The organism is Cupriavidus sp. UYPR2.512 (genome assembly GCF_000379565.1).
Lineage (GTDB): Bacteria > Pseudomonadota > Gammaproteobacteria > Burkholderiales > Burkholderiaceae > Cupriavidus.
On sequence record NZ_KB903098.1, the window covers coordinates 1 to 56,597 of the forward strand.

Sequence of the window (56,597 nt, forward strand, 5' to 3'; positions counted from 1 at the left end):
CAGGCGACGCGTTTTTTGGTTACTTATATGAACGCGCCCCGGTTTGCCAGGTAAAGCCAACATCAAGCGTGGACAGGATTGGCTGCAGCCTTATATCCGGCCTTGCGGTGCAGGCTCAGCCTGCGGGCCCTGATGGATTGCGCCGGGAGTGTCCCTATCTTTTTGCCGTGCTTGCAGGCACCAGTAACCAATTGGGCTTGCACTCCCGCGGTCCAACCTGTTTTGCCATCACGTTGACGTTACCGTTGCAACCTGTGGACGGGTTCCTTCCTTTCCTCCTTCCTTGCTAGCTCAGCCTGCCGTCAGGCAGGCCTGACCGAGACGTAGTCTCGGTCATAGGTACGCTCATGCGCCAAGAGCGCCCACACCGTGCGCGCCGTCTTGTTGGCCAGGGCAACCGCCGCGACATTCGTCGGCCGTCGCTGCGCGAGCGTCAGGCTCCAGCTAGGCTGGTTCTTTCTGCGCAGATGGCTCAGCACGACCCGAGCGCCGTGAACGAGCAAGGTGCGCAGGTAGGGGGCGCCGCGTTTGCTGATGCCGCCCAGCCAGACCTTGCCGCCCGTGCCGGTCTGTTTGGGCACCAGGCCCAGGTACGCCGCCAGTTGCCGCCCCGACTTGAAGGTATGCACGTCGCCAATGGTGGCGACCATGGCCGTGGCAGTGAGCATGCCGACGCCCGGGATGGCCAGAATGGTCCGGCAGGATCGGCTTTGCCGACCCCAGGCGTCGATGCGTTGCTCCAGGCGGGCAATCTCCTCGTCGAGCCGTTCGATGCTCTGCAATTGCTCGCGCACGAACTCGAATAGCAACGGCGGCACGCTCTGTTCGAGTTCGTCCATCCGTTGCACGATTTCCTGCAGCCCGCGTCGCAACCCGGGCTGGACCTGGATACCAAACTCGAACAGCATGCCACGCAGCTGGTTGACCAGCATGGTGCGCATCTTCACGCGCAGCTGGCGCAGCGCGTGCAGGCCCAGTACGCACTGCTGCGGCTCGGTCTTGGCGGCCACCACCGGCATGCCCGGCTGCTGCGCTGCGGTCCAGATGGCCTTGGCATCGGCCGCATCGGTCTTGTTGGTCTGCACGAACGGACGCACGTACTTGGCGTGCAGCAGCACCGGCTCATGCCCCAAGCCCTCCAGTTGGCGGGCCCACCAGTGGGCACTGCCGCACGCCTCGAGCGCGATGCGTCCCGGCTCGCGCTGGGCAAGGAATTCGATCAGTTTCGGCCGGCTGAAGCGTCGGTTGAAACACTTCCCGGAAGGCTCGACCCAGTAGAGCTGGAACACAGTCTTTGCAATGTCCAGGCCGTAAGTCGTAGTATTCATTTCGGGCCCTCCATCCTCGCGTGGTTGGTCACACTCCCACTCTGGCACATCGATGCCGTTTCGTGATGGGGGGCCCGCCTTCCCCTGTCACGGTCCCCAGATACACAACTGAAACTCCCGGTGCTTTGCTCGGAGGCAGGGGCGCGTTCATTCCATCTTTTTGTCGCTCGGCCAAAAAGTGACTCGCCGGCTACGCCGGCGAAACAGCCCACGCTAGTCAAGAGCGACAACGCTTCACATAGCGCAGAACAAACCCGCCTACTCCAACATCGCCCTATACCGCCCCAACGCCTCCCTCACGATATCCAGCAATCCACTCCCGGCCTCGGCATCCACATGCCCCAGCAGCGCCCGTCGCATCCGAGGCTCCCAGAACCGCTTGATATGCCCGGCAATATCCGAGACAGCCTCTTCCCGATCCGGCATTGCCTCAAAAAAGCTGCCGATCTGGTTGGCCATGGTGATGAGATTGTCGATCTTCATGCCAGACTCACTTCGTGCTGCAGACGTTGGGGATGGGCATAGACCACGTGCGCGCCGGCGCGCACGAAGCCGGCCAGGGTGATGTTGGCTTGCTCGGCAAGCCGCACGGCCAGCGCCGTCGGTGCGGATACCGCGGCGAGCACGCCGGCGCCGATGGCGGCGGTCTTCAGCACCATTTCGTAGCTGGCGCGGCTGGTCACCAGCACGGCTCCGCTGGAAATGTCCTCGCCGCTGCTGGCGAGCGCGCCCGCCAGCTTGTCCAACGCGTTGTGGCGGCCCACGTCTTCGCGCACCAGCGATACATGGCCATCGGCACGCAGCCATGCGGCAGCGTGCGTCGCCCCCGTGTGTTGCTGCAGCGCCTGTCGCAGTTGCAGTTGCACGAAGGCGGCCTGGATCACGTCGGTGTGGAAGCTGGCGCCGCTCTGCACCGGTGCCGGCAGGCGCATCACCTGCTCCAGCGATTCGGTGCCGCACAGCCCGCAGCCGGTGCGCCCGGCCAGCGAGCGGCGGCGGTCCTTGAGCCGCATGAAGGCTTCGGAGGCGATCTCTAGCTGCACGGCGATGCCGTGCTCGCGCGAGTCGATCTCGATGTCATAGACGTCGCTGGCACGGGCAACGATGCCCTCGCTCAGGCTGAACCCGAGCGCAAAGTCCTCCAGGTCGGCCGGCGTCGCCAGCATCACCGCGTGCGAAATGCCGTTGTACACCAGCGCGACCGGCACTTCCTCGGCTACCTCATCGGGGCTCAGCATCAGTTCGCCGCGGCGCCAGCGGCTGACCGCGAAGGTGCTGTGGGTGGCGGGCACGGCGTCTTCCGCCGCGGCCGGGTCAACTTCCGGTGACTGCATGCAGCGCATCATGGCGTGGTCCTCCGCTCAGCCTGCGGCCTGCGCCGGGTCGGCGCTCGCGGCTTCCAGCAGTTGCAGCTGCTGGGTGTTGAACTCCTGGTACTCCCGCTGCCACGCCGACGGCTGCGCCACCGGCAGCACCTGCACCGCGGTCACCTTGTATTCCGGGCAGTTGGTGGCCCAGTCGGAGTTGTCGGTGGTGATCACGTTGGCGCCGGACTCCGGGAAGTGGAAGGTGGTATAGACCACGCCCGGCTGCATGCGCTCGCTGACAATCGCGCGCAGCACGGTATCCCCTGCCCGGCTCTGCACGCCGACCCAGTCGCCGTCCTTGATGCCGCGCTCCTCGGCATCGTGCGGATGGATCTCCAGCCGGTCCTCGGCATGCCAGTAGACGTTGTCGGTCCGGCGCGTCTGCGCGCCGACGTTGTACTGCGACAGGATCCGGCCGGTGGTCAGGATCAGCGGGAAGGCGCGCGTGATCTTCTCGGTGGTGGGCACGTACTTGGTGATGATGAACTTGCCCTTGCCGCGCACGAAGGCATCGATATGCATGGTCGGCGTGCCTTCCGGGGCCTCGGCGTTGCACGGCCACTGGATGCTGCCCAACTCGTCGAGGCGCTTGTAGCTGACGCCCGCGAAGGTCGGCGTCAGGCGCGCGATCTCGTCCATGATCTCGGACGGATGCCGGTAGTCCATCGGGTAGCCCAGCGCATTGGCCAGCAGGATGGTCGCTTCCCAGTCGGCATAGCGCGCCTTGGGCGGCATCACTTTGCGCACGCGCGAGATGCGGCGCTCGGCATTGGTGAAGGTGCCGTCCTTTTCCAGGAACGACGAACCCGGCAGGAACACGTGGGCGTACTTGGCGGTCTCGTTGAGGAAGATGTCCTGCACCACGATGCATTCCATCGACGACAGCGCCTCGGACACATGCTGCGTATTCGGGTCGGACTGGACGATGTCCTCCCCCTGGCAGTACAGGCCCTTGAAGCTGCCGGCCAGCGCGGCTTCGAACATATTGGGAATGCGCAGGCCCGGCTCGGGGCTGATCTCGACGTTCCACGCGGCTTCGAACAGGCCGCGCGTGGTTGAGTCCGACACGTGGCGATAGCCCGGCAGCTCATGCGGGAACGATCCGATGTCGCACGAGCCCTGCACGTTGTTCTGCCCGCGCAGCGGGTTCACGCCCACGCCTTCGCGGCCGATATTGCCGGTGGCCATGGCGAGGTTGGCAATGCCCATCACGGTGGTGGAGCCTTGCGCATGCTCGGTCACGCCCAGTCCGTAGTAGATCGCTGCGTTGCCGCCGGTAGCGTACAGGCGCGCGGCGCCGCGCAGTTGTTCCGCCGGAATGCCGGTGACGCTTTCCATGGCCTCGGGCGAGTTCTCCGCCAACGAGACGAAATCGCGCCATTGCTGGAAGGCACGATCCTCGCAGCGCTCGGCGATGAAGGCCTCATTGAGCAGGCCTTCGGTGACGATGACGTGGGCCAGCGAGGTCACCAGCGCCACGTTGGTGCCCGGGCGCAGTTGCAGGTGATAGTCGGCACGGATATGCGGCGAGTCGACCAGGTCGATGCGGCGCGGATCGACCACGATCAGCCTGGCGCCGGCACGCAGGCGCTTCTTCATGCGCGAGGCAAAGACCGGGTGTCCATCGGTCGGGTTGGCGCCGATCACCATGATCACGTCGGCCTTCTCCACCGACTTGAAGGTCTGCGTGCCGGCCGATTCGCCCAGGGTCTGCTTCAGGCCGTAGCCGGTCGGCGAATGGCACACGCGCGCGCAGGTGTCGACGTTGTTGTTGCCGAAGGCGGCGCGCACCAGCTTCTGCACCAGGTAGCCCTCTTCGTTGGTGCAGCGCGACGACACGATGCCGCCGATGGAATCCTTGCCGTGCCTGGACTGGATGCGCTTGAACTCCGATGCGGCGTAGTCGATCGCCTCTTCCCACGACACTTCGCGCCACGGATCGGTGATCTTCGCGCGGATCATCGGCTTGAGGATACGGTCCTTGTGCGTGGCGTAGCCCCAGGCAAAGCGCCCCTTGACGCAGGCGTGGCCTTCGTTGGCCTTGCCGTCCTTGTATGGCACCATGCGCACCACTTCATTGCCCTTCATCTCGGCCTTGAACGAACAGCCCACGCCGCAATAGGCACAGGTGGTTACGGTGCTGTGCGAGGGCTGGCCGAACTTGATGACCGAGGTCTCGGTCAGCGTCGCGGTGGGGCAGGCCTGCACGCAGGCGCCGCACGAGACGCAGTCCGATTCCATGAACGACTGGCTGGTGCCGGGCGACACGCGCGACTCAAAGCCGCGGCCGCTGATGGTCAGGGCGAAGGTGCCCTGCGTTTCCTCGCAGGCACGCACGCAGCGGTTGCAGACGATGCACTTGGAGGGGTCGTAGGTGAAGTAAGGATTGGATTCGTCCTTCTTCATCTGCGTGTGCGTCGCGATCGGCGCAGCTTCCGGCCCGCCGTCGTTGTAGCGCACTTCACGCAGGCCGACCACGCCGGCCATGTCCTGCAGTTCGCAATTGCCGTTGGTCGGGCAGGTCAGGCAATCGAGCGGGTGGTCGGAGATATACAACTCCATCACGCCGCGGCGCAGGTCGGCCAGCTTGTCGCTCTGGGTCTTGACCTTCATGCCGGCTTCGACCGGCGTGGTGCACGATGCCGGATAGCCGCGGCGCCCTTCGATCTCGACCAGGCACAGCCGGCACGAGCCGAAGGCTTCCAGGCTGTCGGTGGCGCACAGTTTGGGTACGGCGATCTGCGCTTGCATCGCGGCGCGCATCACAGAGGTGCCGGCGGGTACGGTGACGCTGACGCCATCGACCTCCAGCGTGACCAGTTCGGTGGATGGGCTGGCGGGCGTGCCGAAATCGATCTCGTTGCGGGCGTTCATGGCGGTTTGTCTCCCGTGTCTCTGCTGGACCTGGCTCAGGCGGCCTTGGCTGGGTTGGAGGCGAGGCCGAAGTCCTCGGGGAATTCATTCAGCGCGGACAGCACCGGATACGGCGTCATGCCGCCCATCGCGCACAGCGAGCCGTTGAGCATGGTGTCGCACAGGTCGCGCACCAACGCCACGTGTTTCACGGACTGCTCGCCGGCGATGATGCGGTCCATCACTTCGACCCCGCGGGTCGAGCCGATCCGGCACGGGGTGCACTTGCCGCACGATTCGATCGCGCAGAACTCCATCGCGTAGCGGGCCTGCTTTGCCATGTCGACGGTTTCATCGAACACCACGATGCCGCCGTGGCCGACCACGCCGCCGAACGCGGCATAGGCTTCATAGTCCAGCGGCACGTCGAAGCGCGACTCGGGCAGGTAGGCGCCCAGCGGCCCGCCCACCTGCACCGCGCGGATGGCACGCCCGCTGCGCGTGCCGCCGCCGTAGTCGACCAGCAGCTCGCGCAGCGTGACGCCGAACGCTTTCTCCACCAGTCCGCCCCGCTTGATGTTGCCGGCCAGCTGGAACGGCAGCGTGCCGCGCGAGCGGCCCATGCCGTAATCGCGGTAGTACTGCGCGCCGCGCGCCAGGATCACCGGCACGGTGGCCAGCGAGATCACGTTGTTGATCACCGTGGGCTTGCCGAACAGCCCCTGCAGCGCCGGCAGCGGCGGCTTGGCGCGCACCACGCCGCGCCGTCCTTCCAGGCTTTCCAGCAGCGCGGTTTCCTCACCGCAGACATAGGCGCCGGCGCCCTTGCGCACTTCCAGGTGAAAGCGCTTGCCGCTGCCGCGGATGTCGTCGCCGAGCCAGCCGGCGGCGTTGGCGATGCCGATCGCGCTTTCCAGCACGGCAATCGCATGCGGATATTCGGAACGGCAGTAGATGTAGCCCTGCTCCGCACCCACCGCCAGGGCGGCAATGGTCATGCCTTCGATCAGCATGAACGGGTCGTCTTCCATCACCATGCGGTCGGAGAACGTGCCCGAGTCGCCCTCGTCGGCATTGCAGACGATGTACTTGACCGCGGACTGCGCGCCCAGCACGGTCTTCCACTTGATGCCGGTAGGGAAGGCCGCGCCGCCGCGGCCGCGCAGGCCGGAATCGGTGACCTCCTGCACGATCTCTGCCGGCTGCATGGCCAGCGCGCGCTCCAGGCCGGCAAAGCCCTCATGCGCGCGGTAGTCGTCCAGCGACAGCGGATCGGTGATGCCGACGCGGGCGAAAGTCAGGCGCTCCTGCTGCTTCAGGAAGGGGATCTCTTCGGTCACGCCCTGTGACAGCGCGTGCTCGCCGCCTTGCAGCAGGCCAGCGTCGAACATTTCCGGCACGTCTTCCGCGCTGACCGGGCCATAGGCCACGCGGCCGGCTCCGGTCTGCACCTCGACCAGCGGCTCCAGCCAGAACATGCCGCGCGAGCCATTGCGAACAATGCGCACGTGCTGGTTGCGCGCGGCGGCTTCGCGCGCGATGGCGCGGGCCACGTCGTCGGCGCCCAGCGCCAGCGCGGTCGAGTCGCGCGGGACGAAGATGGTGGTGACGGTGATCATGCCTGTGCCTCCGCCGCTTCCGGGGTTTCTCTCGAAGACTCGCGCAGCGCGCGCACCAGTGCGTCGAAGCGCTTGGCATCGACATAGGCGTGCAGTTGCTCGCCGACCATCACCGCCGGGCCGCACGCGCACTGGCCCAGGCAATAAACCGGCTCCAGCGTCACTTGTCCGTCCGCGGTGGTTTCATGGAAGCCGCAGCCAAGTGCGCGCTGCGCATGCTCGGCCAGCGCTTCGGCGCCCACCGACTGGCAGGCTTCGGCGCGGCAGACCTGCACCACATGGCGGCCGGCCGGCTGCTGGCGGAAGTGGTGGTAGAAGGTGATCACGCCATGCACCTCGGCGCGCGACAGGTTCAGCGCGCGGGCGATGACGGGCACGGCGGCGTCGGGAATATAGCCCTGTGTGTCCTGGATCTCATGCAGGATCGGCAGCAAGGCGCCCGGCATGTCCTGGCGTGCCGCCACGATGGCGGCGATGCGCATGGCATCGGCGGATGCCGCTGCGTGGGGGGCAATTTCTGGCATAGCGTCTCCTGTGAGGCGTCGCACAGATCGGCAGCGCAGCCTCTTATATGCTATTTTTTTCCTATTTACGGGCCGTGACGTCGCCGTTTTTCCCGTTGAAAGGACTATATTGGAGTGGCAGCGCTCGTTCAATAAGCTATTTTCTACATATGATCCGCATTTCAATCCACCCGCACCTGCAGATCCGGGACGACGCCAGTCCCGGTGGCGAGGCCCTGGACGTGTCCCGGCTGGTGGCCCTGCTCGGTCATATCGAGGAATCCGGCAGCATCAGCCACTCTGCACAGGCGGTATCGCTGTCCTACCGCTACGCCTGGGGCATCCTGCGCGATGCCGAGACGCTGTTCGGCGGCCCGCTGATCGACAAGACCCGCGGGCGCGGCAGCGCGCTGACGCCGCTGGCGCAGCAACTGGTATGGGCCAGCAAGCGGATCGGCGCGCGGCTGTCGCCCACGCTGGACAGCCTGGCGTCCGAGCTGGAGATCGAGTTGAAGAAGCTGATGGACCAGCCCGAAGCCACGGCGCGGCTGCATGCCAGCCACGGCTTCGCGGTGGCGGCGCTGCGCGACTTCCTCGACGAGCAGCAGGTGCGGCACGACCTGAAGTACTGCGGCAGCGTCGAGGCCGTGGCGGCCCTGGCCGAAGGCGCCTGCGATATCGCCGGCTTCCATGTGCCGGTAGGCGAGTTCGAGCACGGCATGTGGCGGCATTTCACCACCTGGCTCAAGCCGGACACTCACTGCCTGGTGCACCTGGCCGTGCGCAGCCAGGGGCTGTTCGTGCGGCCGGACAACCCGCTTGGCATCCACACGCTGGAAGACCTGACCCGGCGCGAGGTGCGCTTCGTCAACCGCCAGGTGGGCTCGGGCACGCGGCTGCTGCTAGACCTGATGCTGGCCGCGCGCGGCATCGACACGGCCCGCATCGAGGGCTACAGCAATGGCGAGTTCACCCACGCGGCAGTGGCCGCGTATATCGGCAGCGGCATGGCGGACGTGGGCTTTGGCGTGGAAACCGCGGCGAGGCGCTTCGGGCTGGCGTTCGTGCCAGTGATCAAGGAGCGCTACTTCTTTGCGATCGAGCGTGCCAAGCTGCGCAGCGCGGCACTGGCCGGCGCGGTGGACGCGCTCACCAGCGAAGCCTTCCGCCAGCGCGTCAATGCACTGCCCGGCTACGACGGCACGCTGACCGGCACCGTGCTGACGCTGGAAGAAGCATTCCCGGACTACGGCACCACGCCGATGCGCTAACGCTGCAGCAAGGACAAGCGGTCAGGATGGCCGGCCCACTGCTCGTGGCGGGGGATCGGCCCCTTGGCTTTCAATAGCGGCAGCCAGTCCGCGCGCCGCGACAGTTCGGCATTGAGGGCAATGAAGTGGCGCTGGTCCTCGGGCAGGTCATGCTCCGAGTAGATTGCGCCAACCGGGCACAGCGGCACGCACATCGAGCAGTCGATGCACTGGCCGGGGTCGATGGCGAGGAAGTTGGGCCCTTCGTGGAAGCACGACATCGGGCAGACTTCGACGCAATCGGTGTGGCGGCACTGGATGCAGGCATCCGTCACGACAAAGGTCATGGAGTGGGGGCGGTACGGCAGGTAATGACTGCGTGATGTTAGCGCGCCGCCTGCGGGCACGGCACACGCCGCATTGTGCAACTTCATCAAATCCGCTGACGGCACGGGCGCCCTGATTCATCCGCTGGCTCAGGCGGTTTCCCGCATCAGCGCTTCCTTGCGCGCCGCCATGGCCTGCGCCACGTCGCGCAGGTTGACCTTCTCCTTGATCGCGTTCTTGAACAGCTCGCCTTCCTCTTCCTCGATGTGGTGGGAGACGTATTCCGACAGCACCGTGTAATTGGCCTCGAGCATGTCGCCGGCCGGGTCTTCCTCGATCGCCGCGATCAAGTCCTTGGCCACCTGATGCTCCACCTGGGCCTCGTCCAGCATGTCGTCGATCTCGTCGCTGACGCCGCGCAGCGCCGGATAGAAGATCTCTTCTTCGATGGTGGCGTGCACCGTGAGTTGGTGGCACACGTCCAGCGCAATCGATTCCTTCTCGTCGCGGTCCTCGGTGTCCTTGAACGCCTTGAACTGCTTCTTCACTGCACGGTGGTCGTCCATCAAGGCACCGAGGGCCTCGGCCTGGTCTGCGGGGATCTTCGACTTGTCCACGGTTTTCTCCTGGTGGGGAGCCGGCGCTCCGGTTTGCCCGGGAGAGGAGGCAGCTTCCGTGCCCGCGCTGCGCCAGCGTGGCGGCGCCAGCGTGGGCAGCCAACCTGCCAGTCGTTGCAATTCCTGCGCGAAGCCTTGTAATTGTGCCCGCGGCGCCGCGGCGCAGCGTAGGCCGCCGACGGCTTCTTTTGTCTCTGTATCGCCATACCGGAACGCGCCAAGGGCATGAAGCCCCCGGCGCGCCTGCACCCATGGCGCGAAACCTGCAGCGCACCCGATGCAGCACCACGGCGCGCTGCGCTCTCCAATGCCGCCATGCCCGAACGCAAGAACTCGCCTGTCAGCCGCGATGAACTGAACCAATGCCGGCGTTGCCCGCTGTGGCGCAACGCCACCCAGGGCGTGCCCGGCGCCGGCGCCGCCCACGCGCGCATCATGCTGGTCGGCGAGCAGCCGGGCTCGCAGGAAGACCTGCAGGGTTCGCCCTTCGTCGGCCCGGCCGGGCACTTGCTGGACGAGGCACTGGCCCGTGCCGGCCTGAACCGCGACAAGCTCTTCATGACCAATGCGGTCAAGCACTTCAAGTTCGAATGGCGCGGCAAGCGCCGCCTGCACAAGTCGCCGGCGCAGCAGGAGATCGAGGCCTGCAACCTGTGGCTGGAGCGCGAGCTGGACAAGGTCGGCCCCAAGGTCGTGGTCGCGCTTGGCGCCACGGCAGCGCGCGCGGTGCTGGGCCGAACGAGCGTGACGCTGGCGGGCATGATGGAGACACCGGTCGAGCACGAGGGGCGGCTCGTCATCGCTACCTACCACCCGTCCTTTGCCTTGCGCCAGCGCACCGACGAGGCGCGTGCCGCCGCCTTCGACCGCATCGTACGCAGCTTGCGTGCCGCCGCGCGGCTGGCGCGCGGTGGGGGTGAGGACTGAAGCGTCAGATGAAGTCACAGGCAAAGGTCAGCTTGATACCGGCCGCGGGAATCAGCGTCAGCGACGGCTGGATATCCAGCACGTTAAAGGCGCCGATCAGGCCGGCCTGGTTGAAGTAGGCCAGCTTCCACCGAAAGCTGGTGGCCGGCTACGGACAAATATGGACGATCCCGCAAGCAGATTCGAACCCAATCCGCCCCGTGCGCACCCAAAACAAGAAAGGGCCAGATGGCCCTTTCTTGCTGCAAGGATGGTCCGCGGATCAGCCAGCGAAATTCTTGCCGGCGAAGTCCCAGTTCACGACGTTCCAGAATGCCTCGACGTACTTCGGGCGGGCATTGCGGTAGTCGATGTAGTAGGCGTGTTCCCACACGTCGCAGGTCAGCAGCGCCTTGGCGTCGGTGGTCAGCGGGGTAGCGGCGTTGGAGGTCGAGACCAGGTCCAGCGAGCCGTCGGTCTTCTTGACCAGCCACGCCCAGCCCGAACCGAAGGTGCCCACGGCGGTCTTGGTGAACTCTTCCTTGAACTTGTCGAACGAGCCCCACTTGGCGTTGATGGCATCAGCCAGCGCGCCGGTCGGCTGGCCGCCGCCGTTGGGCTTCATCGAGTCCCAGTAGAAGGTGTGGTTCCACACCTGGGCAGCGTTGTTGAAGATGCCGCCCGACGACTTCTTGACGATCTCTTCCAGGGTCGAGTTCTCGAACTCGGTGCCCTTGATGAGGTTGTTCAGGTTGGTGACGTAAGTCTGGTGGTGCTTGTCATGATGGAACTCCAGCGTCTCCTTGGAGATGTGCGGAGCCAGGGCATCATGCGCGTACGGGAGCGGGGGGAGCTTGTGTTCCATTGTTCTGTCTCTGTGGGTTGGGGTTGTGGGTCCGGAATTGCCGATTGTAGGGGACTTGCAAGACCCGCGCAAACCGCGGGACAAAGCCCCCTGCTACGATGTTAGTTTGTCCGGGCAGGGGTTTCCGGGGGGATTTCCGCCTGGCTTGCCTGAACGCTTCGCCCCCGCCACGGCATCGCGAATGGGAGGCGTTCCCGGGCCGCGCGGGCGCTCAGAAATCCGGCAGTTTGGCCTGCACGCCGGCAATCGCCAGGTCGGCCACGCCCTCGGCCAGGTGCGCTTCGACCACGCTGCCGGGGCGGATCTCAGCGGGCGAGCGCAGCGCGCGTCCGCGCTGGTCCAGCAGCACGGCATAGCCGCGTTCCAGCGTACGCTGCGGCGCCAGCAGCTCCAACGCGCCCGCGCTGCGCGCCAGGCGCTGGCCGGCACGCTCGTGCTGGCGTGCGGCGGCGGCCTGCAGGCGTTGCCACAGGCGTGCCACGTCGGCATGGGCGGCGGTGGCATCGGGACGGCACGCGCTCCAGCGCATCGCCAGCAATTGCTGGCGGTGGCGCTGCGACACCACCGTGTCACGCAATGCCGAGCGCAAGTGTCGCGCCAGATTGTCGACGCGCGCGCGCCGCTCCTGCAGTTGCGCCTGCGGGCTGCGCACGCGCCGCGCCAGCCAGTCCAGGTGCTGCGCGCGCAGGTCCAGCCCGCGCCGCATGCACTGCGTGAGCGCGTCGCGCGCACGCAGCGTCTGCGCCAGCAGGTGCGCGCGATCCGGGCTGACCAGCTCGGCCGCGCCGGTCGGCGTGGGCGCGCGTACATCGGCGACAAAGTCGGCGATGGTGAAGTCGGTTTCGTGGCCCACGCCGGAGATGAGCGGCAGCGCGCAGCGCGCAATCGCCTGCGCCACCACCTCTTCATTGAACGACCACAGGTCTTCGATGCTGCCCCCGCCACGGCACAGGATCAGCACTTCGCACTCGCGCCGCGCGCTGGCCGCATCGAGCATCTCGGCGATCTTCTGCGCCGCGCCTGCGCCCTGCACTGGTACCGGATAGACCACCACCGGCACATGCGGCGCGCGCCGACGCAAGGTGGTCAGCACATCGCGCAGCGCCGCCGCCTGCAGCGAGGTGACCACGCCGATGGTGCGCGGATGGGCCGGCACCGGGCGCTTGCGCTCCGGCGCGAACAGCCCCGCCTGCGCCAGCTTTTCCTTCAGGCGCAGAAAGGCTTCGTACAGGTTGCCCAGCCCCGCCCGGCGCATTGCCTCTACGCCCAGTTGCACCTCGCCACGCGCCTCATACATGGTGACCACGGCGCGCACCTCCACCGCCTCGCCCTCGCGCGGCTGGAAGTCGACATGCTGGTTGCGCCCGCGGAACATCACGCAGCGGATCTGCGCGCGTGCATCCTTGAGCGAGAAATACCAGTGCCCGCTGGCGGCGCGCGTGAAATTGGAAATCTCGCCGCGCACCCAGGCCAGTGGGAAACTGCGTTCCAGCAGCCTGGCGATTGTGTGGTTCAGCTCACCGACAGGGATGACATCGCGGCCGCTGCGCGGCGCGGTAGAGGAAGGGTCACGCGAAAAGTTCGGCAAGTCTGGCATGGCGCACTGGTGGCAAGCGGCGTGAATGGGACATGTCCACAGCATAACCTGTATGTCAAGGGGGTCGCGCTGATGCCGGCACCCTGCCCCGAAAGGCGCATGGGTTCGTCCAACTCTTTGATTCTTATGAGCTTTACGAGAGAAATAAAAATTAGGCAATATAACCAATTCTCTTTTGCATCAATCACTTACATAGCGCCTGGCAGGCTTGTTCACAAAGTTATCCACAGCTTCTCTGGATAAAAGGCGTCGTCAAGCACACTTTTCCAGCCCAAGTGGCCCCAAACCGGCTTACGGTCCCATGGAAAGCGGCCGACCCGGCGCGTGGCGTATCAGAGCGCCGCTGGCCCTCCGGGGTGCAGCATTAATGCTGCGTTTGCACAATTTCTGGGCAGGAAGATGGGGGGCCATAAAAATCAATGGGTTAACCTGCTTCTCCCGGATTTGTCCACAGGCCGTCCACAACGCTCTCCCTGCGCAATGTGGAAAAACCCGGTTTCTGCCCTGCCTGGCGCCACATTGATCGCGGGCCGCCCTGATACACCTGTTTGCCAGTTTTTTAAGCAGCCCATAGCGCCACCTTATGAATCAAGGACTTAGGTGATCTCTCAGGCAGCTTTCCACAAGCGCTCCACAATCCTGTCCCGGCGTTGTGTGGAAAGCCGCACCGGAAGGCGTGCCAGCGAACCGACGCGCCCCGCCAAGTTGTGGAAAGCGGTGCCTGGCGGCGCGCATCATGCGCCGCAGGTCCTGCGGCAGGCTTTTGCACAAAATTTAATCAGCTATATTTTTGCCATTACGAATCAATGTGTTAGCACGCTTGTCAGGCAGCTTTCCACAATCGGTCCACAACACTGTCCCGCTTTGCTGTGGAAATGGACCAGTGCCGGCGATGCGTGGCCGAGACAGCGTGGGGTGCCGTCTTGCCGTGGGACAGGGCGCAGGTTAGAGTGGCGCCTGATTTTTCAGAGCAATGCCGGAGCGCGCGCCGCCAGCGGCCAGACGCGCATCAAGGCATGCCGTCCAGGTGGTTTGGGGTTTTGTTATTCGGTTGTCGATCCCGGGGGTCCAATTGTTTTCCATCATTCAAGCGGCCGGCTGGCCGATCTGGCCGCTGTTGCTCGCCTCGGTCATCGCGTTGGCGCTGATCGTCGAACGTTTTCTTACCCTCAAGCGCAGCAAGGTCCTGCCCGCCAGGCTCTATGAAGAGGCGCTGGCGGCCGCGCAGCAACGCCGCGCCACGCCGGAAGTGGTCAACACGCTTGAGCAGAACTCGCCGCTGGGCCGGGTGCTGGCCGCCGGGCTGCGCCACGTGGTGCTGCAGCCGCACACCTCGCGCGATGCCGCCAAGGACGTGGTGGAGGAAGCCGGCCGCGTGGTTGCGCATGAGCTGGAGCGCTACCTGAACGCGCTCGGCACGATTGCCTCGGTGGCGCCGCTGATGGGCCTGCTGGGCACGGTGATCGGCATGATCGAGATCTTCGGCAACCAGGGCGGCACCGGCGCCAACCCTGAACAGCTGGCGCACGGCATCTCGGTGGCGCTGTACAACACCGCCTTCGGGCTGATCGTGGCAATCCCGGCGCTGATCTTCTGGCGCTACTTCCGCCGCCGCGTGGACGACTACGTGGCTGAACTGGAATTCCGCGCCACGTCGTTCCTCGACGCGATCCTGCCGCAGCGCCGCGCCTGATCGCCGAACGGACCCGAACCCCATGCACTTCCGTTCCCGCCAGCGGCGCGAAGAGCCGGAGATCAACCTGATCCCGCTGATCGACGTGCTGCTCGTGATCCTGATCTTCCTCATGATCACGACCACCTACTCGCGCTTTACCGAGCTGCAGATCCAGCTGCCCACCGCCGACGCCGAGCGCGCCCAGCAGCGGCCGCAGGAGATCGTGGTGTCGGTGTCATCGCGCGGGGTCTACTCCGTCAACAAGAAGGTGATGGAGCAAAAGGACGTCACCAGCCTGGCCGACCAGCTGCGCGCCGCCTCGGGCACCAGTGCCGGCGGACAGCCGCCGGTGGTGATCGTCAATGCCGACGCGCAGGCCAGCCACCAGGCCGTGATCAACGTGATGGAGGCCGCGCGGCTGGCCGGACTGTCGCGCCTGACCTTCGCCACGCAGAGCGCGCAGCCGCGCTGACCCCGGGCGCCCTGGCGCATGCGGCCGGCGGGCTTGCCGCATGCGCTGTGCAATGCCCATAATGGTTGAGCCGCCCGCGCCCCCAGGGGGCGAAGCCGCGGGCGCACTACAATCCCATCCCGACCACCGACTCCACCGCCCGCCGCGCCCATGCCCGTTCCCCGACATGCCCTTGCCGACTTCGTGACCGCCCAGTGGCAACGCCGCGGCTGGTTCGCGTGGGTGATGCTGCCGTTCTCGCTGCTGTTCGGGCTGATCGCGCGGGTGCGCCGCCATGGCTACCAGCGTGGCTGGTTCAAGTCGACGCGCCTGCCGATGCCGGTGGTGGTGGTCGGCAACGTGACCGTGGGCGGCACCGGCAAGACGCCGGCGGTGATCGCGCTGGCCCAGGCGCTGACCGAGGCGGGGCTGCGCCCCGGCGTGGTGTCGCGCGGCTACGGTGTGGAACTCAAGCACCCGCGCCGCGTGAAGCCGACATCGATGGCGTCCGACGTCGGGGACGAGCCGCTTCTGATCGCGCGCGCCACCGACGTGCCGGTCTGGGTCTTCCCCGACCGGGCGCTGTGCGCGCAAACCATGCTGGTATCGCACCCGGGCGTCAATGTGCTGCTGCTCGATGACGGCCTGCAGCACTACAAGCTGCAGCGCGACTTCGAGATCGTGATGTTCGACTCGCGCATGGGCGGCAACGGCCTGCTGCTGCCGGCCGGCCCGCTGCGCGAGCCGCTTTCGCGCCCGCGCGACGCGACGCTGATCAACGACCCCACCTTCCGCGCCACGCCCGACCGCCCCGGCGTGTACGGCATGCGGCTGGAGCTGGACGACGCCTGGCAGCTGGCCGATCCGGCCATGGCCCGGCCGGTCAGCGCCTTTGCCGGCCGGCGCGTGCTGGCCGCGGCCGGCATCGGCAACCCCGAACGCTTCTTCGCCAGCCTGCGCGGCGCGGGCCTGACCCCGAAGACACTGCCGCTGCCGGACCACTATGACTTTGTCGCCGACCCGTTCGCCGACCATCCCGACGCGCTCGACGCCGACGTGATCCTGATCACCGAGAAGGATGCCGTAAAATGCGAGCGCTTCGACGACCCGCGCATCTGGGTCGTCCCCACCAGGCCCGTGATCGATGCCGGCCTGATCGAAAAAATCCGCCGCGCCGTGCTGGCGCAAATCCAACCCGCGCCGACCGCGCCGGCAACCACGCCCGGCGCCGCAGGGCGCAATGAGGAACACCGAGATGGACAACCGGCTGCTTGAAATCCTGGTCTGCCCGCTGTGCAAGGGCAAGCTGGAATACGACCGCGCCGCGCAGGAGCTGATCTGCCACGCCGACAAGCTGGCGTACCCGATCCGCGACGGCATCCCCGTGATGCTGGCCGACGAGGCCCGCCAGTCGGTGCCGGGCCGCGTGGTCAATCCGGACGCCCCTGCCGCGGGCAACTGAGCGCGCGCCATGACCGTCCCCGCGTTCACCGTCGTCATTCCCGCGCGGCTCGCTTCGACGCGCCTGCCTGACAAGCCCCTGGCCGATATCGGCGGGCGCCCGATGATCGTGCGCGTGGCCGAACGCGCGCATGCGTCGTCGGCGCAGCGCACCGTGGTCGCCACCGATGCGCCCGCGGTGGCGCAGGCCTGCGCCGCGCACGGCATCGAAGCCGTGCTGACCCGCGCCGACCACCCTTCCGGCACCGACCGCCTGTCTGAAGTGGCCGCCCAGCTGGGCCTGGCCGACGACGCCATCGTGGTCAATGTGCAGGGCGACGAGCCACTGATCGAACCGTCGCTGATCGACGAGGTGGCGCTGCACCTGGCGCACCACGCCGACTGCGCCATTGCCACCGCGGCGCATCCGCTGCAGGACATTGCCGAAGTCTTCAACCCCAATGTCGTCAAGGTGGTGTGCGACGCCGCCGGCCGCGCACTGTATTTCTCGCGCGCGCCGATCCCGTGGGCGCGCGATGCCTGGTCGGGCGTGCCGGCAGTGCCCGCGGCGCTGGCACAGGTGCCGCTGCCCGGCATGCCGGTGCTGCGCCATATCGGTCTGTACGCTTATCGGGCGGGCTTCCTGCGCCGCTTCCCGACGCTGGCGGCGGCGCCGCTGGAGCAGACCGAGGCGCTGGAGCAACTGCGCGCCATGTGGCATGGCGAGCGCATTGCGGTGCTGCAAACCGGCGCCGCGCCGGCCCCCGGCGTCGACACCCAGGCCGACCTGGAACGGGTGCGCGCACTGTGGGCTCAGTCGATGGCCCAGGAAGGGCCCTGATCAAACCGCCGGAAAGTGACCCGCGCCGGCGCCTGCCCGCTCAGGTTCATACTGCTGCAACCTGAACCGGGGGGCGGATTTCGGGCCGATTTGGCGCCGCCTCATGGCATAATGCTTGCCGATACAGAGCCGCCCGGCCGGCATGCGCAAGCGTGCCGCCGGCCAAGGCTCGGTGGGGAGATAAAGATAGAGCCCGTCCGGCCGCGCCGCCATCCCCCTGGCAGCCGCCGCCGGCCGCATGCGATGGGTGCGCATGAGCAGTGCCCGCGCTGAACGCAGTCTGACCGCACCAGGACGGCAGTAAGTCCTGCGTCAAGTTACGGCGTTACCCTCCTTCTGATCTCCCGCCACACCAGATTAAAAACACTGAGGACCCGTAAATGCGTTTGATCCTGTTGGGCGCGCCTGGCGCCGGCAAAGGCACGCAAGCCAAGTTCATCTGCGAGAAGTTTGGCATTCCGCAAATCTCCACGGGCGACATGCTGCGCGCCGCGGTGAAGGCCGGCACCCCGCTGGGCGTGGAAGCCAAAAAGGTCATGGACGCGGGCGGACTGGTGTCGGACGACATCATCATCGGCCTGGTGAAGGACCGCCTGAAGGAAGACGACTGCCAGAACGGCTACCTGTTCGACGGCTTCCCGCGCACCATTCCGCAGGCCGAGGCGATGAAGGAAGCGGGCGTGGCGATCGACTACGTGCTGGAAATCGACGTGCCGTTCGATGCCATCATCGAGCGCATGAGCGGCCGCCGCGTGCACGTAGCCTCGGGGCGCACCTACCACGTCAAGTACAACCCGCCCAAGACCGAGGGCGTGGACGACGAGACCGGCGAGGCGCTGATCCAGCGTGACGATGACAAGGAAGAGACGGTCAAGAAGCGTCTTGATGTCTATTCGCAGCAGACGCGTCCGCTGGTTGATTACTACTCGGACTGGGCCGCCAAGGGCGATGCTTCCGCCAAGGTGGCGCCGCCGAAGTACCGGAAGATCCTGGGCGTGGGTAATGTCGATGAGATTACTGCGCGGGTATTTGAGGCGTTGAAGTAATTTTTTTTCCGTCCTGCTCTGCCTGGTGTTGTGAAAGCGGCCTTTAGGCCGCTTTTGTTTTGTGCGATTGGATTGGGTCGCTGTTGGCAGGGGCTTTTTGGCTTGGTGCCATTGCGGTCGCTTGTCGCCTTGGCTAGCGTGGGCTGTTTCGCCGGCGTAGCCGGCGAAACAGCCCACGCCCGCCAAGAGCCACAAACCCCCCGCATAGCGACAAACCAAACCCACCCCTTGCACATCCCCCACCAGCCCGTAAAATACCGCCAACCAATTGACGTTTACGTAAACGGCAACAAAAAAACCCCAACCCAAAGGAGACCAGCCCAAATGCAAATCCAAGGCAACGTATTCATCGTCACCGGCGGCGCCTCGGGCCTGGGTGCAGGCACCGCCCGCATGCTGGCCGAAGCCGGCGCCAAGGTCGTGATCGCGGACCTGAATGAGTCCATCGGCCAGGCGCTGGCAACTGAACTGGGCGCCCAGTTCGTCCGCTGCGACGTCACCTCCGAGGCTGACGGCCAGGCCGTGGTGGCCGCCGCCCAGGCGCTGGGCCGGCTGTCGGGCATCGTCAATTGCGCCGGCATCGCCACCGCCAACAAGACTGTCGGCAAGAACGGCCCGCATCCGCTCGACGCCTTCGACAAGACCATCCGCATCAACCTGGTCGGCACCTTCAACATGATCCGCCTGGCCGCCGCGGCCATGGTGCAAAACACCCCCGACAGCGAAGGCGAGCGCGGCGTGATCATCAATACTGCGTCGGTGGCGGCCTATGACGGCCAGATCGGGCAGGCCGCCTATGCCGCGTCCAAGGGCGGCGTGGTGGCGATGACACTGGCAATCGCGCGCGACCTGTCGCGCGACGGCGTGCGCTGCATGACCATCGCCCCGGGCATCTTCGAAACGCCGATGCTGCTGGGCATGCCGCAGGAGGTGCAGGACGCGCTCGGCAAGATGGTGCCGTTCCCGCCGCGGATGGGGCGTCCGGCTGAATACGCCAAGCTGGCGCGCTCGATCATCGAGAACACCATGCTCAACGGCGAGGTGATCCGCCTGGACGGCGCGATCCGGATGCAGCCCAAGTAAGGCCCTGGCGCTGCCCGCTCAGCCGGGCAGCAGCATCACCAGCATCAGCCCCGGCGCCGCCGCAGGCACCAGCGTCAGCTGCTCGAACTGCAGCGCGCCCTGCTGCGGATGGCGAAAGCCGCGGCGGCCGCCCTCGCGGTCTTCCACGTCCTGCGACAGCCAGGCATTGCGGAAGGCCTCGCTCTCTGCCATCAGTCCCTCAATCAACGCACGCGTCGGCGCCTCGTCCGCATGGCGGATGCTGTGCGCGCGGAATTCCGCCACCAGCCGTGCCGCGCGGTGCGGCCAGTCTTCCACCAGCGCCATCAGCCCCGGCGACAGGAACATCGCGCGCAGCAGGTTGCGCTCGGTGCTGGCGGCATCGAGCCAGCCGATAAACAGGTCCGCGGCGGCGTCGTTCCAGGCCAGCGCGGTCCATTGCCGGTCGAGCAGGTACGCCGGCCCCCCGATGGCATGCACGCTGGCCAGCACCACCGGCGGCACGGTTTCGTCCGGGGCCTGCTGCGGGTCACGGCGGCTCGCCAGTTCGAACAGGTAGGCGCGCTCGGCGCGCGACAGCCGCAGCGCCGCAGCCAGGCTGGCCAGCGCGCGTGCCGACAGCGATACCGGCCGCCCCTGCTCCAGCCACGTCACCCAGGTCGCGCTCAAGCCCGCCAGTTGCGCAACTTCCTCGCGGCGCAGGCCGGGGGTGCGGCGGCGCCGGCCCGGTGCGAGCCCGACATCGGCCGGCGCCAGCCGTTCGCGGTGCGCGCGCAGGAAAGCGCCCAGCACGGATTCGCGCGACGATGGCGATGCAGACGGGGGAACAGACGGATTGGCAGACAAGGGCATGACAAGCTGGTGTCGCTTATACCAGGATAAATCGGTAACTTGTACCGGGAGAACTGCCCGCCTACAGTATGCCGAACCCGCCCGGCGGGCAAGTCCCCTCCCCCAAACAAGAAGGCCGCCCGCCGACCTGGGCGTGGCCCAAGGAGCCCAGCACCATGCAACAGCAGGAACTCGTCGCCGCCCAGTTCGGCGCCACCGCCAGCGCCTACCTCACCAGCACCGTCCACGCCAGCGGCGCAGACCTGCAGCGACTGAAAGACGAACTGGCCGCGCTGATCCCCGCAGCCAACCGCCCGCGCAGCCGCGTTCTGGACCTGGGCTGCGGCGCCGGCCATGCCAGCTTTGCCGCGGCAGCGGTCGCGGGCGAAGTGACGGCTTATGACCTGTCGGCGGACATGCTGGCCGTGGTCGAGGCCGCGGCGCGCGAGCGCGGGCTGGCAAATATCCGCACGCGCCAGGGCGCAGCCGAGCAACTGCCGTTCGACGATGCCAGCTTCTGCGCGGTGGTCTCGCGCATGAGCGCGCACCACTGGCGCGACGTGCCGGCGGCGCTGGCCGAGATCCGCCGGGTGCTCAGGCCGGGCGGCAAGGTCGTGCTGATCGATATTGCCGGCGCACCGGACCCGCTGCGCGATACCTGGCTGCAAGCGGTGGAACTGCTGCGTGACCCCTCCCACGTGCGCGACTACACACCCGCGGGCTGGCGTGCAATGTTCGAGGCGGCGGGCTTTGACGCCGATGTCATTGCGGTGTCGGAGATCTGGCGCATCGGCATCGAGTTCGACAGCTGGGTCAAGCGCATGCGCACGGCGCCGGTGGCGGTGGCGGCCATCCACCACTTGTGGCAGGTGGCGCCCGCCGAAGTGCGCGAGCACTATCGCGTGCAGGCCGACGGCAGCTTTGAACTGGAAGCGGTGATGGTCACCGCGCGTTGATGCAGGGTGGCCCGATCAGGCCGCGGCGCTCATCGCGGGCGCCTCGGCGCGCACGGTCAAGCGGCGCACCAGGTCCCACACCGCCGCCGCGGCCGGCGACAGTGAACGGTCCTCGCGCCGGACCATGACGATGCTGCGCTCCTCGCGCGGCACCAGCGGGCGCCACACCAGCGGCGACGCCGCCGGCAGCGGCAGCGAGAACGACGGCAGCACCGAGGCGCCGATGCCGGCCTCGACCATGCCGAACACGCTGGCCGAGTGGCCCAGCTCCTGCACCACCAGGGGCACCACGCCATGCCGGCCGAACACGCGGTCGATCAGCGGCCGGCTGCCGGAGGCAAAATCCAGCAGCACCAGCTGCATTCCATGCAGCGCCGACCACGGCACCGATGCCGACTGCGCCAGCGGATGGTCGCGCCGGCAGACAAAGCAGAACGGGTCGGTCGCCACCGGCTCCACCACCAGCCCGTCGCGCACCAGCGGATCGATCAGCACGCCAAAGTCCACGGCGCCGGCACGCACCTGCTCCAGGCCGTCGGCCTGCACGTTGTCACGCACCGCCAGGCGGATCTCAGGGTATTGGGCGGCGCAGGCGGCCACGTACAGCGGCATCAGCCGGGCCGAGATCGTCGGCGCACCGGCTATCACTACGCGACCGCGATAGCGTTCGCCGAGCTGGCGCGTCTCTTCCAGCGTGTCGTCGAGCTGCCCGAGCAGCCGCTCCAGCGCTGGCGCCAGCGCGTGGCCGGCCTCAGTCAGCACCACCTCGCGCGTGGTGCGGTCCAGCAGGCGCACGCCAAGTGCCTCTTCCAGCTCAGCCACGCCGCGGCTGACCGCAGGCTGGGACAGGCCGACCACATCGGCGGCCCGGCTGAAGCCGCCGGTATTGGCCACGGCCAGGAACACGCGCAACTGGCGCACTGTGTAATTCATGCAACGACCGGATAAATAGATTCTATAAATGAATTTGCATTCTAGACTTGGCTGGCGTCCAATACTAGGCAAAACCCTAACATCGCAGGATCCACCCGCAGTCATGTCTCGTATTGTCCGCAAGCTCAAGAAACTTTATGACCTGATCGACGGCTTCGTTCTCGTCATGTTGACGGCCATCGCCATTGCGCTGGCCGCCCCTGGAATCGGCACCGGCGACGGCCCGCTGCACCTGGGCGTGGTGACCAGCCTGGGCGTGGCGCTGGTGTTCTTCCTGCACGGCGCGGCGCTCTCGCGCGACAAGCTGGTGTCGGGCGCCAAGCACTGGCGCCTGCATGTCTTCGTGCAGACCTTCACCTACGTGGTGTTCCCGCTGGTGGGCGCGCTGCTGATGCTGTCGCTGCGCAATACGCTGCCGCCGGACCTGCTGCTGGGCGTGTTCTTCCTGTGCGCGCTGCCGTCGACGGTATCGTCGTCGGTGGCCATGACCTCGATGGCGCGCGGCAATGTGTCCGGTGCGATCTTCAACGCCACCATCTCGGGCCTGATCGGCATGCTGGTCACGCCGCTGCTCATGGGGCTGGTGATCAGCGCCAGCGGCGCCTCGATGCCGCTGGGCAAGGCGCTCACCGGCGTGGCGCTGCAACTGCTGCTGCCGTTCGCGCTGGGGCAGCTGCTGCGTCCCCTGATCGGCAACTGGCTGGCAAAGAAGAAGCACATCACCAACAAGGTCGACCGTGGCGTGATCGTGCTGATCGTCTATTCCTCATTCTGCGACGCCACTGCCCGGGGCCTGTGGCACCAGTACCAGTGGCAGACCATCGGCGCAGTGATGCTGATCGCCGCGGTGCTGCTGTTCGTGGTGCTGGGCTTTACCACGCTGACCGCACGCCGCCTTGGCTTTTCTGTCGAGGACGAGATCACCGCCGTGTTCTGCGGCTCGAAAAAGAGCCTGGCCAATGGCATCCCGATGGCCAAGATCCTGTTTGCCGGCCATCCGGCACTGGGCCTGCTGGTGCTGCCACTGATGGTCTATCACCAGCTGCAGCTGATCGTTTGCTCGGTGATTGCATCGCGCTATGCCAACCGCGATGCCTTGCTGGAAGACCAGGCCGCGGCGCGGGCCTGAGGCACGCAGCCATGAAAAAAACCGGGGCATGCCCCGGTTTTTTTGTACCCGCCAGATTCACACTGACGGATTCTTCGACAGCGGCGGATTGCGCGCGAAGTACGACCGGATCCCCTTCAGGATCGCATTGGCCAGCTGCTCCTGGTGCGCGTTGTCGTTGAGCTTGCGCTCTTCTTCCGGATTGCTGATGAAGGCCGTCTCGATCAGGATCGAAGGAATATCCGGGGCCTTCAGCACCGCAAACCCGGCCTGCTCCACGCTGCCCTTGTGCAGCTTGTTGATGCCGCCGATCTCGCCCAGCACGGCCTTGCCGACCTGCAGGCTGTCGTTGATCTGCGCGGTGGTGGACAGGTCCAGCAGCACGCGCGCCACCTGCGCATCCTTGTTGCCCATATTGGCGCCGCCGATCAGGTCTGCGGCGTTTTCCTTGTTGGCCAGCCAGCGCGCCGCGGTACTGGACGCGCCGCGCTCGGACAGCGCGAACACCGACGCCCCGCGCGCCTCGGGCGACAGGAAGGCATCGGCGTGAATCGATACGAACAGGTCGGCCTGCACCCGGCGCGCTTTCTGCACGCGCACGTTCAGCGGCACGAAGAAGTCGGCGTCGCGCGTCATCATTGCGCGCATATTAGGTTGGGCATCGATCTTGGCGCGCAGGCGGTGCGCGATCTGCAGCACCACATCTTTCTCGCGCGAACCCGCGGCGCCGGTCGCGCCCGGGTCTTCGCCGCCGTGGCCGGGATCAATCGCCACGGTCAGCAAGCGGCGCATCTTGAAGGGCCGTTCGGCGGTGGGATTGTCGCGTGCGACCGGCGGCACCACCGGGGCATTGGGGGTCGGCACCGGCGGTGCGGACGGCCGGGGCCGGGCCGAGGCCACCGGCGGCGGCGGCGCGGTGGTGGGCGGCACCTCGCCCTTCTCGTCAAAGCGGCGCACCAGCGCGCCGATCGCGTCTTCCTCAGCACCAGCCGGCGCGCCGGCGATGCCGTCGTTGCCCGGCGCCGGGTCCGAGGTGGCGAAGCGGCGCTGCTTTTCCTCGGTGTCGCGCACCAGCTTCCATAGCGGATCGGGCGGATTGACCGGGTACAGGTCGAACACCAGGCGGTTGCGGTAGCTGCCAATGGGCGCCAGCGTGAACACCTGCGGCGCCACGTTTTCCTTCAGGTCGAACACCATGCGGACCACGCGCGGGCGGTTCTGGCCGACGCGCACGGTCTGGATATACGGGTCGTTCGGGGTGATCTTGGCCACCAGTTCGCGCAGCGTGGGCGACAGGTCCAGGCCGTCGATGTCCACCACCAGCCGGTCGGGGTCGCGGATCATCTGGTGCACGGCGGCCAGCGGGGAATCGGATTCGATGGTGACGCGGGTGTAGTCCTCGGCCGGCCACACGCGCACCGCGACGATGCCGGCGCCAAATGCGATCTGCGGGCCGGCCAGTGTCAGCACAGCCGTGCCCGCGCCCAGCTTCAGTGCCTGCGCCATCCATTTGCGGCGCGCCTGCAGCAGGCCGTCGGGTCCATCGGGGCGGTCGGTGGCAAGTCGCTTGATCAGCATGCGTTCAGCAGGGTAAGTCCAGTGTGAGTATAGGCGCGCATGGTCGCGATCCGCCGCTCGCCGGCGTCATCTGCCCCGGCCATGTCCGATTGGAGCAACACATGGAGATCCGGTTCCCCGAGCATGCGGCCGGCCTTTTCCGGCCATTCGACCAGGTTGAAGGCCGGTTCGGCGAAGCAGTCGCGAAAACCCGCGTCGATCCACTCTTCGGGATCGGCAAAGCGGTACAGGTCGAAGTGGTAGACGGCCAGCGGCGAGCCGTCGGCGCGGGCCACCTCGTAGGGCTCGCACAGCGTATAGGTGGGGCTGCGGACCTTGCCCGCATGGCCCAGCGCGCGCAGGATCGCGCGCGACAGCGTGGTCTTGCCGGCACCCAGGTCGCCGGACATCTGCACATGCACCGTACGCGGCGGCATGGCCTGCACGGCGGCGGCCAGCGCGGCGCCCAGGCGCGCGGTGGCGGCTTCATCAGGCAGCGTCAGGGTGCGTTCTTCAAGCAAGGGCATTGCGTACAATTCAGGGATGATCGACCGAGTCGCCCCAGGGCAGGCAGATGCGCCACCTAACCCCGTTCCCGGCACCGCCAGCCACCTGGCCGCGGGCCCCGGGGAACTTGCGGCACTGGCCGCGTCGATCCGCGCATGGGGCGCGGAACTCGGCTTTGCCTCCGTGCGCATTGCCGATGTCGACCTCAGTCATGCCGAGCCGGGGCTGATGGCGTGGCTGGCGCAGGGCTACCACGGCGACATGGATTATATGGCGAACCACGGCCTGCGGCGCGCCCGCCCGGCCGAACTGGTGCCCGGCACCGTGCGCGCGGTCGTGGCGCGGATGCCGTACATTGCGGCTGCCGGCGCCCAGGCCGGCGCCACCGACTGGCGCCGCCACGAACTGGCGCGGCTGGACGATCCGGCCACCGCAGTGGTGTCGCTGTATGCGCGCGGCCGCGATTATCACAAGGTGCTGCGCAGCCGTCTGCAGCAACTGGCCAGCCGGATCGAGGCCGAAATCGGAAAATTCGGCTACCGCGTCTTTACCGATTCCGCACCCGTCATGGAAGTGGCGCTGGCCAGCCAGGGCGGACTCGGCTGGCGCGGCAAGCATACGCTGCTGCTGGACCGCGACGGCGGCTCGATGTTCTTCCTGGGCGAGATCCTGGTCGACCTCCCGCTGCCGGCGGACCCGCCCGAGTCCGGCCACTGCGGCAACTGCCACCGCTGCCTGGACATCTGCCCCACGCGTGCCATCGTGGCGCCGTACCGGCTGGATGCGCGCCGCTGCATCTCCTACCTGACCATCGAGCACAAGGGCCCGATCCCGGTGGAATTCCGCGCGCCCATGGGCAACCGCGTCTACGGCTGCGACGACTGCCAGCTGGCCTGCCCGTGGAACAAGTTCGCGCATGTGGCCATGGTGCCGGACTTCGACGTGCGCAACGGGCTTGACGCGCCCGACATGGTGGCGCTGTTCCAGTGGACCGAAGCGGAATTCAACCAGCGGCTCGAAGGCAGCCCGATCCGCCGCATCGGCCATGAGCGCTGGCTGCGCAACCTGGCGGTGGGGCTGGGCAACAGCCTGCGCGCGGCGCTGTCGGGCACGCGCGCCGAAGACGCGGCCCTGGCCGCGCGCATCCGCGCAGCGCTGCAGCAGCGGCGCGAGGCCGCCACGCCGCTGGTGCGCGAGCATATCGACTGGGCCCTGGCCCAGGGTGGCCCGCCGCCGGACGCTAGCTGACCAGCGCCAGCCACAGCGGCGTGGTCACGATCGCCGCCACCGTCATCAGCGAAATCGTCGCCGCCACCATCGGCCCGTTGCCGCCCATGCGCACCGCCAGGATATAGGCACTGGAGGCCGTGGGCAGCGAGGCATACAGCACCACGATCTGGTACTGCAGCGCGGTCAGCGGCAGGTGCCGTCCCACCAGCCAGGCCACGCACGGCATCGCCAGCAGCTTGACGCCGGTCCACCAGGCCACCGGGCCGGCGGTACCGGTGGCGCCGCTCATCTGCAGCCCGGCACCCACCGTCATCAGCCCGAGCGCGGTCGAGGCCGAGCCCAGCCGGTTCAGCGTCATCCCAAGAACTTCGGGCGCATGCAGCCCCAGCAGGTTGGTCAGCAGGCCGCCGGCGGTGGCCAGGATCAGCGGATTGCGCGCCAGCTCCTTCCACAGCGCGGTCTGGCCGTGCCGCGCCAGCGCCCACACCGCCGCCACGTTGCACAGCGGCACCGTGCAGCCGACGATCACCGCCATCAGGGCCAGCCCCTCGGAGCCGCCAAGGCGCGAGGCCAGCGCCAGCCCGATATAGGAATTGAAGCGGAACGCGGTCTGCAGGCCCGAGGCAAAGCTCAGCGCGTCCGGCCGCAACACCCATTTGACGGCGTAGCCGCCGACCATGCCTGTGGCCATCACCAGCAGCGCCAACCCCAGCATGGCCGAGGTCGACGAGAAATCCAGCACCGCGGTATTGGTCGACTGCAGCAGCAGCGCCGGGAACAGCACGAAGTAGACCAGGCGTTCCACGCCGCTCCAGAAGGCGCGGTCGAACGGGGAATAGCGCACCAGCAGCCAGCCGATGAGGATCAGGCTGAAGTCCGGGACCAGCAGGAGAGCAGGAGACATTTATCGTTGTTTTGGTGGCGGTGGCATGACGTGCAGTTGCCCTGCCGGCCGTCGCACGCTGCGGCGGTGGGGGACAGATAACGGCAAAAAAACCGGAATGTGCAGACTAGGGCAGATACGGATAGGTATTTTTCCAGATTTAGGCCAGCATGGCATGCCAAGTTGTATGCCTGCCGCCATGTTGTCCCGCACCCGGTCCGCGCCGCCGCGCCCGGACACCCACCTCCGCGCCCCCTTCCGCCCTGGTCTGCACCCGGGCCGCTGCATGCGCCTGGCCGCCGTGCTGGTGGCGCTGTGCGCCGCCACGGCCGCGGGCGCCGTACCCGTGCCGGCGCGCTCGGTGGAGATCGAAGGGATACGTTTTGACGATGCGGCACGCGTGGGCGGCAAGGAACTGCAGCTCAACGGCACCGCCCTGCGCGCGGGCTTCCTGGCCAAGGGCTACGTGGCCGCCCTGTACCTGCAGGAGAAAGCCCGCAACGCGGCCCTGGTGCTGGGCACGCCCGGCGCCAAGCGGCTACAGTTGCGCATGCTGCGCGAGACCGAACCGCCGGCCTTCGTGCGCGCCATCCGCCAGGGCATCCGCAACAACCACAGCGAGCAGCAGATGCAGGAGCTGGCCACGCGGCTGGTACAGTTCGAGCGCACTCTGGGCGAGGTCGGCACCGCGCACAAGGGCGACGTGATCAACCTGGATTTTTCCCCACAGACTGGGACCGTCGTCGCCATCAACGGCACGCCTCGCGGCCGGCCGATCCCCGGCGAAGACTTCTACCAGGCCGTGCTGCGGGTCTTCCTGGGCGAGCGCCCGGTCGACGCCGAGGTCAAGCGCGGGCTGCTGGGCGGCTGACGCAATTACGCTGCCGGCGCACGGCCCCACCTGTGGCACTGCGACGGTTTTTTTGCTTCCGGGCGGCACCCTGCCCGGATTTCCTGACGGGAGACATGATCTCATGCAAGCTGGCAAACTCGCACTGACCCTGGCCCTGGCCGCCGCCGCCACCGCGGCGCAGGCCCAGAGCTACCCCACCAAGCCGATCCGACTGATCATTCCGTTCGCACCCGGCGGCACCACCGACATCGTCGGCCGCGGCGCCGCGGACCAGATGAGCCGCATCCTGGGCCAGCCCGTGGTGGTGGAGAACCGCGCCGGCGGGGGCGGTTCGATCGGTGCTGACGCGATCGCCAAGGCCGCGCCGGACGGCTACACCATCGGCATCTCCACGGTCTCGACCATGGCCGTGAACCCGGCCTGCAACCCCAAGCTGTCGTACGACCCGATCAAGGACTTCAAGCCCATCACCAACCTGGCCAACGTGGCCAACGTGATCGCCGTAAACCCGAACTTCCCGGCCAAGGACTACAAGGAGTTCCTGGCCGTGCTCAAGGCCAACCCGGGCAAGTATTCGTACGCCTCGTCGGGCACCTGCGGCTTCGGCCACATGCTGGGCGAGCAGTTCAAGGTATCGACCAAGACCTTCATGGTCCACATCCCCTACCGCGGCGCGGGCCCGGCGCTGAACGACGTGCTGGCCGGCCAGGTGCCGATCATGGTGGACAACCTGCCCTCTTCGATCCCCTACATCAAGGCCGGCAAGCTGCGCCCGATCGTGGTGGCCTGGAACAAGCGCCTGGAATCCATGCCCAACGTGCCGACCTTCGGCGAAATGGGCCTGAAAGAGCCGAACGACCCGGCCTGGTACGGCCTGGTGGCACCGGCCGGCACGCCTGACGACGTCATCAAGAAGCTCAACGAAGCCGCCGTCAAGGCCCTGCAGGACAAGGACTTCCAGCAGCGCCTGCGCACCGCCGGCGCCGAGCCGTCGGGCAACACGCCGGCGCAGCATGCGGCCGAGATCAAGAAAGAATTCGACAAGATGAAGAATCTTGTGAAGGTGCAGAACATCAAGCTGGAGCAATGATCCGGCCGGTGTGACGCCCCGCGAAGGGCCGCCGCGAGGCGGCCCTTTTTTCTTGCCCGCGCCAAAAAGCACTAAAATCCAGCATTCGCTCCAGCCTGACCGCCATGCCCGCCACCTATGACGCCATCCTCCCCGCCCCCTTTGGCAAGATCGGGGTGCGCACGGACGGCGCGCGCATCCGGGCTCTCGTGTACCTTCCCGGGCACGTCGAGGCACGCGCGCCTGCAGACGCGCTGACGCAGCAACTGGCGGCACAGCTGGAGGCCTACTACGCCAATCCCGACGCCGCCTTCGACCTGCCGCTGGCCCCGGCCGGCAGCGATTTCCAGCAGCGCGTGTGGCAGGCCATCAGCGCGGTGCCGCGCGGCGCGGTGACCACCTATGGCACCATCGCCGAGGCCATCGGGGCAATGCCGCGCGCGGTGGGCCAGGCCTGCGGGCAGAACCCTTTCCCGATCGTGATCCCCTGCCATCGCGTGGTCTCGGCGCGCGGCATCGGCGGCTTCTCGCACCACGCCGAAGACGGCTTCTACCTCGACGTCAAACGCTGGCTGCTGCGCCATGAGGGCGCCATGCTGATATGAGCGGCGCCGCGCAGGCTGCGGCGCCCAGCGACGCCGACGTGGCACTGGTCAGCCGCTTCTGCGACGCGCTGTGGCTGGAAGACGGCCTCTCGCGCAACACCATCGATGCCTACCGGCGCGACCTGACGCTGCTGGCGCGCTGGCTGCAGCATGAGCACCGCGGCGAACTGCCGGGCGCGGACGACAGCGCGCTGTCGGCCTACTTCAACGCGCGCCACACGCAGACCCGCGCCTCGTCGGCCAACCGGCGCCTGGCGGTATTCCGCCGCTTCTACCAGTGGTTGCTGCGCGAACACCTGGTCGAAGCCGACCCCTGCCTGCTGCTGCGCCCCGCCAAGCAGCCGCCGCGCTACCCCAAGACCCTGACCGAGTCCCAGGTCGACGCGCTGCTCGAAGCGCCCGACACCGACACGCCGCTGGGGCTGCGCGACCGCACCATGCTGGAACTGATGTACGCCAGCGGGCTGCGCGTGTCGGAGCTCACGCAGATGAAGACCATCGAGATCAGCCTGAACGAAGGCGTGGCGCGCGTGGTCGGCGGCAAGGGCGACAAGGAGCGGCTGGTGCCGTTCGGCCAGCAGGCCGGCGACTGGCTGCGCCGCTACCTGGCCAGTGCGCGCCCCGCGCTGCTGGCCGGGCGCGCCTGCGACGCGCTGTTTGTCACGCAGCGCGGCGAAGGCATGACGCGGCAGGCGTTCTGGCACCTGATCAAGCGCCATGCGCGCGATGCCGGCGTGCACGCGCCGCTGTCGCCGCACACGCTGCGGCACGCCTTTGCCACGCACCTGCTGAACCACGGCGCCGACCTGCGCGTGGTGCAGCTGCTGCTGGGCCACGCCGATATTTCCACCACCCAGATTTATACGCACGTCGCCCGCGAACGCCTGCGCGAGCTGCACCAGCAGCACCATCCGCGCGGCTGAGCAAGCGGGCGGCGACCATCATGAGCAAGACCAGGCACGTATCAGAAACCCCCGCCACGCAGTACCTGCGCAAGCATGGCGTCGCCTTCGGCGAGCATCCGTATGACTATGTCGAGCACGGCGGCACCGGCGAATCGGCGCGCCAGCTGGGCGTTCCCGAGCACGACGTGATCAAGACCCTGATCATGGAAGACGAGCGCGCGCAGCCGCTGGTGGTGCTGATGCACGGCGACTGCTCGGTCTCGACCAAGAACCTGGCGCGCCAGGCCGGCCGCAAGAGCGTGCAGCCATGCAAGCCCGAGGTGGCGCAGCGCCACAGCGGCTACATGGTGGGCGGCACCTCGCCCTTCGGCACGAAGAAGCGCATGCCGGTCTACGTGGAATCGACCGTGCTGGAGCTGGCGCGCATCTATATCAACGGCGGGCGCCGCGGCTACCTGGTCAGCGTGGACCCGAAGCTGCTGCCCATGCTGGTGGACGCCCAGCCGGTGCAATGCGCACTGCCTGACTGAGCACATGACTGAGCGCCCCCGCACACACCGAGGGAAGCCTCGATGCCAATCCGGGAAGTCACGGACGTAGCGAGGCCCCTGCCGCGCTACAATCGCGCCAGCCTGAAAACACCCCACTGCACATGGCCAATCTGCTTTTCGCCCTTGCCGCCTACCTGATCGGCTCCGTTTCCTTCGCTGTCGTCGTCAGCAAGCTGATGGGGCTGCCGGACCCGCACTCCTATGGCTCCGGCAATCCCGGCGCCACCAACGTGCTGCGCACCGGCAACAAGAAGGCCGCCGTCCTGACGCTGATCGGCGACGCCCTGAAGGGCTGGCTGGCGGTATGGCTGGCCGCGCGCTTCGGCCCGGCCTACGGGCTGAACGAAACCGGCCTGGCCATGGTGGCGCTGGCGGTCTTCCTGGGCCACCTGTTCCCGGTGTACCACCGCTTCGCCGGCGGCAAGGGCGTGGCCACAGCGGCCGGCATCCTGCTGGCCATCGACCCGATCCTGGGCCTGGGCACGCTGGCCACGTGGCTGATCATCGCGTTCTTCTTCCGCTACTCGTCGCTGGCGGCGCTGGTGGCGGCGATCTTCGCGCCGTTCTTCCATGTGCTGATGAACGGCGTGGATGTGATGACGGGGGCGATCTTCGTGATCAGCGTGCTGCTGATTGCGCGGCACCGGCAGAATATTGCCAAACTGCTGGCCGGCAAGGAAAGCCGGATCGGCGAGAAGAAGAAGGTCTGAAAACGGCCTGAGGCAGCCCTGACGCCGGCTCAGGCCTCGGCTGCCCCGAACAGCATCTCGACCCGGAAGCCGCCGCCGTCGGCATTCACCAGGTTCAGCTTCCCACCCGCCTGCCGCACCAGCCGGTCCACGATCGCCAGCCCCAGCCCGGAATGCGCATTGCCGCCCCGGGCCGGGTCCAGCCGCACAAAGGGCAGCGTGGCGCGCTCCTTGTCGCCGTCAGGGATGCCGGCGCCCTGGTCCTCCACCACCAGCAGGAAACCCTCCGGCGTGCGCGCGGTCGCAATGCACACCGGCGGCTTGCCATAGGCGTAGGCGTTGTCGACCAGGTTGCCGACGATGCGGTCCAGCTGCGTGGCGATCATGCGAAAGCCCTCGCCCGCGCCCAGCGACAGCACCACCTGGCGCTCCTGCTCGGCCAGCGACGCGGCCAGTTCATTGACGCGCCGGTCCACCGGCACCGGCCGCGCGGTCGACTCGCTGGTCTGCGCGAAGCTCAGGAACTGCTCGACGATGGCCGACATGGACTCCACGTCGCGCGTCACCCCCGCGGCGGCCTTGGGATCGGCCAGCATCTCGGCGCGCAGGCGCAGCCGCGCCAGCGGTGTCTTCAGGTCATGCGCGATGCCGGCCAGCATGGTGTTGCGCTCCTGGTCGATGCGCGCCAGGTCGGCCACCATGCGGTTGAAACGCTCGATCAGCTGGCGCAGCTCATGCGGGCCGCGCTCGCGCAGCGGCGGCACGGCGTGCTGGCGCGACAGCAGCTCTGCCGCATTGGCCATGTCGCGCACCGGCCGCTGGATCTGCCAGGCGATCAGCACGGCAAAGATGATTGCCACTCCCACCACCAGCATCACGCCAGGCACCAGCCGGTTGTCAGGCGGCGGATTGTGGACCCACAGGATCGGCATGGCGATCCAGCGGGCGCGGCTGGGCAGCTTGATCCAGATGCGCGGCGTGGTCTCGTCCTCCAGCCGGATCTCGGTGCCCTGCGGCAGCCTGCCGATGAACTGCTCGACCAGCCGGCGCGAGCGCCCGCCCTTGGGCACGGCGGCATGCTCTTCGGCGTCGGCCGTGTTGGCCGTCTCCACCAGGCTGGGCAGTTTCGCCGGCGGCCGCGCATCGAGCGCGCGCTCGATGCTGTCGAGCTGGAACAGCATCTGCTCAACGGAATAGTCCACCTGCTGCTGGCGGCGGTCCATGCGCAGGATGGCCAGCCATGAGAAATGGCTGATCACAAGCACGGCGGCAATCAGCAGCGCAATGCGGCCGAACAGGGTGTCGATACGTCGCAACTTCATCGGAAAGCAGAGTCTGGTGGCATGCGGCGCCAGCGGGCTGGCGCCGCGGCCATTATTCGGGGAGCCCCGCGGACATCTCTTCCGCTTCGTCGGGCACGAAGGTGTAGCCGCGCCCGCGCACGGTCTGGATATAGCGCGGGCGCTGCGCGTCTTCATCCAGCAGCCGGCGCAGGCGCCAGATCTGCACGTCGATGCCGCGGTCGCTGATGCCGCTGGCGCTGCCGTACATCAGCTCGACGATGCGCTCGCGCGACAGCACTTCCAGCGGATGCATCAGCAGCAGCTTGAGCAGCGCGAACTCGGTATCGCTGATCGACAGCGTCTGGCCGGCACGGCTCAGCGTGCGCTGGCGGAAATTGACGCGGAACGGGCCGAAGGCGACCGATTCGCGGTCCTCGGGCGCCGCCGCCGGGCGCGCCAGCTTGCGGCGCAGCACGGCATTGATGCGCGCCAGCAGTTCGCGCGGCGAAAACGGCTTGCCAAGGTAGTCGTCGGCGCCGATCTCAAGCCCGACGATGCGGTCGATCTCGTCGCTGCGGGCCGTGAGCAGGATCACCGGGATATCGTCGTTCTTGGCGCGCAGGTTGCGCAGCGCGGTCAGGCCGTCGACCTTGGGCATCATCAGGTCCAGCACGATCAGCGCCGGCCGCTCGCGCTCCAGGCGCGCCTGCAGGCCGTCGCCGTCATGCATCACCGAGACGGCGAAACCCTGCTGGGTCAGGTACTCGCGCAGCAGGTCGCGAAGTTCGGGATCGTCGTCGACGACGAGGATCTGGGTAGGCTGGTTCGTTCGCATAGGCACATGATAGTCAGCCCCGGCGCCACACATGCCGGTTTGGCCGGGCGGTTTTGTTTCCGGAGGTTACACCCGGGGCGCTGGTAATCCGCTGTAATAAAAGCGCCGGGCGCCGAAATACGGGCGTCCGGGCCCGCACATTATCCTTGCGGCATGACGTGCCACCGGCGCCGCCGCATTGCGCGCCACACGGCACTTGCCAGCCTGCCGGCCACCCCGCGGCGCGCCCTCCCACACCGCGGGCCGGCGCCCGTGGCGTTGCGGCATACTGCTGCATCGTCACTTGCCAGACCGAACATTGCCGGCGCGCCGCGCGCGCCGCCCCAGGATTTGCGGACATGTCCAACCCCGAACAAGGCCAACCTACTCCCTCCCCGCCCCCCTCTTCGCGTCCGCCCGAGGGCACTCCGCCGCGGCGCACCGGCCGGCGCCGGCTGACCGCCGGGGTGCTAGTGCTGCTGCTCGCGGGGGGCGCCTGGTACTGGCATGCCCATCGCGGCCAGGCGCCGGAGCAGGCGGCGGGCGCGCAACGGGGCGCCAGCGGCCCGGGCGCGCGTGGAGGCGCCGGTGGGCCCGGCATGCCGCGCTCGCCCGTGGTGGTCGCCACCGTGGCCAAGCGCGATATGGACGTGGTGCTCAATGGCCTGGGCAATGTGACCCCGGTGTCCAACGTCACCGTGCGCGCGCAGGTGTCCGGCCCGCTGCTCAAGGTGCTGTTCAAGGAAGGCCAGATGGTCAGGGCCGGCGACGTGCTGGCCGAGATCGACCCGCGCCCGTTCCAGGCCGCGCTGGACCAGGCCGGGGGCCAGCTGGCGCGCGACCAGGCGCTGCTGCAGAACGCCAGGCTGGACCAGCAGCGCTACCGTACCCTGCTGGGGCAGGACTCGATCTCCAAGCAGCAGGTCGATACCCAGGACGCGCTGGTGCGCCAGTACGAGGGCGTGGTCAAGACCGACCAGGGCAATGTCGCCAACGCGCGCCTGCAGCTGGGGTACACCAGGATCGTGGCGCCGGTGTCGGGCCGCATAGGCCTGCGCCAGGTGGACCCGGGCAATATCGTCAACACCGGCGATACCAACGGCATCGCGCTGATCACGCAGATCCAGCCGATTGCCGTGATGTACACCATCCCCGAGGACAACCTGCCCTCGGTACTGAAGAAGCTCAATGCCGGCGAGAAGCTGCCGGTGCAGGCCTGGGACCGCCAGGTGCGCAACCAGCTGGGCGACGGCACGCTGCTGACCACCGACAACCAGATCGACACCACCACCGGCACGGTCAAGCTCAAGGCGGTCTTCCCCAATGAAGACGGCATGCTGTTCCCCAACCAGTTCGTCAACGTGCGCACGCGCGTCGATACCCTCAGGGACGCCACCGTGATCCCGGTCGCCGCAATCCAGCGCGGCCAGCAGGGCACCTTTGTCTACACCGTGGACGAGGCCAGCAAGGTCAAGGTGCAGGTGGTCACGCTGGGCCCGGGCGACGGCAGCCGCAATGCGGTGCTCAAGGGCCTGGAGCCCGGCCAGCGCGTGGTGGTGGACGGCGCCGACCGGCTCAAGGAAGGCATGACCGTAGAGGCCGTCGATCCGGCCGCGCGCGCCGCCGCGGTGGTGCCGGCCAGCCAGCCGCGCGGGCGCGGCCGCCGCAACCGGGACGGCGGCGCCAGCGGCGCGCACGCCGACGCCAGCGGGGCCGCGGCCCCCGGCGCTTCCGGCGCGGCCGGCGAACATCGCCGCCACCGCGACGCTGGCGCCAGCGCGCCGGGCGCCGATGGCCCCCGCCGCCAGCCGCAGTAAGGACCGCGCATGAACCCCTCACGCCTCTTCATCGAGCGCCCGGTCGCCACGGCGCTGCTGATGCTGGCCATCCTGCTGTCCGGGCTGGTGGCGTACCGGCTGCTGCCGCTGTCGGCGCTGCCCGAGGTCGACTACCCGACCATCCAGGTCACCACGCTCTACCCCGGCGCCAGCCCGGACGTGATGACCTCGTCGGTGACCGCGCCGCTGGAGCGCCAGTTCGGCCAGATGCCGGGCCTCAAGCAGATGTCGTCGTCCTCGTCCGGCGGCGCCTCGGTGATCACGCTGCAGTTCGAGCTGACGCTGCCGCTGGACGTGGCCGAGCAGGGGGTGCAGGCCGCCATCAACGCCGGCAGCAACCTGCTGCCGTCCGACCTGCCGATGCCGCCGGTCTACAGCAAGGTCAACCCGGCCGACGCGCCGATCATGACCATCGCCATGAACTCGGACACCATGCCGCTGCCCAAGCTGCAGGACATGGTCGACACGCGCGTGGCGCAGAAGATCTCGCAGATCCAGGGCGTGGGCCTGGTCACCATCAGCGGCGGCCAGCGCCCCGCGGTGCGCATCCAGGCCAACCCGGCCGCGCTGGCCTCGCTGGGCATGTCGATCGACGACCTGCGCACCGCCATCGGCGCCTCCAACGTGAACGGCGCCAAGGGCAGCTTCGACGGGCCGGCGCGCGCCTCCACCATCGACGCCAACGACCAGTTGCGCTCGGCCGACGAGTACCGCCAGATCATCCTGGCCTACAAGGACGGCGCGCCGATCCGCATCACCGACGTGGCCGAGATCGTCGACGGCCCCGAGAACAGCCGGCTGGCCGCCTGGGCCAACGACAAGCCCGCGATCGTGCTGAACATCCAGCGCCAGCCGGGCGCCAACGTGATCGAAGTGGTGGACCGCATCAAGGCGCTGCTGCCGCAGCTGCAGAATGCGCTGCCGGCCTCGGTCCATGTACAGCTGCTGACCGACCGCACCACCACCATCCGCGCCTCGGTCGAGGACGTGCAGTTCGAGCTGCTGCTGGCGATCGCGCTGGTGGTGCTGGTGATCTTCCTGTTCCTGCGCAATATACCGGCCACCATCATTCCGGGCGTGGCGGTGCCGCTGTCGCTGGTGGGCACCTTCGGCGTGATGTACCTGGCGGGGTTCTCGATCAACAACCTGACGCTGATGGCGCTGACCATCGCCACCGGCTTTGTGGTCGATGATGCGATCGTGATGATCGAGAACATCATGCGCTACATCGAAAAAGGCGATCCGCCGATGGCGGCGGCGCTGAAGGGATCGAAGCAGATTGGCTTCACCATCATCTCGCTGACCTTCTCGCTGGTGGCAGTGCTGATCCCGCTGCTGTTCATGGGCGATGTGGTCGGGCGCCTGTTCCGCGAGTTCGCGATCACGCTGGCGGTGTCGATCCTGATCTCGGCGGTGGTATCGCTGACGCTCACGCCGATGATGTGCGCACGCCTGCTGCACCATGTGCCGGAAGAGAAGCTGTCGCGCTTTCACCGCGCCAGCGGCCGCTTCTTCGACAACGTGATCGACCGCTACGGCCGCGCGCTGGAGTGGGTGCTGGACCGCCAGAAGGCCACGCTGGTGGTGGCCGTGGCCACGCTGGCGCTGACCGTGCTGCTGTACCTGCTGGTGCCCAAGGGCTTCTTCCCGGTGCAGGACACCGGCGTGATCCAGGGCATCACCGAGGCCGCGCAGACCACCTCGTTCGACGCCATGGCGCGCCGCCAGCAGGCCGTGGCCAAGGTGGTGATGCAGGACCCGGCAGTGGCAAGCCTGTCGTCGTTCATCGGCGTGGACGGCACCAACACCACGCTCAACGCCGGGCGCATGCTGATCAACCTCAAGCCCAAGGGCGAACGCGACCCCATCGAGGTGGTCACGCAGCGCCTGCAGCGGGCCGTGCACGAACTGGGCGGGGTGTCGCTGTACACGCAGCCGGTGCAGGACCTGACCATCGAGGACAAGGTTTCGCGCACGCAGTACCAGTTCACCGTCGAGGATCCCGATCCCGCAACGCTGGCAACGTGGGTGCCGAAGCTGGTCGAGCGCCTGCGCCAGGAGCCTGAGCTGCGCGATGTCACCAGCGACCAGCAGAACAACGGCCTGCGCGCCTATGTCGATATCGACCGCGACGCCGCGGCGCGCTTCGGCATCACCACCGCGGTGATCGACAGCGCGCTGTACAGCGCCTTCGGCCAGCGGCTGGTCTCCACCATCTTCACGCAATCCAGCCAGTACCGCGTGGTGCTCGAGACCATGCCCGAGTTCCGCAAGAGCCCGCAGTCGCTGGCCGACCTGCGCCTGCCCTCTTCTTCCGGCGGGCAAGTGCCGCTGGGCTCGTTCGCGCGCATCACGGAGCGCACCGGCCCGCTGGTGGTCAACCACCAGGGCCAGTTCCCCGCCGCGACGATCTCGTTCAACCTGGCCCCTGGCGAATCGCTGGGCGCCGCGGTCGACAAGATCACGCAGGTCGAGCATGAGCTGGGCCTGCCGATCTCGATGCAGACCAGCTTCCAGGGCGCCGCGCTGGCGTTCCGCGCGTCGCTGTCGAACACGCTGTGGCTGATCCTGGCCGCGGTGGTGACCATGTATATCGTGCTGGGCGTGCTGTATGAAAGCACCATCCACCCGGTCACCATCCTGTCGACGCTGCCATCGGCGGGCGTGGGCGCGCTGCTGGCACTGCTGTTGGCGGGGCAGGAACTGGGCATCATCGCGATCATCGGCGTGATCCTGCTGATCGGCATCGTCAAGAAGAACGCGATCATGATGATCGACTTCGCGCTCGAGGCCGAGCGCGAGGGCGGCATGCGCCCGCGCGACGCGATCTTCCAGGCCTGCCTGCTGCGTTTCCGCCCGATCCTGATGACTACCATGGCGGCCCTGCTGGCGGCGCTGCCTCTGATGCTGGGTTCCGGCATCGGCAGCGAGCTGCGCCGGCCGCTGGGCGTGACCATGGTGGGCGGCCTGCTGGTCAGCCAGGTGCTGACGCTGTTCACCACGCCGGTGATCTACCTGGCCTTCGACCGCATCGCCACGCGCGTGAAGGGCTGGCGCAAGCGCCGCTTCGGCGACCCTGAGGAAGGCGGCACCGGCGAGGAGCCGGCCCAGCGATGAACCTGTCCGCTGCCTTTATCCACCGGCCGGTCGCGACCGCACTGCTGACGCTCGGCATCCTGCTGGCCGGGCTGGCCGCGCTGCGGCTGCTGCCGGTGTCGCCGCTGCCGCAGGTGGACTTCCCCACCATCTCGGTGTCGGCGTCGCTGCCGGGCGCCAGCCCGGAGACCATGGCCGCCACCGTGGCCACGCCGCTGGAACGCGCGCTCGGCACCATCGCCGGCGTGACCGAGATCACCTCCAGCAGCTCGCTCGGCTCCACCCGGGTGACGCTGCAGTTCGACCTGTCGCGCAATATCGACGGCGCCGCGCGCGACGTGCAGGCGGCCATCAATGCCTCGCGCGCGACGCTGCCGACCAGCCTGCCCAACAACCCGACCTACCGCAAGGTCAACCCGGCCGACGCGCCGATCATGATCATCGCGCTGACCTCGCCGACCATGACACGCGGGCAGCTGTACGACGCGGCCTCGACCATCCTGGCGCAGAAGCTGTCACAGGTCGATGGCGTGGGCCAGGTCACCATCGGCGGGGCCTCGCTGCCGGCGGTGCGGGTCGAGCTGAACCCGACCGCGCTGAACCGCTACGGCATCTCGCTGGAAGACGTGCGCAACACCATCAGCGCGACCAACGCCAACCGGCCGCTGGGCACGCTGGAGAATGCAGCCAGCAACTGGCAGGTCTACGCCAACGACCAGGCGATGAAGGCGGAAGACTACATGCCGCTGATCATCCGCTACGCCACGCCGGGTACCTTCTCGTCGACGTCGGCGGGCGCGCTGATTGCCAGCACCGCCAACGCCGCCGCCAGCGGCGGCGTCAGCACCAAGGTAGTCAACGGCGTCACCGTGACCACGCTGACCACCAGCAGCGGCACCACCACCATCACCAGCGGGGCCACCGGCGGCACCAGTGCCACCAGCGGACCCAATTCGTTCGCGGTGCCGGTGCGGCTGCGCGACGTGGCCAATGTGGTGGATTCGGTGCAGGACATCCGCAATGCGGGCTCGGCCAATGGCAAGCCGTCGGTGCTGCTGGTGCTGAACCGCTCGCCGGGCGCCAACATCATCGAGACCGTCGACCGCGTCAACGAGATGCTGCCGCAGCTGCAGAAGATGATCCCGGCGGCGATCTCGATGGACGTGATGATGGACCGCACGCCCACCATCCGCGCCTCGCTGCGCGAGGTCGAGCACACGCTGATGATCTCGGTGGCGCTGGTGATCATGGTGGTGTTCGTGTTCCTGCGCAATGTGCGCGCCACCTTTATCCCCAGCGTGGCGGTGCCGGTGTCGCTGATCGGCACGTTCTCGGTGATGTACCTGGCCGGGTTCTCGCTGAACAACCTGTCGCTGATGGCGCTTACCATCGCCACCGGCTTTGTGGTGGACGATGCCATCGTGGTGCTGGAGAACATCTCGCGCCATATCGAGGAAGGCATGAAGCCGCTCGCCGCCGCGCTGCGCGGCGCGCGCGAGGTGGGCTTCACGGTGCTGTCGATGAGCCTGTCGCTGATCGCGGTGTTTATTCCGCTGCTGATGATGGGCGGCATCGTCGGCCGGCTGTTCCAGGAGTTCGCGATCACGCTTTCGGTGGCGATCCTGGTGTCGCTGGTGGTATCGCTGACCACCACGCCGATGATGTGCGCGCGCCTGCTGCGCCCGCCCGAGCCGGAAAAGCAGGGCCGCTTCTTCCGCGCCACCGAGCGCATGTTCCAGTGGCTGCACGACGGCTATGCGCGCTCGCTCGCCACGGCGCTGCGCTTCAGCCCGCTGGTATGGCTGGTGCTGATCGCGACCATTGCGCTCAACGTGTACCTGTACGTGATCGTGCCCAAGGGCTTCTTCCCGCAGCAGGACACGGGCCGGCTGATCGGCTTTATCCGCGCCGACCAGGCCACCTCGTTCCAGGCCATGCGCGGCAAGCTCGACAACTTCATCACCATCGTGCGCTCGGATCCAGCGGTGGAGAACGTGACCGGCTTTACCGGCGGCTCGCAGCGCAATACCGGGCAGATGTTCGTCACGCTCAAGCCGCTGTCTGAGCGCAAGGAATCGGCCGACGCCATCATTGCGCGGCTGCGCGGCAAGCTGGCCAAGGAGCCCGGCGCCAGCCTGTTCCTGCAGTCGGTGCAGGACATCCGCATCGGCGGGCGGCAAAGCAGTTCGCAGTACCAGTTCACGCTGCAGTCCGACGACCTGGAGGTGCTGCGCGCATGGGAGCCCAAAGTGCGCGCGGCGCTGTCCAACCTGAAGGGGTTGGAGGATATCGATACCGATACCAACGACAAGGGCCTGCAGACCTCGGTGATCATTGACCGCGACGCGGCCTCGCGCCTGGGCGTGACCGCGCAGCAGGTGGATGCGGTGCTCAACGATGCCTTCGGCCAGCGGCTGGTCTCGACCATCTATCATCCGCTCAACCAGTACCGCGTGGTGATGGAACTGAGCCAGGAGTACCTGCAGGGGCCCGATGCGCTCAAGGACATCTATGTGGTCACCGGCAACGGCAAACGCGTGCCGCTGGCGGCGTTCGCGCGCGTGACCCCGACCAGCACGCCGCTAGGCGTGAACCACCAGGGCCAGTTCGCCGCCTCGACGATCTCGTTCAACCTGGCCGAGGGCACCTCGCTGTCGCAGGCGACCGACGCGATCACGCGCGAGATGGCGCGCATCGGCGTGCCCGAGACGCTGCGCGCCAACTTCCAGGGCGGCGCCAAGGCGTTCCAGGATTCGCTCAAGAGCCAGCCGATCCTGATCCTGGCGGCGCTGATCACGATCTATATCGTGCTGGGCGTGCTGTATGAGAGTTACGTGCACCCGCTGACGATCCTGTCGACGCTGCCCTCGGCCGGCGTGGGCGCGCTGCTGGCGCTGCTGGCCTCGAAGACGGACTTCAGCATCATCGCGCTGATCGGCGTGATCCTGCTGATCGGCATCGTCAAGAAGAACGCGATCATGATGATCGACTTTGCCATCGATGCCGAGCGGCGCGAGGGGCTGTCGCCGCGCGACGCCATCTACCGCGCCTGCCTGCTGCGCTTCCGCCCGATCCTGATGACCACCATGGCGGCGCTGCTGGGCGCGGTGCCGCTGGCGATCGGCCGCGGCGACGGCGCCGAGCTGCGCGCGCCACTGGGCATCTCCATTGTCGGCGGGCTGGTGGTGAGCCAGCTGCTGACGCTGTACACCACGCCGGTGGTCTACCTGACGCTGGACCGCTGGCGCCTGAAGGTGAAGGCCTGGCGCCAGCGCCGCCGCAGTACTGGCACGCCGGACCAGCCGGCCGCCGTCTAGATTTGCGAAGACTCGACATGACAGTTCTTTCCCGCCTCCTGACTCATGCCCTGCCGGTGCCGCTGGCCTGCGCGCTGCTGCTGGCCGGCTGCGCCGTCGGCCCCGACTACCAGCGCCCCGGCGCGCCGGTCTCCGCATCCTTCAAGGAGGCCGATGCCACCGCCGCCTGGAGCGGCGACTGGAAGCCCGCCGAGCCGCAGGATGCGCTGGCGCGTGCCGGCTGGTGGACCGTGTTCGGCGATGCGCAGCTCGACGCGCTGATGTCCGAGGTGCAGATATCGAACCAGAACATCAAGGCCGCCGAGGCGCAGTACCGCCAGGCGGTGGCGTCGCTGCAGGCCGCGCGCGCCGGCTTCTTCCCGACCGTGGACGCACAGGCCGGCGCCTCGCGCGCCCGCGGCGCCAGCGGCAGCACGCTCAACGGGCAGAGCGCGACCCTGGGCGCAACCTGGGAAATCGACGTCTGGGGCCGCGTGCGGCGCCAGGTGGAAAGCAGCGAGGCCAGCGCACAGGCCAGCCAGGCCGACCTGGCCTCGACGCTGCTGTCGACGCAGGCCACGCTGGCGCAAAGCTACTTCCTGCTGCGCGTGGCCGATGCGCAGAAGGCGCTGCTGGACCGCACCGTGGCCGACTACCAGAAGTCGCTGCAGCTGGTGCAGAACCAGTACGCCGCCGGCACCGCGCAGCGCTCGGACGTGCTGCAGTCCGAGACCCAGCTCAAGAGCGCGCAGGCGCAGCAGATCGACATCCAGATCACGCGCGCACAGCTGGAGCACGCCATCGCCGTGCTGGTGGGCAAGCCACCCGCGGCGCTGACGCTGGCCGCCGACGACTTCCGCGCCGCGCCGCCGCGCGTGCCGGCCGCGGTGCCGTCGCAATTGCTGGAGCGCCGCCCCGACATCGGCGCGGCCGAGCGCCGCATGGCCTCGGCCAATGCGCAGATCGGCGTGGCCCAGGCGGCCTACTACCCGACCCTGTCGCTGTCGGCCAGCGGCGGCCTGACCGCCAGCACGCTGGCGCGCTGGATGTCGCTGCCGGACCGGATCTGGTCGATCGGCGGCGGGCTGGCCGGCACGCTGTTCGACGGCGGTGCGCGCAGCGCGGCCAAGGCGCAGGCAGTGGCGGCCTACGACCAGACCGTGGCCAACTACCGCCAGACCGTGCTCGGCGCATTCCAGGAAGTCGAGGACAATCTCGCTGCGCAACGGCTGCTGGAACAGGAAGCGGTGGTGCAGAACGACGCGCTGCGCTCGGCGCGCGAGGCACTGGCGCTGGTGAACAACCGCTACCGCGCCGGCACCGCGGGCCTGCTCGACGTGCTGACGGCGCAGACCAGCGCCTATACCGCCGAGCGCACCGCACTGTCGATCGCCGGCCGCCAGTACACGGCGGCGGTGGTGCTGATCAAGGCGCTGGGCGGCGGCTGGCATGCGCCCGGCGCGGCGGCTGCGCCGGCACAGGCCGGTACGAACCAGGCCGTCAGCCAGCGCTAGCCGCGGGCGCGCGCGGCAGCGGCTGACGGCAGATGCGCTCGCGCAGCCAGGTGGCGGCCTTGCCCAGCGGCCGCTGCTTGTGCCAGACCAGTTCCATCGCCACCGGCCAGTCCTGCTGCTGGAACGCCAGCGGCGGCGACACCAGCTGCGCCGCGGCCGGTGAATTGGCCACCACGTGCCACGGCACGAAGGCCCAGCCCAGCCCGCGCTTGACCAGTTCCACGATGACCCACTGGCTTTCCACCCACCACACGTCGGCGGCCACGCGCAGGCGCATCTTCTCTTCGCTGGCGGTGCGGGTCGCGACCATCAGCTGGCGGTAGCGCTTGAGCTCTTCCCAGTCCACGCGCTGGCCGGCCAGCGGATGCCCGGGCGCGCACAGGATCTGCATCGGCACCCAGCCCAGCGCATGGAAGCCCAGCGCCGGCGGCAGCACCTCCTGCCGCCACATGATGCCCAGGTCGGCGCCGCCTTCCAGCACCAGCCGGCTGACGTCCTCCATCAGCGGAAACAGCAGCTCAAGCTCCACCGCCGGGAAGCGGCTGGAGAACTCTTCCAGAAGCATGCCCAGCGTCTCTTCCGGATAGAGCTCGTCCACCGCCAGCACCAGCCGCGTCTCCACGCCCTCGCCCAGGCTCTTGGCCACGCCGCGGAAGTGCTCGCAGCGCTCCAGGATCACGCGCGCCTCGGCCAGCAGCCGCTCGCCCGCGGGGGTCAGTACCGGGTAACGGCCGGAGCGGTCGAACAGCGCGTTGCCGGCGTCGATTTCCAGGTTGGACACCGCCGCGCTGACCACCGACTGCGCCTTGCCGAGCCGGCGCGCGGCGGCCGAGAACGAACCGGTGTCAGCCGCCGCGACGAATGCCTGCAATTGCTCGATGGAGAGGCTCATAAATAACTTTAAACGTTTATTTATCTGTTTTGCAGATAGTATCCAACTTGGCAATCCCTACCCAGCAGATAGACTAGCTTCCATCGCGTTTGACACGCAAGGAGAACAACGATGCGCAAGACCTGGGACCGGATTCGCCACGCCGTCGGCTTCGAGGCGGTCGGCCTGCTGATTTTCGCGCCGCTGGCCAGCTGGGCCTTCGGCTATGAATTGCACGAGATGGGCGTGATCGGCGCGGTCGCCTCGCTGATTGCCACCGGCTGGAATTACCTCTACAACGTGCTGTTCGACAAGGGCATGCTGCGGTTCACCGGCCAGCTGCGCAAGTCGGTACGGGTGCGCGTGCTGCACGCCGTGCTGTTCGAGCTGGGCCTGCTGGTGGTGTTCCTGCCGTCGGTGGCCTGGTACCTGGGTATCAGCCTGGTCGACGCGCTCATCATGGACATTGCCGTGGCCGGCTTCTATATGGTCTACGCGCTGGTGTACAACTGGCTGTACGACATTGTCTTCCCGGTGCCTTCGCTGAAGGCACAACCCAAGCCGGAAGGCGCCGCGCTTAGCTGAACGCGGGTTTTTCCCGACCCCGGAGGGATCACTTCGGGGTCTTTCCCGTCTTGCCGCGAGTGGCCGAATTGTTATACTACATAACAAATTCAACCGGGCCGGATGCGGCGCCCTGCGCGTGCGCATCGGCGCAATCTGCACGCGGGGAGACACCATGAAGATCGCAATCGCCGGTGGCGGCATCGGCGGACTGACGCTGGCGCTGCTGTGCCACCGCCACGGCATCGAGGCCGAGGTCTGGGAGGCCAGCGAAACGCTGCGCCCGCTGGGCGTGGGCATCAACCTGCTGCCGCACGCCGTGCGCATCCTGTCCGAGCTGGGACTGCGCGACGCGCTGGCGGAAATCGCCATCGAGACTTCATCGCTCTCCTACTACAACAAGCGCGGCCAGCGCATCTGGCATGAACCGCGCGGGCTCGCGGCCGGCTATGACTGGCCGCAGTTCTCGATCCACCGCGGCGAATTCCAGATGCTGCTGCACCGCACGGTGGTGGAGCGTCTGGGCGCCGACGCCGTACATACTGGCCACAGCTTCGAAACCGTGCTGGACAGCGGCGCGCGCGGCCAGGCGCGCTTCGCCCTGCGCCGGCGTACCGACAATGCCGAGGTCCAGGCCAGCGCCGACGTGCTGGTCGGCGCCGACGGCATCCACTCGGCGGTGCGCCGCCACTTCTACCCCACCGGCGACCTGCCTCGCTTCTCACGCCGCCTGCTGTGGCGCGCGGTCACCGAGGCGCCGCCCTACCTGGACGGGCGCTCGATGTTCATGGCCGGCCACCAGGACCAGAAGTTCGTGGCCTATCCCATTTCGGAGCCGCTGCGCCGCCAGGGCCGCTCACTGGTCAACTGGATTGCCGAGCTGCGCGTGCCCGACAGCTTTCCCGACACCCCGCCGCGCAGTGACTGGAACAAGCAGGTCGACAAAGCCGTGTTCCGCGCCGCATTTGCCGACTGGCAGTGGGACTGGATCGACATCCCCGCACTGATCGACGGTGCCGAGGCGATCTACGAATTCCCGATGGTCGACAAGGACCCGCTACCGCGCTGGACCTTCGACCGCGTCACGCTGCTGGGCGACGCCGCGCACCCGATGTACCCGATCGGCTCGAACGGCAGCGCCCAGGCCATCCTGGACGCGCGCTACCTGGTCGACAGCCTGCTCGGCACCCCCGACACCGGCTACGCGCTGCGCGAATACGAGGCCGAGCGCCTGCCGCGCACCGCCGGCATCGTGCTGCGCAACCGGATGAACGGCCCCGAGCAGGTGATGCAGCTGGCCGAGGAACGCGCGCCGCAGGGCTTTGCCGATATCGGGCAGGTGATCCCGCACGCGGAGCTTGAGGCGATCTCGCAGCGGTACAAGCAGCTGGCGGGATTCGACCGGCAGTCGATGCAGGGCAGCCGGTAAGTCCGGCAAGGCCGGAGCTACGACAATAACATCGAGAGAGGAGACACCATGGCGCCCCTGACCACCACCAAGCTGGCCCGCCTTGCGCTGGCCGCTGCACTTGCCTTCTGCGCCGGCGGCGCGCTTGCCGAGATCATCGTCGGCGTCAGCCTGTCCGCCACCGGCCCGTCGGCGTCGCTTGGCATCCCGCAGAAGAACTCGCTGGCCTACCTGCCGCAGAAGATCGGCGGCGAGGCGGTGCGCTACATCGTGCTGGACGATGCCTCGGACCCCACGCAGGGCGCCAAGGTGGCGCGCCGCTTTGTCTCCGAGGACAAGGTCGACATCATCCTGGGCTCGTCCGCGGTGGCGCCGTCGATCGCCATTGCCGAGGTGGCCGATGAAGCCCAGACCGTGCAGCTGGCGTTCTCGCCGATCGAACTGAAGCCCGGGCGCGGCGCCTGGACCTTCCGGCTGGCACAGCCGGTGCGGCTGATGGCCAATGCGGTGGCTGCCACCGCCAAGACCAACGGCGTCAAGACCATCGGCTTTATCGGTTTTGCCGATGCCTACGGCGAGACCTGGCTGAAGGACTTCACCGCCGCCGCCAGTGCCAACGGCATCCGCCTGATTGCCACCGAGCGCTACGGACGCGCCGATACCAGCGTGACCGCGCAGGCCATCAAGCTGATTGCCGCCAGGCCCGATGCCATCCTGATCGCCGGCGCCGGCACCGGCGCCGCGCTGCCGCACACCACGCTGCGCGAGCGCGGCTATGGCGGCACCATCTACCACACCCATGGCGCCGCCACCAAGGACCTGATCCGCATCGGCGGGCGCCTGGTCAATGGCGCGATCCTGCCGGCCGGGCCGGTGATCGTGCCGGAGCAGTTGCCCGCGGGCGACCCGGTGCGCAAGCCGGGGCTGGACTACGTCACCCGGTATGAGAAGCAGTACGGTGCCGACAGCCGCACCCAGTTCGGCGCCCATGCCTACGACGCCGGGCTGGTGCTGGAGCGCATCGTGCCGGCGGCGCTCAAGCACGCCAGGCCGGGGACGCCGGCGTTCCGCCAAGCGCTGCGGCAGGCGCTGGAGACCGAACGCGACATCGTGGTCTCGCACGGCGTGCTGAATTACAGTGGGCAAGACCACTATGGCTTCGACCAGCGCGGGCGCGTTATGCTGACAATAGAGAACGGCAACTGGAAACTGCTCAAATGAGTCCTGACGCATCCGGCACACCGCCCGCCGCCCCCAGGCGGCCGGGCAGCACCACCACCGCGTCCGCGCGGCGCAAGGCGCGGGACCCGCTCGCGCCGGATCCGGCCGCAAGCGGCGGTGCCGATGCCGGTTTCGACCCGCATGTGCCGAATATCGACTATGGCGTGCTCGACAACCTGATCGGCTACGCGATCCGCCGCGCGCAGATCCGCATCTATGAAGACTTCGTGCTGTCGCTGGCGCAATGGCAGATCACGCCGCCGCGCTTTTCGGCGCTGATCATCATTTCGCGCAACCCGCACCTGAAGCTGACCGAGCTGGCGCAGATCCTCGGCATCGCCCGCTCGGGGGCGGTGCTGCTGGTCGACGCGCTGGAAGAGATGAACCTGGTGGCGCGCCGCCCGGCCGCCGGGGATCGCCGCGCCTACAGCCTGGTGCTGACGGCAGCCGGCCGCCGCACGCTGGAAGCCGCCACGCAGGCGGTAGTGGCGCACGACACGCACGTCGGCTCGGCGCTGACCGAGGCCGAGCAGGCCACGCTGAAGTCGCTGCTGGCGCGGCTGGCGCCGCCGCGGGCCGGCTGAGGGCAGTCGGCAAGACTGTCATCCGCCCGCCAGCGGCCATGCGTTAACATGGCCGCCATGCCAAGAACAATCGCCGCGCCTACTGCATCGCGACCCGGCGCCCTGCTGCGCCGCCTGTCGCCACTGCTCTCGCCCATCCTTGCCGCCGTGCTGCTGGCCGGCGGTCCCGCACTCACCCCGGCGCAAGCCAGGGCGCCCGCCAAGGCAGTCAAAGCGGCCAAGGCCACCAAGGCCGCCACCGCCGCAAGAACCGCCGCCGATCCCGCACTGGTGAGGGCCGGCGTGCCGGCCTCGGTGGCCGCGGCGCTGCGCCGTGCCGGCGTGCCGGCCTCGGCCGCCAGCTTCTACGTGGTCAGGCTGGGCGCGGGCACCGCCCGCGCCAGCTGGAATGCGCAGCAGCCGATGAACCCGGCCTCGACCATGAAGCTGGTCACCACCTTTGCCGGGCTGCAGCTGCTGGGGCCCGACTACCGCTGGCAGACCTCGCTCTACGCCGACGCCCAGCCCGGCTTCGACGGCACCGTCAACGGCAACGTCTACCTGCGCGGCCACGGCGATCCCAAGCTGGTGCCCGAGGAAATGGCCAAGCTGGTGGCGAAGGCGCGCGCCGGAGGCGCCACCGGCATCAACGGCGATCTGGTGCTGGACCGCAGCTACTTTGCCGATGGCCTGGACGGCAACGGCACCATCGACGGCGAGGTGCAGCGCGCCTACAACGTCGGCCCGGATGCGCTGCTCTATGCGTTCAAGACGCTCTCGTTCACGCTGACGCCGGACCCGGCCAGCCAGACCGTGGCAGTCAGCGTCACGCCCGAGCTGGCGCAGCTCAAGCTGGACAACCGGCTGACGCTGACCAACGGCCGCTGCGGCGACTGGCAGTCCAGCGCCAGCCCGAGCGTGCTGCCGCAGGCGGACGGCACCGTGCTTGCGTCCTTCTCGGGCGACTATTCCAGCGACTGCGGCGAGCACGTGCTCAATATCGCCACGCTGTCGCACGCGGAATTTACCTGGGGCGGCTTCGTCGCCGAGTGGCAGCGCGCCGGCGGGCGCTTTGCCCATCTGCCCGGGCTGCGCAGCGGCACGGTGCCGCGCGGCGCGGTGCTGCTGGCGCGCCACTACGGCCTGCCGCTGGCAGACATTGTGCGCGACATCAACAAGTTCTCGAACAACGTGATGGCACGCCAGCTGTTCCTGACCATCGGCGCCGAAATGGACCGCGGCGGCCCGGCCAGCACGGCACGCTCGACCCGCGTGGTGCAGCGCTGGCTCGCGCGCCAGGGGCTGGACATGCCCGGCCTGGTGCTGGATAACGGTTCGGGCCTGTCGCGTGAGGAACGCATCAGCGCCTATGACATGGCGCGCCTGCTGCAGCAGGCCGCGGCCAGCAACGTGGGGCCGGTGCTGATCGATTCGCTGCCGGTGCTGGGCGTCGACGGCACGCTGCGCAACCGCCTGACGCGCGCTAACGCGGCCGGCAGCGGCTACCTGAAGACCGGCACGCTGGCCGACGTGCGCGCGCTGGCCGGCTATGTGGATGCTGTCGAGGGCGGCCGCTATGTTGTGGTGAGCATGATCAACCATCCCAACGCCGCGCAGGCACAGGAAGTGCACGACGCCTTGCTGCAATGGGTGTACCGCGGCGCACCCTGAGCGTTCCTGAGGCTCCCTGAAGCACTTGAGGGCAGGCGATGGCGCGGCGCCGTGGCCTGTCGCCAACGCTGCGCAGGCATTTTGTTAAGCAGCCGCTTACCAGCGCACGATCCCACCCTATAATGCCAGGGTGCCGGCCGCGTCCTGCGGCGGCAGCCTTCCGGGCCGGCCCTCGGCCCCGGGCCTGCATCGCCCCCTCTTCCTCTGACATGACTTCCCGACAACCCCCGGTGTGGTTGCGCCTCTGGCATCGCTTCGCACCCGCCGAACGCGACGGCTTTATCGCCGGCGCGCGCCGCTTTGCCCCGTCCCTCCCCGCAGTGTTCTCCTGGGGCCTGGTCACGGGCGTGGCGATGAGCAAATCGGTGCTGACGGTGCCTGAAGCCATCGGCATGTCGCTGCTGGTCTATGCCGGCTCGGCACAACTGGCGGTGCTGCCGCTGTTCGCAGCCGGCCTGCCGCTGTGGACGATCTGGCTGACTGCGGCCATGGTCAACCTGCGCTTCGTGATCTTCAGCGCGGGCATGCAGCCGCACTTCAGCTACCTGACGCTGGCGCGGCGCACGGTGCTGGGTTTCTTCAACGGCGACCTGCACTTCGTCTACTTCATGCAGAGGTACAGCACGCCCGGCTCCGAGCCGGGCAAGGAAGGCTACTTCTGGGGCATGGCGCTGACCAACTTCGCCATGTGGCAGGTGTCGTCGATCCTCGGCATCGTGCTGGCAAGCATGTTCCCTGACAGCTGGGGGCTCGGCCTTGCCGGCACGATGGCGCTGATCCCGGTGATGATCGCCACCATCAATTCGCGCTCCACGCTGATGGCAGTGGTGATCTCAGCGGTGCTGGCGCTGCTGTGCCTCGACCTGCCGTACCGCCTCGGGCTGGTGGTGGCCGTGGTGGGCGCGATCGCCGCCGGCATGGCCAGCGACGAACTCGCGGCACGCGCAGCGCTGCGCGGCATCCGCCAGCGCAAGCAGGCGCCGATCACCCATCGCACGCCCAACGCGGCGGATGCGCCGCCGGGAGACCGCGCATGAGCCATACCGAAGTCTGGATCGCGCTGGTCGGCATGGCGGTCGTTACCGTGATCACCCGGGCCCTGTTCCTGATGGCCGGCGAACACGTCACCGTGCCGGACCGCATCCAGCGCGCGCTGCGCTATGCACCGGCTGCGGCGCTGGCGGCGATCATCCTGCCGGACCTGATGACCTGGCAGGGGCATTTCACGGTGGCCCTGTCGAACTACAAGCTGGTGGCAGGCGTCGCCGCGACGCTGTTCTACCTGCTGACGCGGCGCATGGTGGGGATGATTGCGGTGGGGATGGCGGTGTACACGGGATTGCGATTGGTTGTGGGCTAAAGGCGTCCTGTGAGCTCCGCGCGACGCCGGATGGCACTCAGGTTGAAATACCTGCAGCCCGGTCGCGACTTTGGAATGCCCCGTCCAGCAGCCCGCTTCGAATCAGGCCCTCCTGACTACCCCCGGGTTGAGCGACTACCTGGCCGCCACCATGCCATGGCCCGTGGTAGCCGACTCCCCCAGTGAACGGTGATGCCATCATCGCGTTCAGGGGTCTGCCGTGCAGGGCTCGCACGCTAGCAGAACCCCATTGCGCATAAAGTCGATTTGATCGTTTGCTTGCGGCAGCGAACGCGCGCAGCCCATGCCCGCCCGCGCTGCAATACTCGCACGCGCATACGGAAAAAGCTTTCGGCTTGCATCGGCCATCTTATCGTCGGTTCGAACCGATCCTAGCCGTATGCTTTTGCGGAAAGTGCTGGCAGATCCCGACTTTGTGGTTCGCATCTGCCTGACGAAGAGACATTTCCGCAAACATAAATCGAAAATAATGATTGCAATTTAATTTTATAATCCGCACATCGTTTATAAATATAAACAAAAAAATATCACAGTAAAATTATCATTAATTATTAAATCTTGTATTTATGGATTTGTATAAATAATATGACTTGAGCAGCGATCTTGCTGCTTGAAAAGGAGATTGCGATGAAGAAAGTTTTGCTTGAGCCGACGCTTTCCTATCAATCCAATGATGCCTACCAGAGCGTATATACCGCACCAATGACGCCGCGCCAGGGCTAACGTCACTGCCCCGGCATACGTGACGTGTACCGGGGCCTGACACTGTGCACGGCAAGGGCTCCAAGGATGCTATGACTCCCTCGATATTTCTCCGCGTCATTGATGGCCGGCTCATTCTGTGGAACTACGTCAGGCATGAGCAATTTGAAATCGATCTCGATCATTTGCGCAGGCTGATGCAACTGTCTGGCGGAGACAAGCCTACCGACGAGCCGGCTGATTCCGCGCTCTCCACAGCCGGTTGCCTGGATGACATCGATCCCCCAGCATGGGGCTGGGATTGCCTGTCACGCATCTTTCATGTCGGAACGCAAATCGCCTTGCGGCAGGACGAGGCTCTTCCTGAAGAGGACGCCTATCGAGGGTACATCGAGTACTGCGCGTCGATTGCGGACAAGGTTCCCGAGTTCAAAATCGAGAGGCCGGGGAAGGTAATTCAGCTTCCCCAAGCGGAACTTAGCAAACTGGGCGAGATGCCCTTGTGGAAAGCCCTCCGTGACCGCCAGACATGCCGGGCGTTCGAGAGCAAGATGTTGCCTTTGGAGGAAGTCGCTAGCGCGCTTTGGGCAACCTTTGGGACCATCCATGGCGATTGCCGCCATGACCTTGAAGCGATCGGCTTGATGCCAGTGGGCTATCGTCGGACCTCACCATCGGGCGGCTCTCTTCATCCCAGCGAGGCATATCTGGTGGCGATGCGCATCGACGGGCTTCCGCCGGGAATCTATCACTATCGATCCCATAAGCATGAACTCAGTGTGGTCCGTGACAACTTTGAAACCACCACGCTGGGAAAGTTGCTGTGTGCCCAGACGTTTGCCAATGCCCTGTCATACGGGATATTCGTGACGTCGCGCTTCGATAAGATGTGGTGGAAGTATCCTCACTCGCGCGCCTATCGCGTTGCACTACTGGATATCGGCTGCCTGATCCAGACATTTCAACTGGTCTGCAATGCGCGCCATATTCAATCCTGGCCTACCGGCTACTTCATCGATCACGAGGTCAACAAGCTTCTGGATGTCGACCCTGACATAGAGTCTGCGATGTTCTTCCTCGGCGCTGGCATAGGTGGAGGCGCCGTCGCTCGTGAGGCGCTGGAAACCTTGCGGCGTTTTAACGCAGAGGTCCAATGATGCGGTTGCTTGCCCTGAAGCCCGGGCATGACGGCAGTGTCGTGTACGTCGCGAATGGCCGTCTTGAATTCTCTTATGAATCGGAAAAGGACTCGGGCACGCGTTATGCGCCGCTGGATGTTGCCGGGATGCTGGAAGCGCTGCGGCACGTGGCGGAGGTACCCGACGCGCTGGTGGTCAGCGGCTGGGCTGCAGGGTCAGTAGTCTCTGGACGTCCGATCGGCGGCGGGTACCTGGGCCTGCAAGAGCCGAGCGTGACTAAGATCGAGTTGCTTGGGCGCAGAACATGGCTGGCCACGTCGTCCCACGAGCGCTCCCATCTAATGAGTGCTTATGCGATGTCGCCGTTCCCGCAGCGACAGCCGTGCTATGCGCTGATCTGGGAAGGACACATCGGCGCCTTCTACGAGATCGATAGAGCGCTGACGCTTCGTCGCATCAAACAGATCATGGTCGGACCAGGCATTCGCTACGCGTTTGCCTATGGACTTGCTGACCCATCATTTTTCCTTGGACGGGGGCATGTCAGGCTGGGCGACGCCGGGAAGCAGATGGCGTTGGCGGCCTATGCACAAGCCGTGAATCCGTCCGCGGAGGAGACCGCTATCCTGGACACACTATGCTCAAAACTGTCTGAACCGCCGCAGTTCCTGAAATCCGACTTTCGCGATTTCGCCATCTACAACAGTGGCGTCGCCTCAGAGCAGTCCAAGCGACTGGCAAGGCTGGTAACTGACCGCATCTTTGATATCTTCCATCGACAGATCAAGCCATTGGTGCATGAACGAAGGCCGTTACTGATCGCGGGGGGATGTGGCCTGAATTGCGAATGGAATCGGGCGTGGCTGGATTCGGGTCTGTTCTCGGACGTCTTCGTACCCCCTTGCCCGAACGACACGGGATCGGCGATTGGCTCTGCCGCCGATGCCCAGTGGCATTTCACGAGGAATGCAAAGCTTGAGTGGACGGTTTACTCTGGACAGCCCTTTGTCGACGATATAGGTTATGAAACCGTAGGCAGGCTTGGTGCTTTTCGCAGGCACACCTCGCGCATCGACGAGATCGCGGCCGCGCTGCACAACGGCGCCGTACTGGCCATCGTCAGCGGGCGTACCGAGATAGGACCACGGGCACTCGGGAACCGATCGATTGTCGCAGCTCCATTCGATCGATCAACGCTTGAGCGAATTAATGCGATCAAGCGCAGGGAGCGCTTCCGGCCCGTTGCGCCGGTATGCCTTGAGGAAGATTTGGAAGCGCATTTCGATCTGTCTCGCCCAAGCCCCTTCATGCTCTATTTCAGCAAGGCCAGATCTTCGGCACTGCAGGCCACGACTCACGTGGATGGGTCATCGCGGGTGCAGAGCGTAAGCGCCTCGCAGAATCCCAGCGTGCATCGCCTGCTTACCGCCTTCAAGGCAAAGACCGGCTATGGGGTGCTCTGCAATACCTCCCTGAATTTCCATGGCGCTGGCTTCATCAATCGGACCTCTGACCTGGTTTCCTATGCGGAGCAAGCCGGATTGGATGGCTTTGTGATACAGGGGACGTTGTTCCTGCGCGACTGGCAACCCACATGCAAATGAGATCCGATGACTAGTCTGAACACCGTCCCGGGATACAAGGCGTTGCTAGCCGCGCGTTGCACCAGTTCAGTCGCCCTGTGGTTGGATTTCACTCTGATCTTCTCGCTTCTCAGCTATCACTGGCACGCGGATGCGATAACGATCGGCATGTCCTCCGCCTTGTATGGGCTGCCGGGACTTGTGCTTGGACCCTTCTTAGGATCGCTGGCGGACCGCCGCAATCCACTCATGATGCTGGTCATCAGCTATCTCGCCCGCGGCGTCACGTCAGTATTGCTCATCGTGGCACCTGACCTGCAACTCTTCGTCCTGCTTGTGCTGATCAAGGGGATCGCCAACCTCGGCGCAATGCCTGCGGAGCAGATTCTGATTCGTTCGATGCTGAATAAGGAGCAACTCGTGTCGAACGCGAGTGTCATGACGGCAGTGGACCAATTCACAAAGATCTGTGCGCCGTTGGCGGCGGCGGGCTTGACTGGACTCTATCGGCCGGCGACGGGACTTGGGCTGTCGGCGGCGCTGGCAATGGTTGGCATCCTATGCCTGCCCGCACTGAGGCGGGTGGCGCTTGCTCGTGCGCAGCAGATGGTGACCGGGCGCTCAAAGTGGCACTATGGGCCCTTGTTGCAGCTGGTCCGCGAGAATCGCCGCTTCCGGCAGGCCTTTGTATGCGTGCTTTGGCTGACGGCCATTCTCGGACTGTATGACCCACAGCTTTCACTTTTCCTGAAGGAAGAAGGCATGCCGGCGGCGGTCTTCGGCATGATCGTAAGTTTTACCGCGGGCGGCGCATTGGCCGGCGCCCTGGCATTCCGCACATTGCATCGACGGTACGGCAGGCATCTGCCATCTGGCGGACTGGTAGCGTTCGGCCTGACCGTCCTGCTTCCAGGAGGGCTCGCTGCAGGCGGGGTAGCGATTCCGCTTCCGTTGTGGCTGGCACTATGGGTCGCAAATGGCTGCGCCTATGGCCTGACCGCCATGAGCTTCGGCGTCACGCTTCAGCAGGAAAGCCCAGCCGAGGCAGTCGGCACCGTCAGTGCCGCCGCGCGGAGCGCACAGCTCGGCGCGCTGGTCTTGGGCCCGCTCCTGGGTGCCTCGATGGCGGGGCTACTCGGCATTCCGCTGGTGTTCGTCCTCAGTGGAAGCCTGGCTGTCATAGGTGGTGCAGTCATGCTGTGGCGCACGCAGGGCAGGAAAGACCTTGT

Annotated in this window: 50 protein-coding genes (1 of these 50 running past the window's edge); 32 read left to right on the forward strand and 18 right to left on the reverse strand. The window is 67.0% G+C overall.

What is annotated here, in order from left to right; genetic code table 11:
- Positions 1–302 precede the first annotated feature (302 nt).
- From A3A5_RS0122085 to A3A5_RS0122110, 6 genes are all read right to left on the reverse strand, one after another.
- Positions 303–1,328, reverse strand: a complete 1,026-nt coding sequence (locus A3A5_RS0122085) for an IS110 family transposase (protein WP_018310448.1) — start codon at positions 1,326–1,328, stop codon at positions 303–305.
- Positions 1,329–1,586: 258 nt separating this feature from the next.
- Positions 1,587–1,811, reverse strand: coding sequence for a formate dehydrogenase subunit delta (locus tag A3A5_RS0122090; protein ID WP_018312691.1), 225 nt, complete (start codon positions 1,809–1,811; stop codon positions 1,587–1,589).
- Positions 1,808–2,674: a formate dehydrogenase accessory sulfurtransferase FdhD gene (gene fdhD, locus A3A5_RS0122095; protein ID WP_018312692.1), complete on the reverse strand. Its 867-nt coding sequence runs from the start codon at positions 2,672–2,674 to the stop codon at positions 1,808–1,810. Before fdhD ends, A3A5_RS0122090 begins: the two co-directional genes overlap by 4 nt.
- Positions 2,675–2,689: 15 nt before the next feature.
- On the reverse strand, positions 2,690–5,569 hold the full coding sequence (fdhF, locus tag A3A5_RS0122100; protein WP_018312693.1) for a formate dehydrogenase subunit alpha: 2,880 nt from the start codon (positions 5,567–5,569) through the stop codon (positions 2,690–2,692).
- Positions 5,570–5,604: 35 nt separating this feature from the next.
- Complete coding sequence (locus A3A5_RS0122105; RefSeq protein WP_018312694.1) at positions 5,605–7,167, reverse strand: NADH-quinone oxidoreductase subunit NuoF; 1,563 nt, start codon at positions 7,165–7,167, stop codon at positions 5,605–5,607.
- A complete protein-coding gene (locus tag A3A5_RS0122110) occupies positions 7,164–7,691 on the reverse strand; it encodes a formate dehydrogenase subunit gamma (RefSeq protein WP_018312695.1) in 528 nt (175 codons plus the stop codon). The genes A3A5_RS0122105 and A3A5_RS0122110 overlap by 4 nt, the downstream gene beginning before the upstream one ends.
- Before the next feature lie 149 nt (positions 7,692–7,840).
- Here A3A5_RS0122110 and A3A5_RS0122115 point away from each other — a divergent pair, with 149 nt between their 5' ends.
- The gene (locus A3A5_RS0122115; protein ID WP_018312696.1) at positions 7,841–8,941 is read left to right on the forward strand and encodes a substrate-binding domain-containing protein; all 1,101 of its coding nucleotides are present in this window, start codon (positions 7,841–7,843) and stop codon (positions 8,939–8,941) included.
- Here the strand turns inward: A3A5_RS0122115 and fdxA are convergent.
- Positions 8,938–9,267 carry a ferredoxin FdxA gene (fdxA, locus tag A3A5_RS0122120; RefSeq protein ID WP_018312697.1) on the reverse strand — a complete coding sequence of 110 codons (330 nt, stop codon included), beginning with the start codon at positions 9,265–9,267 and terminating at the stop codon, positions 8,938–8,940. The genes A3A5_RS0122115 and fdxA overlap by 4 nt on opposite strands.
- Positions 9,268–9,396: 129 nt before the next feature.
- Positions 9,397–9,864 carry a hemerythrin domain-containing protein gene (locus A3A5_RS0122125; RefSeq protein ID WP_018312698.1) on the reverse strand — a complete coding sequence of 156 codons (468 nt, stop codon included), beginning with the start codon at positions 9,862–9,864 and terminating at the stop codon, positions 9,397–9,399.
- A gap of 315 nt (positions 9,865–10,179) precedes the next feature.
- Here A3A5_RS0122125 and A3A5_RS0122130 point away from each other — a divergent pair, with 315 nt between their 5' ends.
- Complete coding sequence (locus A3A5_RS0122130) at positions 10,180–10,791, forward strand: UdgX family uracil-DNA binding protein (RefSeq protein WP_035813361.1); 612 nt, start codon at positions 10,180–10,182, stop codon at positions 10,789–10,791.
- A 262-nt stretch (positions 10,792–11,053) separates the two neighbouring features.
- On the opposite strand, the gene sodB is transcribed toward A3A5_RS0122130, so the two are convergent.
- Both sodB and xseA read right to left on the reverse strand, forming a co-directional pair.
- Entirely contained in the window at positions 11,054–11,635 is a 582-nt protein-coding gene (gene sodB / locus A3A5_RS0122135) for a superoxide dismutase [Fe] (protein WP_013955690.1), read from the reverse strand.
- Positions 11,636–11,846: 211 nt separating this feature from the next.
- On the reverse strand, positions 11,847–13,232 hold the full coding sequence (xseA, locus tag A3A5_RS0122140; RefSeq protein ID WP_018312700.1) for an exodeoxyribonuclease VII large subunit: 1,386 nt from the start codon (positions 13,230–13,232) through the stop codon (positions 11,847–11,849).
- 1,072 nt (positions 13,233–14,304) lie between these two features.
- Between xseA and A3A5_RS0122145 the strand changes: the two genes are divergently transcribed.
- The 7 genes from A3A5_RS0122145 (at position 14,305) to A3A5_RS0122180 (ending at position 19,768) form a co-directional block, all read left to right on the forward strand.
- On the forward strand, positions 14,305–14,925 hold the full coding sequence (locus A3A5_RS0122145; protein WP_026201006.1) for a MotA/TolQ/ExbB proton channel family protein: 621 nt from the start codon (positions 14,305–14,307) through the stop codon (positions 14,923–14,925).
- Positions 14,926–14,947: 22 nt separating this feature from the next.
- Positions 14,948–15,379 carry a biopolymer transporter ExbD gene (locus A3A5_RS0122150; protein WP_018312702.1) on the forward strand — a complete coding sequence of 144 codons (432 nt, stop codon included), beginning with the start codon at positions 14,948–14,950 and terminating at the stop codon, positions 15,377–15,379.
- Positions 15,380–15,529: 150 nt separating this feature from the next.
- A complete protein-coding gene (gene lpxK, locus A3A5_RS0122155; RefSeq protein ID WP_018312703.1) occupies positions 15,530–16,633 on the forward strand; it encodes a tetraacyldisaccharide 4'-kinase in 1,104 nt (367 codons plus the stop codon).
- A complete protein-coding gene (locus A3A5_RS0122160; RefSeq protein ID WP_013955684.1) occupies positions 16,614–16,820 on the forward strand; it encodes a Trm112 family protein in 207 nt (68 codons plus the stop codon). The genes lpxK and A3A5_RS0122160 overlap by 20 nt, the downstream gene beginning before the upstream one ends.
- A gap of 9 nt (positions 16,821–16,829) precedes the next feature.
- Positions 16,830–17,639: a 3-deoxy-manno-octulosonate cytidylyltransferase gene (gene kdsB / locus A3A5_RS0122165; RefSeq protein ID WP_018312704.1), complete on the forward strand. Its 810-nt coding sequence runs from the start codon at positions 16,830–16,832 to the stop codon at positions 17,637–17,639.
- A gap of 380 nt (positions 17,640–18,019) precedes the next feature.
- Positions 18,020–18,685 (forward strand): adenylate kinase, encoded by a 666-nt coding sequence (gene adk / locus A3A5_RS0122175; protein ID WP_018312706.1) that lies wholly within the window; start codon positions 18,020–18,022, stop codon positions 18,683–18,685.
- A gap of 324 nt (positions 18,686–19,009) precedes the next feature.
- Entirely contained in the window at positions 19,010–19,768 is a 759-nt protein-coding gene (locus tag A3A5_RS0122180) for a 3-hydroxyacyl-CoA dehydrogenase (RefSeq protein WP_018312707.1), read from the forward strand.
- Positions 19,769–19,786: 18 nt separating this feature from the next.
- On the opposite strand, the gene A3A5_RS0122185 is transcribed toward A3A5_RS0122180, so the two are convergent.
- Positions 19,787–20,599 (reverse strand): helix-turn-helix domain-containing protein, encoded by an 813-nt coding sequence (locus A3A5_RS0122185; RefSeq protein ID WP_026201007.1) that lies wholly within the window; start codon positions 20,597–20,599, stop codon positions 19,787–19,789.
- 155 nt (positions 20,600–20,754) lie between these two features.
- On the opposite strand from A3A5_RS0122185, the gene A3A5_RS0122190 reads away from it, so the two are divergent.
- Complete coding sequence (locus A3A5_RS0122190) at positions 20,755–21,534, forward strand: class I SAM-dependent methyltransferase (RefSeq protein ID WP_018312709.1); 780 nt, start codon at positions 20,755–20,757, stop codon at positions 21,532–21,534.
- 15 nt (positions 21,535–21,549) lie between these two features.
- Here the strand turns inward: A3A5_RS0122190 and A3A5_RS0122195 are convergent, their stop codons facing one another.
- On the reverse strand, positions 21,550–22,467 hold the full coding sequence (locus A3A5_RS0122195; protein ID WP_018312710.1) for a LysR family transcriptional regulator: 918 nt from the start codon (positions 22,465–22,467) through the stop codon (positions 21,550–21,552).
- Positions 22,468–22,570: 103 nt separating this feature from the next.
- Between A3A5_RS0122195 and A3A5_RS0122200 the strand changes: the two genes are divergently transcribed.
- Positions 22,571–23,596 (forward strand): bile acid:sodium symporter family protein, encoded by a 1,026-nt coding sequence (locus A3A5_RS0122200; RefSeq protein WP_018312711.1) that lies wholly within the window; start codon positions 22,571–22,573, stop codon positions 23,594–23,596.
- 57 nt (positions 23,597–23,653) lie between these two features.
- Here the strand turns inward: A3A5_RS0122200 and A3A5_RS0122205 are convergent, their stop codons facing one another.
- Positions 23,654–25,153 (reverse strand): N-acetylmuramoyl-L-alanine amidase, encoded by a 1,500-nt coding sequence (locus A3A5_RS0122205; protein ID WP_018312712.1) that lies wholly within the window; start codon positions 25,151–25,153, stop codon positions 23,654–23,656.
- Positions 25,147–25,659: a tRNA (adenosine(37)-N6)-threonylcarbamoyltransferase complex ATPase subunit type 1 TsaE gene (tsaE, locus tag A3A5_RS0122210; RefSeq protein ID WP_018312713.1), complete on the reverse strand. Its 513-nt coding sequence runs from the start codon at positions 25,657–25,659 to the stop codon at positions 25,147–25,149. The genes A3A5_RS0122205 and tsaE overlap by 7 nt, the downstream gene beginning before the upstream one ends.
- 16 nt (positions 25,660–25,675) lie before the next feature.
- Here tsaE and queG point away from each other — a divergent pair, with 16 nt between their 5' ends.
- The gene (queG, locus tag A3A5_RS0122215) at positions 25,676–26,887 is read left to right on the forward strand and encodes a tRNA epoxyqueuosine(34) reductase QueG (RefSeq protein WP_018312714.1); all 1,212 of its coding nucleotides are present in this window, start codon (positions 25,676–25,678) and stop codon (positions 26,885–26,887) included.
- Here queG and A3A5_RS0122220 read toward each other — a convergent pair.
- Complete coding sequence (locus tag A3A5_RS0122220) at positions 26,880–27,773, reverse strand: AEC family transporter (protein ID WP_018312715.1); 894 nt, start codon at positions 27,771–27,773, stop codon at positions 26,880–26,882. The two genes, queG and A3A5_RS0122220, sit on opposite strands and share 8 nt — an antisense overlap.
- Before the next feature lie 265 nt (positions 27,774–28,038).
- Here A3A5_RS0122220 and A3A5_RS0122225 point away from each other — a divergent pair, with 265 nt between their 5' ends.
- The 6 genes from A3A5_RS0122225 (at position 28,039) to plsY (ending at position 32,445) form a co-directional block, all read left to right on the forward strand.
- Positions 28,039–28,623, forward strand: coding sequence for a chalcone isomerase family protein (locus A3A5_RS0122225; RefSeq protein WP_018312716.1), 585 nt, complete (start codon positions 28,039–28,041; stop codon positions 28,621–28,623).
- A gap of 103 nt (positions 28,624–28,726) precedes the next feature.
- The gene (locus tag A3A5_RS0122230; protein WP_013955671.1) at positions 28,727–29,695 is read left to right on the forward strand and encodes a tripartite tricarboxylate transporter substrate binding protein BugE; all 969 of its coding nucleotides are present in this window, start codon (positions 28,727–28,729) and stop codon (positions 29,693–29,695) included.
- 104 nt (positions 29,696–29,799) lie between these two features.
- Complete coding sequence (locus tag A3A5_RS0122235) at positions 29,800–30,279, forward strand: methylated-DNA--[protein]-cysteine S-methyltransferase (protein WP_018312717.1); 480 nt, start codon at positions 29,800–29,802, stop codon at positions 30,277–30,279.
- The gene (gene xerD, locus A3A5_RS0122240; RefSeq protein ID WP_018312718.1) at positions 30,276–31,202 is read left to right on the forward strand and encodes a site-specific tyrosine recombinase XerD; all 927 of its coding nucleotides are present in this window, start codon (positions 30,276–30,278) and stop codon (positions 31,200–31,202) included. Before A3A5_RS0122235 ends, xerD begins: the two co-directional genes overlap by 4 nt.
- Positions 31,203–31,222: 20 nt before the next feature.
- Positions 31,223–31,714, forward strand: a complete 492-nt coding sequence (locus A3A5_RS0122245) for an aminoacyl-tRNA deacylase (protein WP_018312719.1) — start codon at positions 31,223–31,225, stop codon at positions 31,712–31,714.
- Positions 31,715–31,836: 122 nt separating this feature from the next.
- Positions 31,837–32,445 carry a glycerol-3-phosphate 1-O-acyltransferase PlsY gene (plsY, locus tag A3A5_RS0122250; protein WP_018312720.1) on the forward strand — a complete coding sequence of 203 codons (609 nt, stop codon included), beginning with the start codon at positions 31,837–31,839 and terminating at the stop codon, positions 32,443–32,445.
- Between the two features lie 29 nt (positions 32,446–32,474).
- Here the strand turns inward: plsY and A3A5_RS0122255 are convergent, their stop codons facing one another.
- Both A3A5_RS0122255 and A3A5_RS0122260 read right to left on the reverse strand, forming a co-directional pair.
- On the reverse strand, positions 32,475–33,746 hold the full coding sequence (locus A3A5_RS0122255) for an ATP-binding protein (RefSeq protein ID WP_018312721.1): 1,272 nt from the start codon (positions 33,744–33,746) through the stop codon (positions 32,475–32,477).
- A 52-nt stretch (positions 33,747–33,798) separates the two neighbouring features.
- The gene (locus A3A5_RS0122260) at positions 33,799–34,542 is read right to left on the reverse strand and encodes a response regulator (protein ID WP_010812236.1); all 744 of its coding nucleotides are present in this window, start codon (positions 34,540–34,542) and stop codon (positions 33,799–33,801) included.
- Positions 34,543–34,880: 338 nt separating this feature from the next.
- Between A3A5_RS0122260 and A3A5_RS0122265 the strand changes: the two genes are divergently transcribed.
- From A3A5_RS0122265 to A3A5_RS0122280, 4 genes are read left to right on the forward strand one after another with little or no spacing between them, the layout of a single operon-like run.
- Complete coding sequence (locus tag A3A5_RS0122265) at positions 34,881–36,338, forward strand: MdtA/MuxA family multidrug efflux RND transporter periplasmic adaptor subunit (RefSeq protein WP_026201009.1); 1,458 nt, start codon at positions 34,881–34,883, stop codon at positions 36,336–36,338.
- Between the two features lie 9 nt (positions 36,339–36,347).
- Positions 36,348–39,476, forward strand: coding sequence for an MdtB/MuxB family multidrug efflux RND transporter permease subunit (locus A3A5_RS0122270; RefSeq protein WP_018312723.1), 3,129 nt, complete (start codon positions 36,348–36,350; stop codon positions 39,474–39,476).
- Entirely contained in the window at positions 39,473–42,772 is a 3,300-nt protein-coding gene (locus tag A3A5_RS0122275) for an efflux RND transporter permease subunit (protein ID WP_018312724.1), read from the forward strand. Before A3A5_RS0122270 ends, A3A5_RS0122275 begins: the two co-directional genes overlap by 4 nt.
- Before the next feature lie 17 nt (positions 42,773–42,789).
- Positions 42,790–44,265, forward strand: coding sequence for an efflux transporter outer membrane subunit (locus A3A5_RS0122280; RefSeq protein WP_035813358.1), 1,476 nt, complete (start codon positions 42,790–42,792; stop codon positions 44,263–44,265).
- Here A3A5_RS0122280 and A3A5_RS0122285 read toward each other — a convergent pair.
- A complete protein-coding gene (locus A3A5_RS0122285) occupies positions 44,252–45,157 on the reverse strand; it encodes a LysR family transcriptional regulator (protein ID WP_018312726.1) in 906 nt (301 codons plus the stop codon). The genes A3A5_RS0122280 and A3A5_RS0122285 overlap by 14 nt on opposite strands.
- Before the next feature lie 111 nt (positions 45,158–45,268).
- Between A3A5_RS0122285 and A3A5_RS0122290 the strand changes: the two genes are divergently transcribed.
- The 10 genes from A3A5_RS0122290 to A3A5_RS39150 all read left to right on the forward strand — a co-directional run.
- Positions 45,269–45,721 (forward strand): PACE efflux transporter, encoded by a 453-nt coding sequence (locus A3A5_RS0122290; protein WP_018312727.1) that lies wholly within the window; start codon positions 45,269–45,271, stop codon positions 45,719–45,721.
- A 154-nt stretch (positions 45,722–45,875) separates the two neighbouring features.
- A complete protein-coding gene (locus A3A5_RS0122295) occupies positions 45,876–47,129 on the forward strand; it encodes a flavin-dependent oxidoreductase (RefSeq protein ID WP_018312728.1) in 1,254 nt (417 codons plus the stop codon).
- A gap of 48 nt (positions 47,130–47,177) precedes the next feature.
- Positions 47,178–48,329 carry an ABC transporter substrate-binding protein gene (locus A3A5_RS0122300; protein ID WP_018312729.1) on the forward strand — a complete coding sequence of 384 codons (1,152 nt, stop codon included), beginning with the start codon at positions 47,178–47,180 and terminating at the stop codon, positions 48,327–48,329.
- On the forward strand, positions 48,326–48,913 hold the full coding sequence (locus tag A3A5_RS0122305) for a MarR family winged helix-turn-helix transcriptional regulator (RefSeq protein WP_018312730.1): 588 nt from the start codon (positions 48,326–48,328) through the stop codon (positions 48,911–48,913). The genes A3A5_RS0122300 and A3A5_RS0122305 overlap by 4 nt, the downstream gene beginning before the upstream one ends.
- A 48-nt stretch (positions 48,914–48,961) precedes the next feature.
- Positions 48,962–50,563 carry a D-alanyl-D-alanine carboxypeptidase/D-alanyl-D-alanine-endopeptidase gene (gene dacB, locus A3A5_RS0122310; protein ID WP_018312731.1) on the forward strand — a complete coding sequence of 534 codons (1,602 nt, stop codon included), beginning with the start codon at positions 48,962–48,964 and terminating at the stop codon, positions 50,561–50,563.
- Positions 50,564–50,772: 209 nt separating this feature from the next.
- Positions 50,773–51,600, forward strand: a complete 828-nt coding sequence (locus A3A5_RS0122315; RefSeq protein WP_026201011.1) for an AzlC family ABC transporter permease — start codon at positions 50,773–50,775, stop codon at positions 51,598–51,600.
- On the forward strand, positions 51,597–51,923 hold the full coding sequence (locus A3A5_RS0122320) for an AzlD domain-containing protein (protein ID WP_018312733.1): 327 nt from the start codon (positions 51,597–51,599) through the stop codon (positions 51,921–51,923). Before A3A5_RS0122315 ends, A3A5_RS0122320 begins: the two co-directional genes overlap by 4 nt.
- Before the next feature lie 815 nt (positions 51,924–52,738).
- On the forward strand, positions 52,739–53,803 hold the full coding sequence (locus A3A5_RS0122325) for a SagB family peptide dehydrogenase (protein WP_018312734.1): 1,065 nt from the start codon (positions 52,739–52,741) through the stop codon (positions 53,801–53,803).
- Positions 53,800–55,389 (forward strand): carbamoyltransferase C-terminal domain-containing protein, encoded by a 1,590-nt coding sequence (locus A3A5_RS0122330; RefSeq protein ID WP_018312735.1) that lies wholly within the window; start codon positions 53,800–53,802, stop codon positions 55,387–55,389. The genes A3A5_RS0122325 and A3A5_RS0122330 overlap by 4 nt, the downstream gene beginning before the upstream one ends.
- A 6-nt stretch (positions 55,390–55,395) precedes the next feature.
- Positions 55,396–56,597 carry the 5' portion of an MFS transporter gene (locus tag A3A5_RS39150; RefSeq protein WP_018312736.1) on the forward strand. The gene runs 34 nt beyond the window's last position, so only the first 1,202 of its 1,236 coding nucleotides appear in the window; it begins with the start codon at positions 55,396–55,398; its stop codon lies beyond the right edge, outside the window.

Bases quoted from the DNA above. Each gene is read 5' to 3' on its own strand.
- A3A5_RS0122085 (WP_018310448.1), bottom strand. From the start codon at position 1,328: ATGAATACTACGACTTACGGCCTGGACATTGCAAAGACTGTGTTCCAG.
- A3A5_RS0122090 (WP_018312691.1), bottom strand. From the start codon at position 1,811: ATGAAGATCGACAATCTCATCACCATGGCCAACCAGATCGGCAGCTTT.
- fdhD (WP_018312692.1), bottom strand. From the start codon at position 2,674: ATGATGCGCTGCATGCAGTCACCGGAAGTTGACCCGGCCGCGGCGGAA.
- fdhF (WP_018312693.1), bottom strand. From the start codon at position 5,569: ATGAACGCCCGCAACGAGATCGATTTCGGCACGCCCGCCAGCCCATCC.
- A3A5_RS0122105 (WP_018312694.1), bottom strand. From the start codon at position 7,167: ATGATCACCGTCACCACCATCTTCGTCCCGCGCGACTCGACCGCGCTG.
- A3A5_RS0122110 (WP_018312695.1), bottom strand. From the start codon at position 7,691: ATGCCAGAAATTGCCCCCCACGCAGCGGCATCCGCCGATGCCATGCGC.
- A3A5_RS0122115 (WP_018312696.1), top strand. From the start codon at position 7,841: ATGATCCGCATTTCAATCCACCCGCACCTGCAGATCCGGGACGACGCC.
- fdxA (WP_018312697.1), bottom strand. From the start codon at position 9,267: ATGACCTTTGTCGTGACGGATGCCTGCATCCAGTGCCGCCACACCGAT.
- A3A5_RS0122130 (WP_035813361.1), top strand. From the start codon at position 10,180: ATGCCCGAACGCAAGAACTCGCCTGTCAGCCGCGATGAACTGAACCAA.
- sodB (WP_013955690.1), bottom strand. From the start codon at position 11,635: ATGGAACACAAGCTCCCCCCGCTCCCGTACGCGCATGATGCCCTGGCT.
- xseA (WP_018312700.1), bottom strand. From the start codon at position 13,232: ATGCCAGACTTGCCGAACTTTTCGCGTGACCCTTCCTCTACCGCGCCG.
- A3A5_RS0122150 (WP_018312702.1), top strand. From the start codon at position 14,948: ATGCACTTCCGTTCCCGCCAGCGGCGCGAAGAGCCGGAGATCAACCTG.
- lpxK (WP_018312703.1), top strand. From the start codon at position 15,530: ATGCCCGTTCCCCGACATGCCCTTGCCGACTTCGTGACCGCCCAGTGG.
- A3A5_RS0122160 (WP_013955684.1), top strand. From the start codon at position 16,614: ATGGACAACCGGCTGCTTGAAATCCTGGTCTGCCCGCTGTGCAAGGGC.
- kdsB (WP_018312704.1), top strand. From the start codon at position 16,830: ATGACCGTCCCCGCGTTCACCGTCGTCATTCCCGCGCGGCTCGCTTCG.
- adk (WP_018312706.1), top strand. From the start codon at position 18,020: ATGCGTTTGATCCTGTTGGGCGCGCCTGGCGCCGGCAAAGGCACGCAA.
- A3A5_RS0122180 (WP_018312707.1), top strand. From the start codon at position 19,010: ATGCAAATCCAAGGCAACGTATTCATCGTCACCGGCGGCGCCTCGGGC.
- A3A5_RS0122185 (WP_026201007.1), bottom strand. From the start codon at position 20,599: ATGCCCTTGTCTGCCAATCCGTCTGTTCCCCCGTCTGCATCGCCATCG.
- A3A5_RS0122190 (WP_018312709.1), top strand. From the start codon at position 20,755: ATGCAACAGCAGGAACTCGTCGCCGCCCAGTTCGGCGCCACCGCCAGC.
- A3A5_RS0122195 (WP_018312710.1), bottom strand. From the start codon at position 22,467: ATGAATTACACAGTGCGCCAGTTGCGCGTGTTCCTGGCCGTGGCCAAT.
- A3A5_RS0122200 (WP_018312711.1), top strand. From the start codon at position 22,571: ATGTCTCGTATTGTCCGCAAGCTCAAGAAACTTTATGACCTGATCGAC.
- A3A5_RS0122205 (WP_018312712.1), bottom strand. From the start codon at position 25,153: ATGCTGATCAAGCGACTTGCCACCGACCGCCCCGATGGACCCGACGGC.
- tsaE (WP_018312713.1), bottom strand. From the start codon at position 25,659: ATGCCCTTGCTTGAAGAACGCACCCTGACGCTGCCTGATGAAGCCGCC.
- queG (WP_018312714.1), top strand. From the start codon at position 25,676: ATGATCGACCGAGTCGCCCCAGGGCAGGCAGATGCGCCACCTAACCCC.
- A3A5_RS0122220 (WP_018312715.1), bottom strand. From the start codon at position 27,773: ATGTCTCCTGCTCTCCTGCTGGTCCCGGACTTCAGCCTGATCCTCATC.
- A3A5_RS0122225 (WP_018312716.1), top strand. From the start codon at position 28,039: ATGCGCCTGGCCGCCGTGCTGGTGGCGCTGTGCGCCGCCACGGCCGCG.
- A3A5_RS0122230 (WP_013955671.1), top strand. From the start codon at position 28,727: ATGCAAGCTGGCAAACTCGCACTGACCCTGGCCCTGGCCGCCGCCGCC.
- A3A5_RS0122235 (WP_018312717.1), top strand. From the start codon at position 29,800: ATGCCCGCCACCTATGACGCCATCCTCCCCGCCCCCTTTGGCAAGATC.
- xerD (WP_018312718.1), top strand. From the start codon at position 30,276: ATGAGCGGCGCCGCGCAGGCTGCGGCGCCCAGCGACGCCGACGTGGCA.
- A3A5_RS0122245 (WP_018312719.1), top strand. From the start codon at position 31,223: ATGAGCAAGACCAGGCACGTATCAGAAACCCCCGCCACGCAGTACCTG.
- plsY (WP_018312720.1), top strand. From the start codon at position 31,837: ATGGCCAATCTGCTTTTCGCCCTTGCCGCCTACCTGATCGGCTCCGTT.
- A3A5_RS0122255 (WP_018312721.1), bottom strand. From the start codon at position 33,746: ATGAAGTTGCGACGTATCGACACCCTGTTCGGCCGCATTGCGCTGCTG.
- A3A5_RS0122260 (WP_010812236.1), bottom strand. From the start codon at position 34,542: ATGCGAACGAACCAGCCTACCCAGATCCTCGTCGTCGACGACGATCCC.
- A3A5_RS0122265 (WP_026201009.1), top strand. From the start codon at position 34,881: ATGTCCAACCCCGAACAAGGCCAACCTACTCCCTCCCCGCCCCCCTCT.
- A3A5_RS0122270 (WP_018312723.1), top strand. From the start codon at position 36,348: ATGAACCCCTCACGCCTCTTCATCGAGCGCCCGGTCGCCACGGCGCTG.
- A3A5_RS0122275 (WP_018312724.1), top strand. From the start codon at position 39,473: ATGAACCTGTCCGCTGCCTTTATCCACCGGCCGGTCGCGACCGCACTG.
- A3A5_RS0122280 (WP_035813358.1), top strand. From the start codon at position 42,790: ATGACAGTTCTTTCCCGCCTCCTGACTCATGCCCTGCCGGTGCCGCTG.
- A3A5_RS0122285 (WP_018312726.1), bottom strand. From the start codon at position 45,157: ATGAGCCTCTCCATCGAGCAATTGCAGGCATTCGTCGCGGCGGCTGAC.
- A3A5_RS0122290 (WP_018312727.1), top strand. From the start codon at position 45,269: ATGCGCAAGACCTGGGACCGGATTCGCCACGCCGTCGGCTTCGAGGCG.
- A3A5_RS0122295 (WP_018312728.1), top strand. From the start codon at position 45,876: ATGAAGATCGCAATCGCCGGTGGCGGCATCGGCGGACTGACGCTGGCG.
- A3A5_RS0122300 (WP_018312729.1), top strand. From the start codon at position 47,178: ATGGCGCCCCTGACCACCACCAAGCTGGCCCGCCTTGCGCTGGCCGCT.
- A3A5_RS0122305 (WP_018312730.1), top strand. From the start codon at position 48,326: ATGAGTCCTGACGCATCCGGCACACCGCCCGCCGCCCCCAGGCGGCCG.
- dacB (WP_018312731.1), top strand. From the start codon at position 48,962: ATGGCCGCCATGCCAAGAACAATCGCCGCGCCTACTGCATCGCGACCC.
- A3A5_RS0122315 (WP_026201011.1), top strand. From the start codon at position 50,773: ATGACTTCCCGACAACCCCCGGTGTGGTTGCGCCTCTGGCATCGCTTC.
- A3A5_RS0122320 (WP_018312733.1), top strand. From the start codon at position 51,597: ATGAGCCATACCGAAGTCTGGATCGCGCTGGTCGGCATGGCGGTCGTT.
- A3A5_RS0122325 (WP_018312734.1), top strand. From the start codon at position 52,739: ATGACTCCCTCGATATTTCTCCGCGTCATTGATGGCCGGCTCATTCTG.
- A3A5_RS0122330 (WP_018312735.1), top strand. From the start codon at position 53,800: ATGATGCGGTTGCTTGCCCTGAAGCCCGGGCATGACGGCAGTGTCGTG.